This window comes from Fusicatenibacter saccharivorans, assembly GCF_015557635.1.
GTDB lineage: Bacteria > Bacillota > Clostridia > Lachnospirales > Lachnospiraceae > Fusicatenibacter > Fusicatenibacter saccharivorans.
On sequence record NZ_JADNOP010000014.1, the window covers coordinates 57,672 to 105,797 of the forward strand.

Consider the following 48,126-nt stretch of genomic DNA (forward strand, 5'->3'; position numbering starts at 1 on the left):
TCCCTGGATCTTGCAGAAGACTGGTCTGCTCATGAGGTGATTCAGACAGGTGCAATTGGGGAATTCATGAGTCTGGATGGAATTGAATGGAGAAGCTCAGCTGAAAGTGCATCAGGGGATATCGCGTTTGATGATGCATTATGGAAACGTATTTTTTCAGAAACCAATACATTTTTAAAGGACTCACATTTTACAAGTGATGATATCAGCGTCGATGTTAATACTGCAACGCAGATGTTCCTTGAGGGAAAAGCAGCAATGTTTCATGGTTATCCGGCACTTATGCAGGAATTTCAGGAACAGATGGATGCAGAATTAACTCGTATACCGTTTTTTTCACAGATTTCGGATGAAGCTTTTATAAATATGACCCCTTCTCTGAATATTGCATTTAACAAAGAACTGGAAAAAGATCAGGAAAAACTGGACCTGGCATTCGATGTCCTGGAGTGTATGATTTCAAAAGAAGGACAAACATTGATCGCAGATGGAAAGGGTGTAATTTCATTAAATGTAGATGTTCCAAACATGATGGAAGATGTACTTGGACTGGAAGATGAAATTAATAATAATTCTGTTTATATCCGATATTCTGCTCAAAAATCATTTGATGCCAGTCTTGAGGCTGTTCACGGATTATTGTCAGGGGAAATGGATGAAACACAGGCTTATGATGCTTTTCGCAGCACAATGAACAGTAAGGATTCAAAAGAAGAAACCACAGTTAATTTTGAAAATGAATATTCCATTTCGCTAAATGATAAAAACGGTCGTGATGCGGCATCTTCTATTTTAACTACGATTAGAGAAGAAAATGATGCTCAGCTGGCTTTGGCACCATATTATTATTTTACTTCCTCCATTTACAAAGGGGAGTGTACCTGCAGCCGGGTTGGTCTGATGACAGCAAAGAGTTTAGATACACCATTATACCTGGCAAAAATCAATGGCAAAGAGATTTATGAACTTGCGGAGAAATATCTTGCTGATTCTGATGAGAAATTCCATATAACCAATAAATATGAATTACCAATTGCATCCGGTATGAAATTAATCGTCAGGCAGGAGGAAAACGGATTCTCATTAAAGGACATAGAAGTAAATAAGAAAGAAATCGACAAAGAAAAGGAGTACTCTATTCTTCTTACAGACACCACAATGTCTGTTTTGAAAAAAATAAATCCGGGATGTGAGATCGAGCAGATTAAGGACACAACATTATCAAGTGCATGGACTGCAGCAATAGAAAACGGACAGCAGCCGTCAGCACCGGAAGATTATATAGAGGTTGAAAAATAAAAGTGGGAACAGAACAGGCGAAAACAAAAAGAAAAAAGATGATAGTACCATTGTTCTTTTTAATTCTTATCTTTTTAAACTTAATTTTTGTAAAGTTCCTTTTGAACAGGATGAACAGCTATATCGCAGAAAACGGGAAAAGCAGTATGGGAGCAGTTGTTGAACAGATACAGCAGACCTATGATCTGCAGGTGAATGGATACTACAGTCGGCTGCATATGCTTGAGGATTTTCTTACTCAAGAGGGAGTGAGATCTATTGAACTGGATAGAAACAAGAAGTTCTTTGAGGCATGGCAGAAAGAATCTGAAAGTACACTTATATTTCTCCAGGAAAATGGAAAGGCAATAACCACTGATGGAACAAAACTTCGGGTTGACATGCCAAGTAAACTTTTGTTGGATTTGAGGAACGGATATAATATTGGAAAATTGGTTTCTCTTGATTACAACCAGAAGAAAAAAGATGGTTATCTGGTTGCAATTCCATGTCAGGAATATACGATTAATGGGGAAACTTATACGGCAATTGGAACCTTGTATGATCATTCAAAATTAGATTCCATGTTAAGTGTGAAAAGCTATAACGGGAATGCGTATCTGTTTATGCTGGATAACGACGGAAATATTACTTATACAAATCAGAAAGAAGATAAATTTTTCAGGAACTATTTCTTGTTAAAGCATTTAAAAGGAGATCAGGCTATCACTGAGGAAGAGGCTGATTCTCTTCAAAAAAAGCTGGATGGCAGAGAACAGGGGGTAGAACTTCTGGGAAGTGACAAACCTTACTATCTGGGATACTGTCCGATAGAAAATAATAACACCATGCTGATCTGTATTGTAGAAAAGAGTGTTGTAGATAATGTACTGAGAGATTATCAGAAAACAATAGTGTTTGAAACAATACTCATGGCAGGTTTTATACTTTTGCTTTTTGCCGGATTATTCTACAGTATTTCCAGACGCAGTCTTGCTGAGCAAAAAGCTGAATACGAAAAAAGAAATAATGAGATTCAGACGCTGGCAATGAAGGAAATGGAGGAGTCCAATAAAAAACTGAAAAAAGCAAAGGACATTACAACGGAAGCCTTGCAGACCGCTGAAAATGCAAATAAGGCGAAAACAGATTTCCTGTCCAATATGTCACATGATATTCGTACACCAATGAATGCAATTATCGGCATGACATCATTGATCAGACATGATGCCGGTAATAAAGCGAAAGTAATAGAGTATGCAGATAAAATAGACATTTCATCACAGCATCTGTTAGGAATCATTAATGATGTTCTGGATATGAGCAAAATTGAGGCAGGAAAAACAGTTTTTAAGTATACCGATTTTTCCATCTTGGATTTTATTACAGAACTCAATACCATATTCCATTCACAGATAGACGAAAAAAATCAGACTCTTACAATCATAAAAGAAAACATCCGGCACGAGTGGGTGAACGGAGACCAGGTTCATCTGATGCAGATTTTCAGCAACTTGGTTTCTAATGCAGTGAAGTACACGCAGGAAGGTGGAAAAATTCAGTTTCTGGTAGAAGAATGTGAGACAAAGTCATCTGTCTACGCAAAGTACCGTTTCTTAGTCAGCGATAATGGCATGGGAATGTCGGCAGATTTCAAAGATACAATTTTTGATGCTTTTACTCGTGCTGAAAGTTCTATGACGAATAAGATACAGGGAACTGGTCTTGGAATGGCTATTACCAAAAATCTGGTTGAAGCAATGGGAGGCACCATTGATGTGGAGAGTGAACTGGGCCAGGGAAGCTGTTTTGAGGTTCTTATAGATCTGAGAATAGCAGAAGATAGATTTGTTTCTTCAGCAGAACAGGCAGAAAAGGATGAACCGGCTGGCAATGTCCTGAAAGGAATGAGGTTTCTGTGTGCAGAGGACAATGAGCTGAATGCAGAAATCCTGATGGAATTGTTAAAGATTGAGGGTGCAGAGTGTACAATCTGTGAAAATGGTAAAAGGGTCTTAGAGGCATTTGAGCAGTCTGCTCCGGGGGATTATGACATGATCCTGATGGATGTGCAGATGCCGGTTATGAATGGTTATGAGGCAACAAAAGCAATCCGAAGAAGCTCCCATGAACTGGCAAAGACAATTCCAATCATTGCTATGACCGCCAATGCGTTTTCTGAGGATATTCAGCATTCTCTGGCAGCCGGTATGAATGCCCATGTTTCAAAACCGATTGAGATGAAGGTACTGGAAAAGACGATCAGAAGCATAAAATCCGGCGGGGGGCACCGAAATGCAACTCATTGAAAGTGACAAATGGATATGGAAAAGAGCTGATGAAAGAATCTGGCATTGCCAGAACTTTCAATCAGCTCTTTTTTATCATCAGTTCCCTCTTGACATTTTTTCATTTCCTGCTATACTTATCAAAGATAATTACTAAAGATAACTAAATTTCAAGAAGAAAGGACCATTTTCCATGACACAGGAAAAATTAAAGCAGTTCCTGGATGCGTGTTTTGATGCAAAGCGTCTGATCGAGAAGCTCCCGGACCTGCCGGACGGTATGAAGCCGCGGCAGGTGCATGTGCTGGATGCGGTGAATGAGATTCAGAAAAAGCAGGGCTTCTGCCGCGTCAGCGACATCAGCAGCTATATGAACACAACGCTGCCGAGCATCACCAAGCTGGTGCAGGAACTGGAGGAGAGAAATCTTCTCGTGAAACAGGCGGATGAAAAAGATAAGCGCGTGATCAACCTGACACTGACCGAAGAGGGAAAAGAGTTTGTGGAACTCCGCGTGACGCACTTTCACGGGGAATGGGCATCCCGCCTGCCAGATCTGGACGACGCGGTGGTGGACGAATTTGTGCATGCAATCACACGGATGCAGGAAACGATGCCGGGAATAAAAGGAGTGAAAAACAATGGCAAAAGAAAATAAGAAAGAAGTATCGTTTGTAGAGGGACCGATTTTCCAGTCCCTGATCCGTTTTGCGCTGCCGGTGCTCGGCGCGCTGATTCTGCAGGCGGCTTACGGTGCGGTCGACCTTCTCGTGGTCGGCTGGTTCGGCGATGCGTCGAGTATTTCCGCTGTCGGAACCGGAAGCAACTTCATGCAGATGGTAACACTTATCATCACCAGCCTTGCGATGGGTTCGACCGTTATGATCGGCCAGCACATCGGCGAGGGCAAGCCGGATAAGGCCGGCAAAACCGTGGGAACCTCGATTGTTCTGTTCGCCATCATCGGTGTCGTCATGACGGTGATTCTGGAGCTGTTCGCAGGCCCGATCGCCAATATTTTACAGGTCCCGGCGGAGTCTTTTGACAAAACCGTCCTCTACCTGCGGATCTGTTCCGGCGGTATTCTGATCATCATCGCGTACAACGTCATCAGCAGCGTGCTTCGCGGAATCGGTAATGCAAATCTGCCGCTTTTATTCGTCGGCATCGCCTGCGCAGCCAATATTGCCGGAGATCTGTTCTTCGTCGGTGTGCTGAAACTGGACGTTGCGGGAGCAGCGCTTGCGACGGTTCTGGCGCAGCTGATTTCTGTCATCGCCTCCATGGGTGTGTTGAAAAAAGGCAATCTGCCGATTGAATTCAAAAAAGAAGACTGCCGCATCGACCATGACGAGCTGAAGAAAGTCCTGAACGTCGGTGTGCCGATCGCGCTGCAGGAGACGACCGTACAGATTTCCTTCCTTGTGATCAACTCGATCATCAACGGCATGGGCCTTATGCCGTCCGCCGGATACGGTGTGGCGCAGAAGCTGACCTCATTCATCATGCTGATCCCGTCCTCTGTGATGCAGTCTGTGTCAGCATTCGTGGCACAGAACACCGGAGCCGGAAAGAAAGACCGCGCGTGGAAGGGCTTCCTCACCGCAATCGCAACGGGCTGCTCTCTTGGAGTTGTGATTTTCTGCATCGGTTTCTTCGGTGGAAGTGTCATCTCCAGAATCTTCACGAGCGATCCGGCCGTTATCGAGCAGAGCGCCGCTTACCTGCGCGGTTTCGCACCGGAATGTATTCTGACCTGTGTGCTGTTCAGCAGCATCGGATACTTCAACGGCCGCGGCATCAGCATCCCGGTTATGATCCAGGGAATCACCTCCGCCTGCCTGATCCGTATTCCGCTGGCGCTGTTCTTCTCACACCTGCCGAATACGAACCTGACCTTCGTCGGCATGTCCACCCCGATCACAACCGTATACGGCATCTGCTTTTTCATGATCTGCTTTGCACGGTTAAAGAAAAAAGGGCAGATGTAATTGAATCAAACATAACAGAACTGCCTGGGAAACGGCACGGAGCGATCCGCCGTTTCCCAGGCAGTTTTTGGTATTGTTTGTCCGGAACTTTTTTGATACAATACAGACAGAAAGAGCGGAACCCTGTTCAGAAGGGACAGAACAGACGGAAAGGGGAAGAGGAGTGGATAACAGAGAAATCATCAATGAGACACTGGTCCATCTGTTTCACGAGATACAAAAACTGGAAGAAGAGGCGATCATTACCGAGGATTTCAAGGATCTGACGAACAACGATATGCACATCATAGAAGCCGTCGGCCTGGAGGGCGGCAATATGTCATCGATCGCGGCAAAGCTCGACATCACGGTCGGATCGCTGACAACGTCGATGAACAGTCTGGTGAAAAAAGGCTACACCGAGCGGGAGCGCAGCGAGAAGGACCGCCGGATCGTCTACATCCACCTGACCGGAAAGGGACGGCAGGCATTCCATCATCACGCAAAATTCCACGAGCAGATGACGGATGCCGTGATGGCGGAACTCGGAGAAGAGGAAGTGCAGGTGCTCGGGAAAACGCTGAAAGCGCTGACGGACTTCTTTCGGTCATATAAAAAATAGAAACAAAAAGGCTTTTGCAGCCGGGACAGAATCAGAAAAATCTGTCCGGTATGCAAAAGCCTTTTTCGCATGGAAACGCATAGAAAAATGCTATTTTTCTACGCCGTTCTTCTCACAGATATCCGCGAGCACACACCGTTCACAGTGCGGTGTCGTCCTCGCAGTACAGACCTCGCGTCCGTGCTCCACAAACCGGTGGCAGAGCGAGCTTCCTTCTTCCGGCGGCACAATTTTCCAGAGTGCCATCTCCACCTTCTTCGGATCCTTGCAGTCATGCACGAGCCCGATGCGGTTGCACAGCCGGATGCAGTGCGTATCCGTCACAATCGCAGGCTTTTTGAATACATCGCCCATAATCAGGTTCGCACTTTTCCGTCCCACGCCCGGGAGCTTCAAAAGTGCGTTAAAGTCATCCGGCACCTGGCTGTGGTACTCGTCGCGCAGCATGCGCATGCAGGCGTTGATGTCGCGTGCCTTGCTCTTTCCAAGACCGCACGGCCGCACAATTTCCTCGATTTCCTCCGGTGTCGCGTTTGCCAGCGCATCGATATCAGGATACTTTGCGTAGAGATCCTCCACCACAACATTGACCCGCGCATCGGTGCACTGTGCGGCCAGGCGGACACTGACGAGCAGCTTCCACGCCTGGTCATAGTCAAGCGTACAGTCGGCGTCAGGATATTCTTGTTTCAAACGTTCAATGACGGCAAGCGCCAGTTCTTCTTTTGTCATCGTGTTAAACTCCCATTCTCAAAGATATAAAAACAGCGAAAGCTATCAGGATCCTTTCTCGCGTGCTGCCTTCCGAAGCTGCAGCGGCGTCGTGTGAAACCGCTCGCGGAAGAGGCGGTGAAACAGCTTATCGTTTGTAAAGCCATGCTTTTCCGCGAGCGTGCCGACCGGCAGATCCGTGGCGATCAGGTCGCGGTAGATGCGGGAAAGACGGTAGGAATTCAAGTATTCCAGATACGTCGTTTCCATGTTCTGGCGGAAGAAGCGGCAGAAATATTCCGGCTGCAGCGAGACAACATCGGCAGCCTCCTTCAGCGTAATCGGCCGCTGGTAATTTTCCTGCGTGTACGTCAGAATCGTATCGAGCCGTGTCTGCGTCCGGGAGCTCATCGGGTGGTGCGCAAGCGGGCTCTTCTCAGAAAATTTCGTGTAGAGCAGATCGAGAAACGTAAAAAGCTCCCGCTGGAATGTCAGCAGATAGCCGTCGGGCATTTCCTCATGAAGCTGCATCATCGAAAGCAGAAGACGCCGGAACTGGCTGATATTTTTCTGCACTTCCGGATTCGTACTGTCGTAGTCAATCGAGAACCAGAGCTGTGACGGATCAGGCAGATAGTTCGCAAGGAACGCATCCGGAATCTGCATCAGAATCGAGCGGTTTCCCGTGGACGGACAGCGCGCCGTGTGGATACGCCCGGAATTGATCAGCAGAAATTGCCCCGGAAGGACGGTCTTTGTGCGGTCCGAGAGCGTGACAATGGAGGAACCCTCCAGAATATAAATGATTTCCAGCGCGTCGTGCCAGTGCGGCGGCGAAAAACTGCCGAAATCGTCGGTTACACGAAATTCGATGCTGCGGTTCGGCTGCAGCGTGATGTGTTCCTGGCGTGTCTGGCGCGGCAGATGATCTTTGCGTGGCATAAAAAACTCCTTTTTTGTTCAACTTAGTGTATCACTATCTTATCACGAAACCCCCGAATTGGGTATAGCAATTTTTGTATGAAGTTGTTATAATAAATGAACACAAAGCCACGTCACATACGGCTTCGTGCAAACTCAATCTAAAGAAAAGTGAAGGAAGAAAACGTATGTATCAAGTATGGAGTAATTTTTTAAATCCCGGCCAGATCGCCATGCTGGGAATCGTGGTCACCTTTCTGCTGACCTTTCTGGCGTTAAAGCATCCATTTTCCTTTCTGCCGAGCGATCACGGCAGAGAATTTGCCGTAAACGGCGGCCTCTCCCGCGGAAAACTGCGCGGCGTCGGCCTCGTGATCGTCATCTGTTTCCTGATCGGAAGCGTATTGTTCCTGCCTCTTGGCGCCGAGTATGTGATCTACGCGATCCTGCTCGTCTGCATCATGCTGAGCGGCTACCTCGATGATGCATCCGAAACCCCGTGGAGCGATTACAAAAAAGGCGCGATTGACCTCGTCATCTCCATTGTGACCGTCATCACCTTTGTGAATTACAATTCCACCACGATCTGCTTCGGAAGCATGTCCCTTACCATTCCGAAAGTGGTCTACATAATCCTCGGCATCATCCTGATCTGGATTTCGATCAACGTTACAAACTGTTCCGACGGTGTCGACGGACTCTGCGCGAGCCTTTCCTGCGTGGTTATCTTCGCGTTCAGTATGATTTTCCACGATGTCCTTGGAAGCTTCACCGTAGCCAATTACCTGTTCGTGGCAGCGCTTCTCGCGTACCTGTATTTCAATACCTCGCCGAGCAGCATGCTGATGGGCGACGCCGGTTCGAGAGCACTTGGCTTCTACATCGCCATCCTTGCCATGCAGTCCCGCCATCCGTTCTTATATCTGCTGATGGCAGGCGTGATGATCGTCGACGGAGGAATCGGCCTTGTCAAAGTATTTTTACTCCGTTTCCTGAAAATCGCGATCCTCAAAAATACAAGAACACCGCTGCATGACCATGTCCGCCTGAAATACAAATGGTCCGACAGTCAGGTTGTGATCCGCTTTGTGATCCTGCAGATCCTGCTGGCTGTCATTGCGTATCTGATTGTAGCATAAGAAAAAACACAAGAGAAACGGGAGTGTGTCTTTTGCAGACGTCTGCGGGGCACACTCCCGTTTTGCATCTCAGCCTCCGAATACACCAAAAAGATAGAAAAAGATAATATCGCCGTATTTTTTCACAGAATCCGCCCTGTTTTCGAAAGCAAGAGTGTGGTAGTATAAAATTACCAAAAAATGTCAGCCTGAAACAATAATTCTGTAAAGATTGATGAAAAGAAAGTGCTTTCAGCTATCTGTTTCAGGTTCATCCAATCAGGAGGTAATGAAAAGATGAAATTCACAGAAGGTTACTGGCTTCCGAGTGAAAAAGCAAATGCATCCCATGCAATGCAGGCTTATGAAGTAGAGCAGATCCCAGGCGGTATGCGTATCCTGGCTACCACCCGCCCGATCGAGCACAGAGGTATGACCCTGAACCTGCCGACCATCACCGTTGAGTTCGTGGCACACACACCGGATACCATCTCCATGGAAGCATGGCACTATGAAGCATACGACAACAAAGTTCCGTCCTTCGACAAAACAGAGAGCGTATACGAGGACGTAACCGTTACCATCAACGACGATGAGGCAGTTCTCGACACCGGAAGCGTACTGGTACGCGTACAGAGAAAAGGAATCTTCGCTTACACCTTTGAGGCAGACGGAAAAGTCCTGACCGGAAGCGGATTCCGCAACCTTTCCTATATCAGATGGGATCGCAAGCAGAGCACCATGCTGCCGGCACCGAACTACATGACCGAAAAATATCAGCCATACATGGTAAGTGAGCTGTCCCTTGGCGTAGGTGAGTGCGTATACGGCCTTGGCGAGAGATTCACCCCATTCGTGAAAAACGGACAGGTTGTCGATACCTGGAATGAAGACGGCGGTACTGCATCCGAGATCGGATACAAATGCGTGCCATTCTATATGACAAACAACGGCTACGGTATTCTCGTTGACAGCACCGACAACGTTTCCTTCGAAGTAGCAAGTGAAAAAGTTGAGTATGTCGGCTTCTCCGTACCGGGCGAGAGAATCAAATATTATCTGTTCCACGGCCCGTCACCGAAGAAGATCATGAACGAGTACACCGCACTGACCGGACGTCCGGCACTTCCTCCGGCATGGTCCTTTGGTCTGTGGCTGTCCACATCCTTCACCACCAACTACGACGAAGAGACCACCACATCCTTTATCGAGGGAATGGAGAAGAGAAATATTCCGCTGAGCGTATTCCATTTCGACTGCTTCTGGATGCATGAATTCCACTGGTGCGATTTCGAGTGGGATAAGAAATGCTTCCCGGACATCCGTGCAACCTTAAAGAAATATCATGACAAAGGCCTGCACATCTGCGCATGGATCAACCCGTACATCGCACAGGGAACCGCGTTCTTCAAAGAGGGTGCAGCAAACGGCTATCTCCTTCAGAGAGCAGACGGCAAGGGCGTATGGCAGACCGATAACTGGCAGGCTGGTATGGGTCTGGTAGACTTCACCAACCCGGATGCCGTAAAATGGTACACCGATAAACTGAAAACCGTTCTGGACTGCGGCGTAGACTGCTTCAAGACCGACTTCGGCGAGAGAATCCCGGTTGACGTTGTTTACCACGACGGAAGCGATCCGCAGGCAATGCACAACTACTATACATACCTGTACAACCAGGCAGTATTCAACCTGTTAAAAGAAGTAAAAGGCGAGAACGAGGCAGTTCTGTTTGCAAGAAGTGCAACAGCAGGAAGCCAGAAGTTCCCGGTACACTGGGGCGGCGACTGCTCCGCAAACTATCCGTCTATGGCAGAAACCCTGCGCGGCGGCCTTTCCTTCGCTATGAGCGGATTCTCCTTCTGGAGCCATGATATCTCCGGCTTCGAGAGCACCGCAACACCGGATCTGTACAAGAGATGGTGCGCATTCGGCCTCATGTCCACCCACAGCCGTCTGCACGGATCAGGAAGCTACCGTGTGCCGTGGCTGTTCGATGACGAAGCATGCGACGTTGTAAAATTCTTCACCAACCTGAAATGCTCTCTGATGCCGTACATCTTCCAGAAATCTGTAGAGGCACACGAGGAAGGAACCCCGGTAATGCGCCCAATGGTATTCGAGTTCATGAACGATCCGGCCGTTCCGTATCTGGATCAGCAGTACATGCTGGGTGATGCCCTTCTGGTTGCACCGGTATTCCGCGAGGATAAAGTTGCACAGTACTACCTGCCGGAAGGCACCTGGACCGAGCTTCTGACCGGCGAGACAAAAGAGGGCGGCAGATGGTATCAGGGAACCTACGACTACTTCTCCATGCCGCTGTATGTAAGAGAGAACAGCATCGTAGTAAGAGGAAACTGCGACACCAAACCGGATTACGACTACGCTGACCACGCAACTGTTTGCGTATATCAGTTAAAAGACGCAGCCGAGACAAAAGTTCCGGATATCCACGGAAACAATGTATTCACCGTAAAAGCAGTCAAAGACGGCGACACAGTGAAAGTATCCGTAGAAGGCGCACATACCGAACTGAAAGTAGAAGTCTTCGTCGGAAATGAGAAGAAAGAAGCTGTTCTGGCAGCAGATGCAAGCGAAGTTGTTGTTGCATAAGCATCGGAATGTAAGAATATAGGGAGGGAGAGGCACGGAAAAGCAAATTTTTCTGTGACCTCTCTTTTCAAAAAAGGAGAATAAAACAATGCGTTTTCAGACAAAAAATGGTGTATTAATTGCACAGGCAAACGGAGAAACACTGCGGATTGAGCCGTGGGGAAAAGATTCCTTACGTGTCCGCGCAACCATGCTTCCGGAATTTTCCGGAAAAGACTGGGCGCTGACCGAAGTGCCGGAAAAAACAGAGGCAAAAGCAGAGCAGTTTGAGGTCGATCATCTGGAAATCGACGGATCGATGGGAAAAAGAACCAGCGCATCGATCACCAATGGAAAAATCCGTGCTGTGGTCAACTTTGCAGGAGTTATCACCTTCTACAAAGAAGAACAGGAAATTTTAAGAGAATATCACCGTTGCTACGACGGAACGATCAGCAAAGAGAGCCGCTGCTTAAAAACGGTCAACCGTGAGTGGAAAGGTGTGATCGGCGGAAGCGAATACAGCCTGAACCTGAAATTTGAGAGCAACGACGAAGAGAAGATTTTCGGAATGGGCCAGTATCAGCAGAAATACATGGATCTGAAGGGATGCACCCTGGAGCTGGCGCAACGGAACTCCCAGATCAGCGTACCATTCGCCGTATCCAGCTTAGGATATGGTATGCTGTGGAACAATCCGGCTGTCGGACAGGTAACCTTCGGAAAGAACTACACCGAATGGACTGCACGCTCGACCAAAGATATGGACTACTGGCTGACCGCAGCCGATACACCGAAAGAGATCCTGGAAAATTACACCGCAGTGACCGGCCGCGCGCCGAAATTCCCGGAGGACCGTATGGGCCTGTGGCAGTGCAAGCTGCGCTACCGTACGCAGGAGGAAGTGCTTGAAGTGGCACGCCGCTACCAGAAGGAAGGCATCAAAATCGATCAGATTGTCATCGATTTCTTCCACTGGACCGTACAGGGCGACTGGAAATTCGATGAAAAATACTGGCCGGATCCAAAAGCCATGGTGGACGAACTGCATTCCATGGGAATCAAAGTTATCGTTTCCGTATGGCCAAGCGTAGACCGGAAGAGCGAGAATTTCTGGCCGATGCTGGACCGCGGCCTGCTGATTAAAACAGAGCGCGGCGCCCTGCAGACGTATGATTTCCAGGGGGACTGCGTGGAAATCGATGTGTTCAACCCGGAAACCAGAAAATACGTCTGGGAAGTCTGCAAGAAAAACTATTATGATTTTGGAATCGATGCCTTCTGGCTGGACAACTCAGAACCGGATTTCGGCGTTTACGATTTCGATCATTACCGCTATATCGACGGACCTGCTCTTTCCTGCAGCAATATCTATCCGCAGCTGTACAGCCGTGTCTTCTATGACGGCATGAAAGCAGAAGGAGAAGAAAATATTGTAAACCTGCTTCGCTGCGCCTGGGCCGGAAGCCAGAAATACGGAAATGTTGTATGGTCCGGCGATGTGCCGAGTACCTTTGAAGCCTTCTATGATCAGCTCCAGGCCGGCCTTAATATGGGTCTTGCCGGCATTCCGTGGTGGACAACCGATATCGGCGGCTTTATGACAGATGATGTCAACGACCCGGATTTCCAGCAGCTTCTGATCCGCTGGTATGAGTTTGCCGTTTACTCTGCTGTTTTCCGTATGCACGGCGACCGCGGACCGCACAACATTCCACCGCTCGATGACCGTGATTTTGGCGGCGGCTACCTGTATACCGGCCAGTCCAATGAACTGTGGAGCTATGGAGAAGAAAATTACCGGATCATGAAAAAATATTACGACATCCGCATCAGCATGCACGATTACATCAAACAGCTGTATGACGAAGCATCCGAAAACGGTTCTCCGCTGATCCGTACCATGTTCTACGAGTTCCCGGATGACAAAAAATGCTGGGAGCTGCAGGATCAGTATATGTTCGGAAGCGAATACCTGGTAGCGCCGATTTTCCATCTGAACGAGTTCGAGCGTGAAGTATATCTTCCGGCAGGACGCTGGGAAGACACCAGAGACGGAAAAGTGTACGAAGGCGGACAGACTATCCGTGCCGCTGCACCGATCGATTCGATTCCGGTATTTAAGAAAATGGCATAAGATCGTGTAAAAAGGTCAAAAAAGAAAACAGTACAGAAGACACACACAGCGTGGGGACTTTTCTGTACTGTTTTCTTTTCGACTCTAACTGCGCATCAGATATCCATATTTGCGCATCTGTCGGCGTATGATCTGCTCAACACGCTGGCGGATTTCCAGAGGATAGTAATCGGCCAGAGAATCCAGTTCCGTGCAGACATCTTTTGCAGTAAAGGAAAAGTGAAGCTGGATACCGTATAATTCCTCCGCAGCATCCAGCTGTGTATCAAAATCAGAGCTGAAAGGTTTGGCTTCGATGCGTTCTATACAGACATCCATCGGCAGATCCAGAGGATAGTCATTGCTAATGTCTGCAAACAGGCATAAACCCTGATCGAACAGAGGACTTGGAGAATATTGCTCTGTTTCTGTATCATATAGAACAGCGATGTTGTTGGTGTGCCGGTCTTCGTTTAGAAAGAAGGCATCAATTTCCAGCATAGCGGTCAGATATGCACCGAAATTCTGAATTCCCGTCATGTGTTCCATCTGATCTGCCAGAAAACGAATGCGTTCCGCCGGTTCTGAAAAAGCAGCAAGCGTGATTGCCAGACTGTCTCCGGTATTCTGGCGGTACAGTTTTTCCAATGGGATCAGCATCTGATTTGCTTTTAGAAAATCAGGACTGGAACAGCCACTGCGGAGAGTGCCGCGGTATGCAATCCGAACAGGCTGATACAGGACAAACGGGTGGGAAAGAGTGCTTTTTTGCAGTAAATGAGACACCAGTGTCTCCGAGAGTCCCTCATATCCCATATAGTCGGATTTGTACCAGATATTACCGATTTTCCACTTGAGCTGGTCCCCTTTTGAGGTGTGATCTGTTTTTTTGACAGGCAGCTGATGATCAAGACGGATCTGTTCCATGGCGTGCCTCCTTATTCTTCAGAATCAGGATCCATTGCTCGTCACCGGCCATTCGCCCATCTGTTTTTTCAATGATAAGCAGCGGATCATAAAAGGGAAGTCCCATTTCTTTTAAAATATCTTTGGCATGATCGCGTGTTTTGGGAAAACAGCGGCTTTCCAGAAACCAGGTAAAATCATCCCAGGTCGGATGCTCCACAACGCCAAAGGCACGAAGCGGAATTTTTTTTGTGTAATTCTGGATTGCAATTTTCTCATGACGGAAGTCGATATCAATCGTTGTGCAAAGCTGATCGCGGTAAAGAAAACACATCCGCGTTTTGACATCGGGATCCGTGCTGAAACAGTGAGCACGGGCAATTTGATTGTATACCGTCTGCCTGCTGACCTGAAAGGTGCGCGCGATCTCGGCAATACTTTTTCCCTGCTGCTGCATGGCAGCCATCTGAATGATTTGTGGCAGCGAAAAAGCAGGTTTTCTTCCAGCCGCATGGCGCAGTGCTTCTTTTTTCGCTAACTGCTGGTATTGTTTCGCGTCTTTGGAAAGCTTGCGCAGCTCCTTTGGGTCCGTTGTTCCAAAGATCTCGTAAATCTGTTGCTCAAATGTGTTTTTCATGCAATCACCTCGTTTCTGCCATTACTGTATCACAGAGATCTGAAAGCGTCAAGAAATCATTTATTGACAAAAAACGAACTGATTGAGAAAAGTTACGGCTCGCAGATGTCTGAGAACAGCAATCATGGCGATGAAAGAACTTCCCTGCAGTGCAGGCAAAAGCTTGACAGAAAAAAGAAAAATAGCGTAAAATAAAGAAGCAGTACAGAGAGGCACGCAAACCGTGGGATTTCTGTGCTGTTTTTTTAGCAAAAAGGGAGGTTTTCAAAATGAATGAACTGGTTGAACTGTTAGACGAACTGCAGAAAAAAGCAAAGGCAGACCCCATTCTGCGTGAAAAACTGCTTCAGACAAGGGAAAATCCGAATCCAATCCACGCATTCTGCGAAATCTGCCATGCCTATGGCGTTTCCATCTATGAAATGGATCTTGCCATGGCAGGTGAAGAATTTTACGCAGAAATCAAACGCAGCACCAATGGCGGCGGAGAAAATTCCCCGGCGCTTGAAGGGGAAGATGACTTCTATGAGCTGTTTCTGGCAGCGTTAGAAAATATATGATTTTTTGCGAAGAATGTAAGTATTGATGAGTGTGGAAAGCTGCATGGACAGTGCCTGATGAACCTGCGAAGGGCTTGCCATGTCGTAGACGACACCGTCAAAAACTTCGAAGCGTTTCTCTTCTGGAAGCATTTCATACTGTTCCAGCGTGACTTTTTCGAGCTGTGGTTGAAGAACTGGCGTCATAAAATACACATCTTTTCCCAAAAATGAAATGAAATCGCTTAAAATTCTTTCTTTAAATGTTCTGCGAGAATCGTATCGTAATCGCCTTCGATTTCCTCATCGCGCCCTGCATACCGCAGATTGGTCTCCACGCCGACCGGCTCCACATCGTCTGCAAATTCCCAGATATGATACCGCAGACCGCGGTGCTCAAAGTCGATGCTTCCGCAGTTGTCCTCTTCGACATAAGAAAAAGAGATGTTCTTCTCGTTTAAAACAGATTGAATTTCTGGCATATGCATAAAACTATAATCCTCCTAATCGTTGTTGATATATCTGTTATTAGTATAGGGCAATGGCGGAAAAAATTCAATCTACAAGCTTTTCGATAACAGTATACGTGTCTGAGAGGTTATAAATTAGTGGCGAAAACCCATAGGTTTGCCTGTGGGATGAAAGCCACATATTTTTTACTTGGTTTTTACATAGAATAGATATATAATATATGCATAGATAAAAAGGAGGTTAAGTGCATGGGAAGACCGAAATCAAACAATGTACAAATTAACATTTCAATTCCTATGGAGTGGAAAAAAGAACTGGAAAATATTGCTCGTATCTATTCTGTTGAGGAAGGGAAAACAATTACATTCCTTGATTTAATGCGTCGAGGAATTCAGGAAAAGTATCAGTTAGGAGAACAGAATGATGAGCAGGAAACCCTATCATAGTGCTTCGCATTGCAAGTATCTGATACAATATCATATTATCTGGTGTCCAAAATTTAGATTTTCTGTATTACATGGGAAAGCAGATATGACTCTCAAACAGATACTACAAAAAATATGCGAGGATTACGGATATAGAATTAAAGCACTTGAAGTAATGCCGGACCATATCCATATTTTTGTAGATGTGCCACAAACAGTCGCTCCCTGCGATGTGGTTAGAACACTCAAAAGTAAAAGTGCGATTGAATTATTTAAGGCATATCCAACACTGAAACGGTTTTATGCAAGATGTGGTGTTTTATGGTCGAGGGGATATTTTATATCTACAGTGGGACAGATAAGTGAAGCAACAGTAATGCAGTATATAGAGGAACAGAAAAGTCATGAATGAGAAGGAATATAAGAAAAGCCTAAGACAATTTCATAAACATTCTGACAGACATATCCTGGTCGTAGAAACCGATATGTCTTTTTCTGATATACAAAAGGTGGTAGCTCTTTCTGATAAGATTCGAAAAGCAGGAAATGAACTGGTTGGTCTTATGAGAAAGAATTACGACCAGCTTATCCGTACGAAAAGGTATCGGAAAGTACGGAAACTTTATGGTGCTACAGAAGAGAAAAAGAAACGAAAAGTACTTGCCCGTCAGCTGAATGAAATGCAAAAGCAATATCATGTTACATGGGATGATTGTAGAACATCTATGATACCAATCGGTAAAAAATATGGGATTGATGCTATATTTGCACTTACAAAAGCCGAAGATGTTTGGAGAGGGATAGAAAAATGCTTATATGCAAATGGTAAGACACTCCACTTTTCTAAATATGGAGTGTTGCCCTGTATTCGAGCCAAACAAAGGAATCGTGGGATTCCAATTTCTGTGAAAGAGAATCAATTGCAATTTAAATTTGGTAAATCTACGTTTGGAATACAACTGAAAGATAGATTTCAATCGGATGAAATTCACGCTGTTTTGGATTACCTTGCTGAACCTGAAATAATAGATAAGAAAGCAATCCAGATATTTGCAGAGAAAGCGTATTGTATCAATACTTACAGACCCTGCTATGCTACGCTTGTACCAAAGTTGATTCGTGGGAAATACAGAGTGTATTTGCACTTAACGATTGAGGGGAAAGCAAAACCGAAATATGACAGATTTGGGAATCCAAGGCATAAATTTGGAAAAGGTATCATTGGTGCGGATATTGGAACGCAGACCGTTGCTTATACATCGGATACGGAGGTTGGTCTTAAAAACTTATCCGAAAGAGGGAACAGTATTCAAAAATCCGAGCGATTAGAAAGAATTTATTATTGTGCAATGGATAGAAGCAGACGAGCGACCAATCCACAGAATTATAATAAGGATGGTACGATTAAAAAAGGTCGAAAGATTTGGAAATACTCGAATCATTATAAAAGACTGAAAGCGAAACACGCAGAATTATGCCGTATTAATGAAAGAAACAGACAGCTTGCGATAAATGAAGATGCCAACTATCTAAGAAGCCTTGGAGATGTGTTGATTACAGAGCCTAAAAATGCCAGTAAACTTATGAAACGAGCGAAAGAGACTACGAAAAACAATAAAGGTAAGTTTAACAAGAAAAAGCGTTTCGGTAAATCAATAAAGAATCGATGCCCTGGTGGATTTCAAACGACAATAGAAAAGAAATTTGAAGTGTCTGGTGGCAGATATATAGAAGTGGCGAGCAATTATAGAGCAAGTCAATATGACCATACCGCAGATGCTTATGTCAAAAAGAAGTTGTCGGATAGAATGTATCATTTAGTGGATGGAACATTGGTACAGCGAGACTGGTATTCCTCATTTTTACTATACTGTTACGATGATAAAATAGAAGAGATAAATAAAACAAAATGTAGAACAGAATTTGAAAAACATTACAAGAGGGAAAAAGCCTTAATTGAATGGATTCAGGCGAATCAGATTAAAATTTTAAATAGTGGAATAAAAACAGCATAAATGAAATACGTTAGGGAGATTGACGATACTTCCTTATCAAAAGATAGAAATTTGCCGTCAATGTGGTCGTAGGACTGCCCGGCAATAAAAGTCCTTACTCAAATAGACTTACACTTGTATTCCAAAGTCTGAGAATGATGTACGATTACAAGCTAAACTTGGTAGTAAGAACCCCACGGGCTTGCCCGTGGGAGTCGTCAGCCGTTCGGATATGGAATGTCCTATACGACCTTTGACGTAGCAACAGAAAATGCAGCGTGGAAGCCGGATGCAGAGCCAAAAACAATCACAGTAACCGTAAAAGTAACAAACACCGGCTCCTGTGCCGGAAAAGAAGTTGTACAGATTTACGCTGCCTGCCCGTTTGGAAAACTGAAAAAAGAGAGAAAACGTCTGGTCGCTTTTGGAAAAACAGCACTGCTGCAGCCGGGAGAATCCGAGACACTGCACCTTAAGGTACCAACTGTCCTGCTGGAATCCTACCGGACAGGCAAAGCCGTATACTGTATGGAGGCCGGAGACTATGATTTTCTGGTCGGAACCTCAAGCCGGGATGTAACCCTGGCTGCGAGACTGACACTTGATAAAACCGTGGAAACCGAGCATCTGACCAACATCTGCCCGCTGCTCGACGCATTAAAGGAAATTCAGCCGGAAGAGGAACAAGAGGAGCGCTGGAGAGCAGAACGGGAGCAGATGTGGGAAGAAAAGAAAGCAGAAATCCCGCTGCTGTTCCTGGACGAAAAAGGTCTGATCCACGATGGAAAGAGTGCCGAAGAAATGTATAAAATTCTGAAATTCGGAAAAACAAATGCAGCAGAAGCAAAGGAATGCGATGCCAACGGCTGTGAATTTGAAGCAGAAACAACAGAAGCGAAAGAGGACGCCGGAAACTGCAGATGTGGAGCAGAACAGCCGAAATGGGAAGAAAGACGGCGCCTGGCAATGGAAAAAGCCGCCGAACTCGTTCAAAAGCTGACCCCGGAAGAAAAAACGGCGCTTGTCTGCGGCCGCCGCAGCAGCGGAAGCAAAGAAATTATTGGAGCCGCTGCCGTTACCGTACCGGGTGCGGCCGGGGAGACAACCGCCTCTTTGCTGGAAAAATACGGTGTTGCCAATGTCATTCTGGCTGACGGGCCGGCAGGCATCCGCATCACCTCCCATTATCAGAAAAATCCGTCGGACGGCAGTGTTTACAAAATGAACATGTATCAGCGTCTCGAGAACCGTATTTTCGGAACCGAATTCCTCCACACCGACGGAGAAGATTATTATCAGTACTGCAGTGCGATCCCGGTCGGAACGCTTCTGGCGCAGACATTCGACACAGAGCTTCTCGAGGAAGTAGGCCGCATGATCGGCGCAGAGCTGGAGGAGTTCGGCGTGACCCTCTGGCTTGCACCGGGCATGAACATCCACCGCAATCCGCTCTGCGGACGCAACTTCGAATACTATTCTGAGGATCCGCTTGTCAGCGGAAAAATGGCGGCAGCCCTCACAAGAGGCGTCCAGAGCCGGTACGGGGTCGGAACGACCATCAAACATTACGCCTGCAACAATCAGGAAGAAAACCGCCGCGGCGTATCGAGCATCGTCTCCGAGCGCGCTCTGCGTGAGATCTATCTGAAGGGCTTCGAAATTGCAATCAAAGAATCCCAGCCAAAAGCGATCATGACCTCCTACAACAAGGTAAACGGTGTCCACACCGCCAACAGCTACGATCTGTGCACAACCGCTGCAAGAAAGGAATGGGGCTTTGCCGGCATCATCATGACAGACTGGACCACAACAAACGCCGACGGAGGCTCCTCTGCCGCAAAATGCATCGCTGCCGGAAACGATCTTGTGATGCCGGGAACCGACACCGACCGCCGCGAAATCCTGGATGCGCTGAGTGCCGAAAATGACCAGTATCTCGAGGAAAAAGACCTGACCGCCTGTGCCCAGAGAATTCTGGAAATGATTTTTACTTCCAATTCATATGAATAATGCGGCGTTTTCAGGGATAAAATAACATCAGAAATAGCTGCCGCCACTTCGCAAAGCAAAATTTTCCATGCGGGCTTTGAATATTACAGTTCGCTGAGATGCAGTGAACTGTAACATTCAAATAGTTGGGCAATTTCACGATTGAAATTTCCCATAACATGTATTAGAATATAAATGATATCAATAAATACGAGGACGTGAAAAGAATGTCAGGATTAAGTAACACACAATATTTTAAAGTAAAAACAGAGCCGGAGATTCAGGTAAAAGAGGTACTCGAAACCGTTTACAACGCCATGGTAGAAAAAGGGTATAATCCAGTCAACCAGATCGTAGGCTATATCATGTCAGGCGACCCGACGTACATCACAAGCTTTAAGGGAGCCAGAAGCCTGATCATGAAAGTAGAGCGTGACGAGCTGGTAGAGGAACTGTTAAAAGAGTACATCAAAAATGAATCCTGGAAGTGAGCGTAATTACTATGAGAATAATGGGATTAGATTACGGCTCAAAAACAGTAGGGGTGGCAGTCAGCGACGCCCTGGGTCTTACTGCGCAGGGAATCGAAATTGTCCGCAGAAAATCGGAGAATAAGCTGCGTCAGACGCTGGCCCGGATTGAAGAGATAGCAAAAGAGTACGGCGTGGAAAAAATCGTACTCGGCTTCCCGAAACATATGAACAACGACATCGGAGAGCGGGCCGAAAAATCTCTCGAGTTCAAAGAAATGCTGGAGAGACGGACAGGCCTGCCCGTTGTTATGTGGGACGAGCGGCTGACAACGGTCGAAGCAGACCGCACCATGATGGAAACCGGAATCCGCAGGGAAAACCGCAAGGAGTACGTAGATATGATTGCAGCTGTTTTTATCCTGCAGGGATATCTGGACTATCTTTTCCATCAGAAGGAATCACAGGAAAACTGAACAAAGGAATATTGTATGGAAAAAATAACATTTGTAACAGATGATGGCGGCAAAGAAGAATTTTACGTGGAGGAGCAGACCAGAATCAACGGAGTCAACTATATTCTGGTATCCGATTCAAAGGACGACGAGGCAAATGCCTATATTCTGAAGGATATCTCCACCGACACCGACGCAGAGGCAGAGTATGTTGTGGTAGAAGACGACACCGAATTCGATGCCGTTTCCGGCGTATTTGCTTCCATGTTGGATGACGAGGCAGACATCACCTATTGAACCAGCCGTTTTGAAGCCATACCGGGACGCAGACGAAGCGGGACCGGGACAGCGCTTTAAAGGGCAAATCCTGCAGGTGCGGGACATGCTCCATCAGCCTGAAGTGACGCTCAGGGGATGCGTGCGTGAAGCCGTACCGGTAACGGAATCGTTTGGAAAACATGCGCGGAGGTGCTATTTGAAAAAGAATAATGGAAGTAAATTAAAAATTATACCGCTTGGCGGTCTGGAACAGATCGGTATGAACATCACCGTTTTCGAGTATGAGGACAGTATCATCGTCGTAGACTGCGGACTTGCATTCCCGGAAGACGACATGCTCGGTATCGACCTGGTCATCCCGGATGTAACATATCTGAAAGAAAACATCGACAAAGTCAAAGGCTTCGTCATCACCCACGGCCACGAGGACCATATCGGAGCCCTGCCTTACATCTTAAAAGAAGTGAATGTACCGGTCTACGCCACCAAACTGACGATTGGCCTGATCGAAAACAAATTAAAGGAGCACAACCTGCTCCGTACCACAAAACGGAAAATCATCAAACACGGACAGTCCATCAACCTGGGCGCATTCCGCATTGAGTTTATCAAAACAAACCACAGTATTGCAGATGCAGCAGCACTGGCAATCTACTCCCCGGCTGGCATCATCGTCCACACCGGAGACTTCAAAGTCGATTACACACCAGTCTTTGGTGATGTCATCGACCTGCAGAGATTCGCAGAGATCGGAAAGAAAGGCGTTCTGGCACTGATGTGCGACAGTACCAATGCAGAGCGGCCTGGCTTTACCATGTCCGAGCGGACCGTAGGAAAGACGATCGACGGCCTGTTTGCCGAGCATCAGAATTCCCGAATCATCATCGCAACCTTCGCATCGAACGTCGACCGTGTGCAGCAGATCATCAACTCTGCTTATAAATATGGCCGTAAAGTTGTCATCGAAGGCCGCAGTATGGTCAACATCATCTCCATCGCGCAGGAGCTGGGCTACATCAATATCCCGGAAAATACCCTGATCGATGTGGAACAGATGAAAAACTACACCGGCGAGCAGCTTGTCCTGATCACCACCGGAAGCCAGGGCGAGTCCATGGCAGCACTGTCCCGTATGGCGGCACATCTGCACAAAAAGATCTCGATCCTGCCGGGCGACACCGTGATCTTCAGTTCCCACCCGATCCCGGGAAATGAAAAAGCCGTTTCGAACGTCATCAACGAACTGTCTGCACAGGGTGCCAACGTCGTATTCCAGGACGTTCACGTATCCGGACATGCCTGCCAGGAGGAAATCAAGCTGATCTACTCCCTGGTAAAACCGAAATACGCGATCCCGGTACACGGCGAATACCGTCACTTAAAAGCACACGCAGAAGTAGCACAGAGCCTCGGCATCCCGAAAGAGAACATCTTCCTCATGTATTCCGGTGATGTCATGGAACTCGATGAGGACGGCGCAGCAGTAACTGGCAAAGTCCACACCGGAGCCATCATGGTCGACGGACTCGGCGTTGGTGATGTAGGAAATATCGTCCTGCGTGACCGCCAGCATCTGTCCGAGGACGGAATCATGGTCGTTGTACTGACTCTCGAAAAGAGAACGAACCAGCTTCTGGCCGGCCCGGACATCGTATCCCGCGGTTTCGTCTATGTACGCGAATCCGAGGATTTGATGGGCGAGGCAAGAGAAGTTGTAGAAGAGGCGCTGGATGGCTGCCTTTCCAAAAATATCTCCGACTGGGGCAAGATCAAATCCACGATCAAAGATGCCCTCGGCGATTATGTATGGAAGAAAACAAAGAGAAGACCGATGATCCTTCCGATCATCATGGAGGCATAAATACCATGTACAAAGTAACAGAATGTCTGGATGCGCTCATCGAAGAAATGAGGGAGAGCAGGGCATATCAGAATTACTTGTGGATGGAAGAGGAACTTGAAAAAGACCCGGACTTAAAAAGCCGGGTCGACGACTATCGAATCCGCAACTACCGACTGCAGCAGTCCGAAAACGTAGACCTTTACGATGCGGTAGATTCCCTGGAGCGGGATTCCTACGCACTCCGCAAAAGCGAGAAGGCAAACGCTTATCTTGAGGCGGAGCTTGAGGTCTGTAAGATGGTACAGAAGGTGCAGGACCGTATTTCAGAAGAAATCCGCATCGGCGTACCGGAAATCTAAAACCGAAAATCAAAAGGAGAGCGCCCATGTCCGAAAAGAAAAGGGATGCCGGATACCACGCAGCGCTGACAGGTGCGAAAGGAACCGTGCGCCTGCTCATTTACGTCTGCGTAATTCTTGTGATCATTCTAGCAGCGAAAACTTCATATCAGTTTGGACATGACGTGTTTGCTGAGGAGCCAGTCGCATCCAGAGGAAAAGGAAAGGAAGTCACCGTACAGGTGCGTTCCGGCATGGAGGCGAAAGAACTTGGCGAACTCCTGAAAGACAACGGACTGATCGACGAAAGCCTTCTGGTTTTCGAAGTCCAGTACCGCCTGTCCGGCTACTACGGCGGCATCAAGGACGGTTCCTACGTGCTGAACACCGCACAGACCGTCGATGAAATGCTGGAAATTCTGGCGGGCGTCAACACCGAAGGACAGCCGTCCGCGGAATAACGCACGTTTGCAAAACAAGAGGAATCTTACATGATAATAGACGAACGAATGGTAACCTACATCAATTCCCTGGACACCGGCCACACCCCGTTTCTGGAAAATCTGGAGCGGACGGCCAAACAGGACCGGGTGCCGATCATTCGCCGTGAAATGCAGAGCTTTTTAAAAGTATTCTTAAAGATGAAACAGCCAAAGAGAATCCTGGAGGTAGGAACTGCCGTAGGATTCTCTGCTGTTTTCATGGCACAGTACGGCGAACCGGACGCAGAGATTACCACAATAGAAAATTACGAAAAACGCATCCCGATCGCACGGGAGAACTTCGAAAAATCCGGCTTTGCCGACCACATTACCCTGATTCCGGGAGACGCTGCAGAAGTCTTAAAAACCCTGGACGGCCCGTACGATTTTATCTTTATGGATGCCGCAAAGGGACAGTACATCCATTTCCTGCCGGAGGTCTTACGCCTTCTCGACGAAAAAGGCGTGCTGATTACTGACAATGTGCTGCAGGATGGCGACGTCATCGAATCCCGCTTCGCCGTGGAACGCCGGAACCGCACGATCCACAAACGGATGCGGGAATACTTATTTGAACTGACACACAATGAAGGGCTGCTGACATCGGTCGTGCCGCTGGGAGATGGAATCGCGATTACGATGAAAAGCCATGAGAAGAGAGAGGAAACAACATGAGAAAACCGGAATTACTGGTTCCAGCCAGCAGTCTGGAAGTATTAAAAGTAGCAGTGATCTTCGGCGCAGATGCCGTATATATCGGCGGAGAAGTCTTCGGACTCCGCGCGAAGGCGAAGAACTTTTCGATGGAAGATATGAAAGAAGGCGTGGAGTTTGCGCATGAGCATGGCGTAAAGGTCTATGTCACCGCGAATATTCTGGCACATAACCAGGATCTTGAGGGCGTGTGCGCTTACTTTGCCGAATTAAAAGAGATCGGGCCGGATGCACTCATTATTTCGGATCCGGGAGTGTATCGGATTGCGATGGAAGTGTGCCCGGAGATTGAGCGGCATATCAGTACACAGGCGAATAATACGAACTATGGGACGTATCAGTTCTGGTATGAGCAGGGAGCGAAACGTGTCGTGACGGCAAGAGAACTGTCTCTGGCGGAGATCAAAGAGATTCGGGAGCATATTCCGGAGGAGATGGAGATCGAGACGTTTATTCATGGGGCGATGTGTATTTCGTACTCGGGTAGATGTCTGCTGTCCAATTATTTCACGGGAAGAGATGCGAACCAGGGGGCTTGTACACATCCGTGCCGGTGGAAGTATGCGGTCGTGGAAGAGTCCAGACCGGGGGAGTATCTGCCGGTGTATGAGAATGAGAGAGGGACGTATATCTTTAACTCGAAAGACCTTTGTATGATTGAGCATATCCCGGATTTGTTGGATGCGGGGATTGACAGTTATAAGATTGAAGGAAGAATGAAGACGGCGCTGTATGTGGCGACGGTGGCAAGGACGTATCGGAAGGCGATTGATGATTATCTGGAGAGCCCTAAGAAGTATGAGGAGAATATGGAATGGTATCGGGATCAGATCTCGAACTGTACGTACAGGCAGTTTACGACGGGATTTTTCTATGGGAAGCCGGATCATGAGAGCCAGATTTATGATAGTAATACGTATGTGAAGGAGTATACGTATCTGGGGATTGTTGGGGAGAAGAATGAAAAAAGCAGATATGCGATTGAGCAGAGGAATAAGTTTTCGGTTGGGGAAGAGATTGAAGTGATGAAACCGGATGGGGAGAATGTCTGCGTTACGGTGAAGGGGATCTGGGATGATGAAGGGAACCAGATGGAGAGTGCGCCGCATCCGAAGCAGAAATTGTGGATTGATCTTGGCGTGGAATTGGATAGGTTTGATATTTTGAGAAGGAAAGAAATGGAATAGGATAGGAAAATAAAAGGGGATTAGGAACGTGTCATTTTCGAAAGGCTGCTAATCCTTTTTTTGTGCGAATAGAGATTATGTAAAATAATGGTAATGATAAAAGAAACAAATAGGAAAAAGTTCGACATTCTGTGAAAAAAGTTGCTTCATAATGTTTACAAACTGGAGCAAATAAGCTAGAATGTACATGATATTATTGGACTAAGGCTAAATGCTGTTTTAATAGGCCATAAGTCACAAAAATATGTTAAGTATCATTACAAACGGAATGTATATAACTGGCAATGTCTACTCAACAAAATCAGTTGAGGTCTGATGGTCAATGGTGGAGTTGAATATACATACAAATATACGCTTTTTTGCATAAATATTTGCCGCATTTTACTGTGAAAATCATGCTTTGTGTAGTAGGGCGTTGATACTGATAACTGCATTTATCTGCGTGTCGTTGAGTAACGGTCGAAAACTACTAATATTCCGTTGTGTAGACATCATAAAAGATGACTAAATCATTGTACAGGTTGCGATAAGAATGATTGGGCTGTTTGTATGATTATTACAAAAATAATGGAATGGGAGAAACTGGCAAAACATGTGAAGAAAAGCGAGTTTACTCTACAGATCAACACTTTGATGTAGAGGGTGGAGAATGCGGCGAATAAATATGCGCCGGTGAAAAGCAGGGAAAAATGCAACTGATTTTATTGAGTAAACCTGTCTGGATGAAGATATGTAGAGAAAAAGTGGAGAAAAAAGCCGTGTGATGAACACACGGGAGAATGAGAGAGAAATACCATCCGATAAGGGTGTGTAGATAGATATAAAAAGGAGCAGAGGGGACAATATTGGTTGGAGAACATTATGAAAGATAAATTTGCGGTGTCCATGTTCGGACAAAAACGACTGTCCCGTGAGGGTGGGATAGAGATAGTTGTAAAGGAACTATGTACCAGAATGGCACGAGATGGATGTCAGGTTACCTGTTACAACAGGTCTGGCCACCATGTGAGCGGTGCAGAGTATGACAATAAAATTGAATACGATGGAATCCGACAGAAGTTTGTTCCGACCATTGAGAGAAAAGGCCTTGCAGCCGTGAGTTCCTCTTTCTTCGCAGCTTTGTATAGTGCTTTTGGAAAGTATGATGTGGTTCATATCCATGCAGAAGGTCCGGCTTTTTTCTCATGGCTGCCAAAGATGCTTGGAAAGAGAATCATAGTTACAATTCATGGTATAGACTGGCAACGCGAAAAATGGAAATCCGGCTTTGGTTCCAAGTTTATCCGACAGGGCGAAAAAAATGCTGTAAAGTATGCGGATGAAATCATTGTCCTGAGTAAAGGTGTTCAGGATTACTTCAAGGACACCTATGGCAGAGAGACACATTTCATTCCGAATGGTGTGAACAGACCAGAAATTCGAGAAGCTGGTTTAATAATAGAAAAATTTGGACTTATGAAAGATTCCTACATATTGTTCCTTGGCAGATTGGTGCCAGAAAAGGGTATTCGGTATCTGGTTGAGGCATTTAAGAACGTCAAAACAGATAAGAAATTGGTCATTGCTGGTGGATCTAGCGATACGGATTCCTTTATGAAAGAACTGAAAGAGCTGGCAAAAGGTGATGAGAGAATCATCTTTACTGGATTTGTGCAGGGACAGATGTTGGATGAGCTGTACAGTAACGCGTATATTTACACATTGCCTTCTGATTTGGAAGGAATGCCTTTGAGTCTGTTGGAAGCTATGAGTTATGGTAATTGCTGTCTGGTTTCTGATATTCCAGAGTGTGCCGAAGTCGTAGAAGATAAGGCGCTAATCTTCAAAAAATCGGATGTCGGTGATCTTAGAGATAAGCTGCAAGATGCTTGCAATCATCCTGAAAAAGTTATGGAGATAAAAAAACAGGCAGCTGATTTTATCTGTGAGAAATACAACTGGGATGCTGTTGTAGATGAAACGATGAAATTATATAGATAATGCTAAAAACTAAAATAGATTTGTTGGGTGGAAAAAATGAAGAACAATATTAATGGCCATAAAATAATAGTAGTTGGTGAAGAACATTATACTCCATTAGGTGTTATTCGGAGTTTAGGAGAAGAGGGAATTGCTCCAATTGCGTATATTAAGAAGAATAGTAGAACTAAAATTGCATCATGTAGTAGGTATATTTCTGAACTTCACATGGTTGATGATTATAATATTGCGGTTGATGAAATCGTAAATAAGTATGGAGACGAAAGCTTGAAACCAGTAATAATAGCTTGCGATGACATTGTGGTTAGGAGCTTTGATAAATTATATGACAGTATTAAGAGCAAATTCTATGTGAATAATGCAGGTGCATCTGGAAGAATTGCACATTATCAGGATAAAAATGTGTTATATGAACTAGCTCGGAAATGTGGACTTAATGTTGCTAAGTCATGGAAAGTTAATTGTGGAGAAATTCCTGTCGATATAACATATCCAGTTATCACGAAACCAATTGAGTCTTATGAAGGCTGGAAGCAAGATTATTATATTTGCTCAAATAAGGAAGAACTAAAAAAAGCATACAAAAAAATTAAAGGAAATACATTACTCCTTCAATCATATATAAAAAAGAAAACAGAGATGACATTGGAAGGCTTTTCGGCAGAGCAGGGAAAGAAGACACTTTTCGCAATAAAAGCTCGATATACCTATATACTTCCTGATTATTATAGCATGGCAATGGTGGTGAGTAATGCGACGGACGATAAACTCAAAAATACTCTTGAAAAGATGATTTCGGAAATAGGATATGAGGGAATTTTTGAGGTTGAATTTATGATTGACCAAAATGAAGAACTCTGGTTTTTGGAAATTAACTTTAGAAATTCGACTTGGAGTTATGCTTCTACGAAAGTAGGAATGAACTTGCCATATTTATGGTCGAAAGCAATGATTGGTGAGTTGGAATGGAAGAATATTGAAAAAAAAGTGCCGGATAATTATAAGGCTATAGCAGAAGTCCCTGATTTTGAGCAACGAGTACGTAGGTTTAAAATGATTGGTATTGGGAAGTGGATTAGAGAGATAAAGGCAGCAGATTGTTTATATTTCTATAATAAGGACGATATGAAGCCTTTTATATCAGTTTGGCTTTATAAAGGAAAAAGTATTTTTAGAAAAACAGTAAATAAAATCATTAGAAGGTAAAAAGAGTATATGAATAAAAAATGTTTAGCTATATGTGGTGCATGCATATCTTTTTATATAGGTGCAGGATTTGCAACAATGCAAGAAGTTGTACAGTATGAAGCGTCATATGGATCATTGTTTCCAATTGCGATAATATCAGCAGCACTTATATATATATATACAAATGTGTCTTTTGCTTCAAATGGAAGTCACCTTAAGTTAAAGCGAGGCGGAGACATATATGGTGTTTATTGTGGCGTGTTCGGAAAGAAAATTGGACAAGCAGCTTCTGTCTTTTTTGATTATTTTGCAGCACTGTTTTGCTATATGAGTTATGTAGTGATGTGTGGTGGAGCAAATTCGACGGCATCGCAACAATGGGGCCTACCAAATGGTGTGGGTGCTATTTTTTTAACGATATGTGTTATTCTTACCGTACTTTTAGGACTTGATGGTATTGTTAACGCATTAAGTAAGATGGGAATAGTTATAATAGTGATGATTCTTATTGTTTCTGTTGTGACGGCAATTACGGGAATCCCGGATGTTCAAATGAACATGGAAGCATTAGATAAGGGAATGTTTTTGGATAGCATTAAACAAGTGGGTAATGGAAATCCTCTATTGGCGGGAGCGTCGTATGGGGGATTTGTGATTCTATGGTTTGCAAGTTTTCTAACGGAAATTGGAGCGAAAAATGAAATAAAGCAGGTTAATGTAGGAGTGATTTTATCTAGTATATTTATATTTGTAACATCGGCAATATGTTGTTTGGCATTGATAGGACATATTGGGATGATAGCAGGAATGGATATTCCGGCATTGGTTTTAGCAACTCAGATTTCACCATGGTTTGCGCAGATTTTTGCTATTGTAATTTGTATAGGGATTTATACCTCAGCAGTTCCGCTTTTGTGGACAGGAGTTAGGAAAGTAGCCACTGAAAAAACTAAAAAGTATACGTTAATTACAATTTTTAGTGGAGTTGTCGGATGTGCAATTGCTTGTTTCGTTCCTTATCAAGGATTGATTAATATCCTGTATGGTATTAATGGCTATCTTGGATTTATCCTTATGATTTTCATGATTATATACGATCTTAAAACAAAAATAATACGAAGAGGCTATAGTGCATAATGAACGTCATAATAATTAATAAATTTTTACACCCAAATGGTGGATCAGAAACGTACATATTCAAGCTGGGAGAGGCATTGGGGCAGCATGGACACGAGGTTCAATACTTCGGTATGGATCATAAAGGTCGTTGCGTTGGCAACCGGGTTAATGCTTACACGAGTGACATGGACTTCCACGGTGGAAGCAAACTGAGTAAGCTGACCTATCCGATCAAGACGATTTACAGTAAGGAAGCACGGGTACAGCTGAGAAAAGTTCTGGATGACTTCCAGCCGGATGTCTGTCACCTGAACAACTTCAACTACCAGTTGACGCCTTCTATGATTCTGGAAATCGTGAAGTGGCGTAAGGAGACGGGGCATAAGTGTAAGATTGTCTTCACAGCGCACGATTACCAGCTGGTCTGTCCGAACCACATGCTGAACAATCCGAACACTCACCAGAACTGTGAGAAGTGCCTCGGCGGCCACTTTATGAACTGCATGAAAGGCAAGTGCATCCACGGTTCCACGGCTAAGTCTGCCATCGGCATGATGGAAGCAGAGTTCTGGAAGTGGAAGGGTACCTACAAGTACATTGACACAATGATCTGCTGCTCTGAGTTCATGAAGAGCAAGATGGACAGCAATCCGCTGTTTGCAAAGAAAACGGTGGCAATGCACAACTTCATCGACAAGGTGGAGTGGAAAGAAACACCGAAGAAGGATTACGTCCTCTACTTTGGTCGCTTCTCCGAGGAGAAGGGCATCGGCACACTCATCAAGGTCTGCAAGGAACTGCCGGATGTGCAGTTCATCTTCGCCGGCACTGGGCCACTGGAAGAAACGGTAAATGGTGTGAAGAACATCAAGAACGTGGGTTTCCAGAAGGGTGAGGAACTGGAGAAACTTATCCGTGAAGCACGGTTCTCCATCTACCCGTCTGAGTGGTACGAGAACTGTCCGTTCTCCGTGATGGAATCTCAGATGTACGGCACACCGGTGCTGGGAGCAGACATCGGTGGTATCCCGGAACTGATTCAGGTTGGTAAGACCGGTGAACTGTTTAAGAGCGGTAACGCCGAAGACCTGAAGAAGAAGGTTGAGAAACTCTGGGGTGATAAGAAGCTGTGCGAAGAATATAGCAAGAACTGCAAGGACATCAGCTTCGATACCATCGATGAGTATTACGAGAAAATTATGAAGGTGTATCAGTAAGACTGATATGTGAGGAGAAGACTTGTGGCTACAAAAGCGGATCGATACGAGGGAATAGACGGCTTGAAGGCGTATGCCATCATTGGCATTGCGTTGATGCACATCCTCGCAAACGGAGAATATGGGATAGGGGGATTTGTGTTTGAGCGGTTAATACCATCTTTCACAAACCTCGTTTTCCTTTTTATATGGTCAGTGGCTTTGGGATGTGCTGCGGCTATTACCAGAAAATTATTGACCAGAAGATCAGCGTGGAGGATTTCTACAAGAAGCGATACATTAAAATCTGGCCGTATTTTGTACTGCTCTGTGCGGTAGACTTTGTGATTTCGCCGAGTAAGGAATCTTTGTTTGAAGTTTTCGCAAACTACACCTTGTTCATCTATTTGGAAACGGTCTGCTGGCATATATCTTCACAGCGGTTGCAGTCATCTGCAGTTCAGTTGTGTTCTCGGTATGTGCCAAGTGGTTCTTAAATAAAACCCAAACATTCTTAAAAGAAAGAGTAAACAATAGGAGAGTTAATCATGTCTGAAGAAAAGAAGTTAAATGGTACGGTCATCGTCACTTATCGCTGCAACGCTCGTTGCTCCATGTGTAACCGTTATAAAGCACCTTCCAAGCCGGAGGAGGAAATCAGCATCGAAACCATCAAGAAGCTGCCGAAGATGTACTTCACCAACATCACTGGCGGTGAACCGTTCATCCGTACTGACCTGAAGGATATTGTGCGCGAACTGTACAAGAAGTCTGACCGTATCGTCATTTCCACGAACGGTTTCTTCACAGATCGTATCGTTGATCTGTGCAAAGAGTTTCCGCAGATTGGTATCCGTATTTCTATCGAAGGTCTGGAGCAGACCAACAACGAAATCCGTGGCCTACAGAACGGATACCAGCGCGGTTATGGCACGCTGAAGAAACTGCGTGAGATGGGTATGAAGGATGTTGGCTTTGGTATGACCGTTCAGGACAAGAATGCTCCTGATCTGGTCCCTCTGTACAAAATCTCTAACGAGATGGGTATGGAGTTTGCAACGGCTTCCCTGCACAACAGTTTCTACTTCGTTGAGGCAAAGAACATCATTCACGACCGTCCGATGGTTGCAAAGAACTTTGAGAATCTGGTCAATGAACTGCTCCGTAGCAACAGCCCGAAGAAATGGTTCCGTGCCTACTTCAACCATGGTCTGATTAACTACATCTATGGTCAGAAGCGTCTGTTGCCTTGCGACATGAGTTTTGATACCTTTTTCATCGACCCATATGGTGATGTTATGCCATGCAATGGTACCAAGGATAAGGAGGTCATGGGCAACCTGAATAATCAGACTTGGGATGAGCTGTGGAATAGCCCGGAAGCAGAAAAAGTTCGTGCAAAGGTTCGTTGCTGCGATCGTGATTGCTGGATGATCGGCTCTGTTAGCCCTGCTATGCATAAGTATATCTGGAAGCCTGCTACTTGGGTTTTGGTTCACAAGTTTAAGACCTTTTTCACCAAGCATCCATATAGCATGTATGAACTGAAAATTTGTCGTGACTATCGCGACGGTAAAGTTACCAAAGAGGAACTGGATAAGTGCAGCACCTGTGATATGAATTGCGTGATCAACAACGGTCTGAGTGAAGCATCCAAAGAGCAGCTGAAGCATAAGACCGGCGAGGAAATCGTGGATGCCGATATCGCACAGCAGATGGAGACGAAGTGATGAATTATCAAATAAGCGTTATTGTTCCTCTATATAATATTAAATGGAATTTATTTAAGTTTTGCTTGGACTCAATTCTTTCACAGTTAAATAATAATATTGAACTTTTAATAATAAATGATGGTTCAAAAGAAAGAGAATCGGTTGATTGCTGTAAAAAATATATTAAAAAATATGAAAATGTAAGACTAATTGATAGATTAGAAAATAGAGGCGTGAGTGAAACACGGAATGAAGGAATAGAGTATAGCTGTGGCAGATTTTTAATGTTTGTTGATGCAGATGATGTACTAGAATCAGGTGCAATACAGAAAATAGAAACTTTAATAAGGGCAGATGCAAGTATCGATACAGTATTCTTTGAATACAGTGTCTTAAAAGATGGAATAAAGCGTCACTGTTTTCGCCAAATAGAGGCAAAAGATTGCAGAAAATTCAATAAGAAAATGGCTGAGAGAATGGTGCTTGGGATTGACTTTAATAGCCCGTGTACGATTGTATATAGTAAGAGAATTATTGATGAAAATAATATACGATTTGATTCACAACTTGCACTAGGGGAAGATTTCAAATTTAATACTCAGTATTTGCATGAATTCTCAAATGGAGCTTATATAAAGGAAAGCCTTTATATTTATAGAATGCGTGAGGGAAGTGCTACAAATTCATTTTCCATAAAAAAAGTAAAGGATACTGGAACCAGTTATTTTATCGGAAAAGAATTAATACAGAAATTCTTTGAAGATGGTGATTCAAAAAAAATAAAAGAATCTTTTTATAATCTCTATTATAAGAGTTTGCTGTCTCACATTTTAAATGGAATTTTGAGTGGTGCAAGCAAAAAACAAATAGAGCAATGCTATTTATTCGATTGGGTCATAGATATGACAAGAACAAACGGTGTTAATGTTAAGCAACCATTGAAATTTATAATAAATAGAAGAAGTTACATGATATTTTGGACATTAAGCCAGATTAAATTGGCGAAACAAGTGGGTAAAAAAGTTAAGAAGGTAAACACAAATGAGTAAGCAAATATCTTCAGTTGAGTTAAAAAAACTTGAATTAGAGATTGCAAAAGAGGTTAAAAAAATATGTGATGAAAATAATATTGATTATTTCATTATTGGGGGAACTCTATTAGGTGCAGTGAGGCATAAAGGATTTATTCCATGGGATGATGATATGGACATTGGAATGACTTGGAACAATTATCAACGGTTTTTAAAATTGGCACCAGAAAAAATGGATGATCGCTTTTTTATCCAGACCTGTCAGACTGATTTAAATTATCATAACATTTTTGCAAAAGTTCGATTGCGAAATACCCACATGATTGAAAAAGTCACAGAGAACATTGAAATATGTGATGGAATTTTTGTGGATATTTTTCCGTATATTTCCATAAAGGAATCTTTATTGAAATCAAAGTGCTATATGTTCAGACTTCGGATTTTAGGCAAAATGTCATTATTAAAACATAACTATGATTTAAATGGAATTACGGAAAGCAGTCTGAGTCGTTTTTTAAATGATATAATGAAAATTTTACCATTTTCTTCAAAGACTGTGGACAAAAAATTATATAGTTTGTTGTCACAAGCTGATCAAGGGAAAGGAGAAGCTTATTATATAGAGTGTGATGGTATGTTTAGAGGTGATTTTGCTTTCTTAAAAACCTTTTTTGACAATCTGATTGAATTGCCTTTTGAAGATACTTCATTTAAAGCACCATTTAAATACGATGATTATCTAACGAAAGCGTATGGTAATTATATGGAATACCCTCCACAGAAAGAACGAGAAAAGGGACATTCCTTATCCGGAGTGATTATCGATAACGAACTACAGTCTTATTTTAAGGAGTGATAAATATGTTAAATTTTACAGTGGGTCCAGTAATGTCATCGGATGCTGTTCGCGCGATTGGAGCAGATCAGGTTCCATATTTTAGAACGGCTGAATTTTCTGATGTAATGCTAGAAAATGAAAAATTGATACGCAAGTTTGCTAAAGCAAGTGATGATTCAAGAGTTGTTTTCCTTACAGGATCTGGTACGGCTGCAATGGAAGCAGGTGTGATGAATTGTCTGAATAAAGAAGATAAAGCACTTGTAGTAAATGGCGGTAGCTTTGGTCATAGATTTGTTCAGCTTCTTGAGTTGCACGATGTTCCACATACTGAAATTGTCTTGGGGCATGGAAAAGCATTGAAAAAAGAAATGCTGGATCAGTATGAGGGAAAGGGATATACCGCATTTGTGGTAAATCTACATGAGACATCTACTGGTGTTCATTATGATATTGATATGATTAGCGATTTCTGCAAGAGAAATGGAATGTTTTTACTAGTAGATTCTATCAGTTCTTTTTTGGCAGATGAATTTAATATGGAAAAATTAGGTGTTGATGTGATGCTGACTGGTTCTCAAAAAGCATTAGCGTGTCCTCCGGGAGTGTCTGTCATTGTATTATCACCTAAGGCAATAGCTAGAATCGAAAATAACAATCCAAAATGCATGTACTTTGACCTTAAAGATGCGTTGAAAAATGGTGAGCGAGGACAAACACCGTTTACACCGGCAGTTGGAATTTTGCGTCAGATTAATGCTCGCTTAAAAGAAATTGATGCTGAAGGCGGAGTATCAGAAGAAAATAAAAAAATTGCAGAGCTTGCAGCAGATTTTAGAGAAAAAATTAAAGGTCTGCCGTTTGAAATTGTATCAGAAGCAATGTCAAATGCTGTAACCCCACTCCACCCAACCACGGCAAATGCATATGATATATTCTTAACATTGAAAGATGAATATGGAATCTGGGTGTGTCCTAATGGTGGAGATATGAAAGATACAATTTTCCGCGTTGGTCATATTGGTGCATTGACTAAGGAAGATAATACTACACTTGTGAATGCTTTCCGTGACTTGCAGAAAAGAAAAATAATATGATTAAACTGGATAATGAAAACAAATGAATGATTCGTTATTCTGCTCTTTATTATTAGAATGTCAGGTAAAAGATACTTAGAATTTAGTTTGCAAAAGTAATATTGGTAAATTAGTTAGGAGAAAATGATATGACCAAAGTCATAACATACGGAACATATGACCTATTACATTATGGTCATATCAGGTTGTTGGAAAGAGCAAAAGCTTTAGGAGATTACCTTATTGTCGGAGTGACAGCAGATGATTTTGATAAAACAAGAGGAAAAATAAATGTCCAACAATCCTTAATGGAAAGAATCGAGGCTGTTAGGGCAACTGGGTTAGCCGATAAAATTATTGTCGAGGAATACGAGGGACAAAAGATAGATGATATTCGAAGGTATGATGTGGATATTTTTACAGTGGGTTCTGATTGGGTAGGTAAATTTGACTATTTAAATGAATTTTGTAAAGTTGTATACCTAGATAGAACCGAAGGTGTTTCTAGCTCTGAAATACGAGAAAAAAAGCAACAAATAAAACTAGGATTAGTTGGAAATTCTTATTTTCTAAATAAAATTTATACAGAGGCTAGCTATGTCAACGGTATTTGTGTCAATGCAATATATACAGAGAATCTGGCGGTAATGGATGATGGATTAAAGAAATTAAATGTTAAATCTTATGAAGAAATATTAAGTAAATGTGATGCAGTCTATATTCGTTCTAAACCAGAGCTACACTATGAGCAAATTTTGCAGGCATTAAATTACAATAAACATGTTTTATGTGAAGCGCCAATCACACTAAGTAGAAAACAGACAGAAGAATTACTAGATATTGCTTTAAAGAAGAATGTAATTTTAATGACTGGAATTAAGACAGCATATGCGACAGCTTTTTCACGGTTATTATTGCTTATAAAAAGTGGTAAAATTGGTGATGTTGTATCGATTGACGCAGTATGCACAAGTCTTAATGAAAAAACAATTGAATGGTCCTGCTTTTGTGAGTGGGGACCTACAGCACTTTTGCCAATTTTTGAAATTTTGGGAACAAATACCAAAGATTATTGGTTTACTGCTAGAAAAAAATTAAATAAATATGATTTTATTAAAATGGATTTTCTTTTTAATGATGCTGTGTCATCTATAAGAATAGGAGATGGCGTAAAGTCGGAAGGAAGTCTAGTTGTAGCAGGCACTAAAGGATATGTGTATGTTCCAGCACCTTGGTGGAAAACAGATTATTATGAAGTCCGTTATGAGGATCAGTCGTTGAATAAACGTTATTTCTATGAGCTTGATGGAGAGGGAATAAGATATGAACTCGTTTCATTCGTCAAAGCGGTTGCGAATAAAAAAGCAGTAGAAATAATAAGTAAAGATATAACAATTAAAATATCGGAGATTATGGAAAAATTTGAAAATGAAAGCAACACTTCGATAATATGACATGAGGGGGTAGAAGAAAAACTATGATATATATTATAACTTTTATTTCTTCATGTGTTTTTTTGGGTTTATCTGAAAAAAGTCGGAGTCGATACATTAAAAAACTTCTAGTGTTCATTGCAATTTTATTGCCGTGTATATTAGCAGGTATGCGGGCTGATACAATTGGGACAGATGTTAAGGTCTATGTGGAGCCACTGTATAATGCTGCAAAACAATCGACCAGTTTTTCATCTTATATGAATCAGAGATGGTATGTAATATGGAGATATATGTATGTTAGTAAATTTGAAATAGGATTTACTACTTTGGTATATTTAATAGTAAAATTTGGTGGATCGCTAGGAACTGTTTTGTTTTTTATTCACGCTTTGATTGTAGCCCCCATATATTTTGGATTGAAAAGAATGGATAAGAAATATCCTATCTGGTTAGGTATGCTCGTTTTTTATTTGATGTTTTATAATACATCATTAAATATGATGAGACAATGGATAGCAATGGCTATTCTTTTTTGGGGATTATCTTATTTGCTTACCAATAAAAAGAAAAAGTACTTTATAGTGGTAATTGTGGCATGCCTGTTCCATACAAGTGCATTAATGGGATTTGCGATTTATTTCTTGTATGTGTATTCTCAAAGAAAAAGAGAATATGTAAAAATTGCTAATTTTAGATTAGATGGATCACTTGCTCCAGTCAAAGTCTTTATATATGGTGCTATTGTTCTGCTTTCACTAAATGTAATAGCTGTATTGTTGAGAACATTTGGATTAGCAAAATATGCTGGCTATATACAAGGAAATGGATCGATTTATCTTATGCCAAGCCAAATTATACTTCGTTTGCCCATAATTATTTTGCTAATAATCAGGTGGAAAAGAATGATGGCAGAGGATGAACTTACTCCATTTTATGGATCAATGCTTGTGTTAGATTTGTTGGCTTCACAATTGATTAGTATTAACGTGTATGCATTTAGAATTGCATCCTTTTTTTCTGAATACAATATGCTCTCATATTCGGCATTGGTTTATGCGGGAAATAGAAGATATCGAACAAATCGATATGTGACATTATTTTATGTGCTAGCATATATGGCTTATTATTGGGTATATTATTATGCTATAACTGGAACTCATGCAACTTTCCCATATTTGTTTGCCTAAAAGTGATGTGGAAAGGAAGTAATATATGGTTGGATTATTAACATTAGATTCGAGAATATATAATTATGGCGGATTTTTGCAGGAAATGGCATTGCAGGATGCTATTAAGGGTCTTGGTTATGAATGTGAGATTATTGATTATGAAGTTAGTCAAGAGTTTAATACATTCAGCTTGAAAAGAGGAATCAAGAATTTTTCTTTTGATAAGATAAAGAAAAAACTGACGAAAGAAAAAACGACTCCGCTGTCCAGTTCAGTTTCTGATTCGATTACAAAACGTAAAAGAGCGTTTGATAAATATAGAGCACATAATCTTGTGTTGTCAAAAAAACTGAGTTATAGCGATTTACATAGTGTTGATCTGCCCTATGAACAACTTGTTTGTGGAAGTGATCAAATTTGGAATCCAGATTATAATATTCCAGCTTTCTTTTTGAATTTTGGAAGAAAAGATTGCAGAAAAATTATCTATGCAGCAAGTATTGGAAAAGGTCAACTTTCTGGCCTTGAAAGGAAAACATATTCGAAACTATTAGAGTTTCCAGATTATATTTCGGTAAGAGAAGATTCAGCTCAGAAGCTTATTTCAAGCATAACAGAGAAAAATGTGGAATTGGTTTTGGATCCAACATTGCTACATCAACAAGAATATTGGATGAAAAAGGCTGATGATTCATCTTTGAATCATAGAAACTACATTTTTTGCTATTTTTTAAATCTGACTGACGAAAAAGTGAAATCCGCTAATGACTTTGCAAGAAAAAATAACTGTGAAATTATAGCAATACCTTATCTTCATAATGAGGTGGAAGAGTATACAGAAAAATTGGAGGGAAAAATTCTTTCAGAAGTGAATCCTGCTGACTTTCTTAATTTGATTCGCAATGCGGAAGCTATTATAACAGACTCTTTTCATGCAACAGTCTTTTCGATTATTTTCAAAAAAAATTTTTGGTGTTTTGGGCGTAATGTGGGAACTTATAACATGAATACACGCCTTCATACTTTGCTTGGCTATGTTGAAATGCAGGATAGGTTGATTGAGCCAAATGATTTGAAAAATAAAATGCATTGTACGCATGTGGATATTGATTTGCATAATTTAAAAATGAAACAGAATGAATCTATTGCATTTTTGAGTAATGCTCTTGAAATCTCATAAGTGTATATATGCTGGAGGTGGTAAAAAAAGTGTATATAAATCAAAGAAAAGCAGGGGTTATTCTTTCCTATGCAGGACAGTTGGCAAAAATCCTTATCAGCATAATCTACACTCCAATTATGCTTCGACTCCTGGGGCAGAGCGAATATGGACTTTATCAGTTGGTCTATTCTGTCGTTTCCTATTTAAGCTTATTGAGTTTGGGCTTTAGTAGCTCCTACATGAGATTCTATTCTCGCTATAAAGCACAGAAAGATGAAAATGGCGTGGCACGGTTAAATGGAATGTTTCTATTGATATTTGCGTCGCTTTCGGTTGTATGTATTTTATGTGGCTGTGTGATGTTGGGGAATATCAGGGCAATTTTTGGTAGCGGTTTGACAGATTCTGAATATGCTACTGCGAAAGTTTTAATGGCTCTGCTTGTTGTTAATCTTGCATTGACATTTCCTAATAGCGTATTTACATGTGCAATTACAGCACATGAGAGATTCTTATTTCAGAAATTTCTGATTTTGCTTCAGAATATATGTAATCCATTACTGGCATTACCACTACTTATTATGGGATACGGATCCATAGGAATGGTTTCGGTAACAACATTTTTGACACTGTTCGTATTGGTTATGAACATATACTATTCTTTCCATAATCTTCATATTAGATTCTGCTTTAGAGAATTTCAAGTTAGTTTACTCAAAGAAATGTGGGTGTTCACATTTTTTATCTTTATAAATCAAATTATTGATCAGATAAATTGGAGTGTAGATAAATTCCTATTAGGTAGATTCGCTGGTACAACAGCAGTAGCAGTTTACGGAGTCGGTGGACAGATTAATTCCATGTACATTGAGTTCTCATCATCTGTTTCAAATGTTTTTGTCCCAAAGGTAAATCGTATTGTTGCAGAATCTGGGGATGATAGAGAACTGACAAAACTCTTTACAAAGGTTGGACGTATTCAATTCATAATACTTGGTCTGATATTGTCGGGTTTTACCTTCTTTGGTATTCCTTTTGTGAAAATCTGGGCCGGGTCAGAATATAGTGCTTCATATGCAGTGGCTTTGTTGCTTATTATTCCAGTTACAGTTCCTTTAATACAGAATCTTGGAATTGAAATCCAGCGTGCTAAGAATATGCATAAAGCAAGAGCAGTTGTCTATTTGGCAATTGCAATTGCCAATGTATTTGTTAGTATTCCGCTGATAAAACTTATGGGCCCAGCAGGTGCCGCACTTGGTACGGCAATTTCCCTTATAGCTGGTAATATCATATTTATGAACTGGTATTACCACGCTCGTATTGGAATGAATATGTTTTATTTCTGGAAAGAGATTGCAAAGTTCATCCCGGCATTGATTGCACCTTGTGCGGTCGGATTTGTCATTATGAAATTTGCCACTATTACGGGACTCGTTAAATTGGGAGTATTTGCAATTATCTATACAGCTGTATATGCTTTCTCGATGTTCTTCTTAGGAATGAATGCGGAAGAAAAACAGCTGGTTATTGGACCAATTAGAAAAATCTTAAGGAAATAATGAGATGAATGAAAAGAGAGAATATTGGCAAAGCATCCGGGGAATCTGTATATTGGCGGTTATATTGATTCATTCCTTAGGTGGATTTAATTATTCTACTGGATATGGTACAGAGTTCGTTGTTCTTCGCCAGATCATCAATTTTGCAGTTGCTACATTTGTTTTTATGGCCGGTTATTTTGTGAATGTCGATGCCTTGTCTGATAAAGAATTCAGTTATAAACACTGGATAATTTATCGGGGGGGGGGGCGACTGTGTATCCCATTTATGATTTGGTCGCTACTGTATAGTGGACTTGAGCTACTAAAAATCGTACACAGTGGCAATGAGATTCATTGGTTTGGATTTGTTTACCGATTTATTGTTGGAAAGTCAGCAACTCCATTTTACTATATTGTTGTTTTGGTGCAACTTACGGTGATTACACCTTGGCTAGTCAAAACTGTAAAACAAAATGGAGTTATCAGTAGAATTCTATGGTTAGTAACGCCGCTTTACTTAATGTATTTGTACGCTTGGAATTATATAGTTGGTATCTCACCGCGTCTATATGAAACATTATTCCCAGCATGGTTTGGCTTTTATTATTTAGGAATTCATGTGCGCTGTGGATGGAAATTGAAATGCAATGGATATGCGGCTGCAGGTGCGCTCGCATTAAGTTGCGTTGAAGCGGTTGGATTGAGAGCAGTAGGATTTGATATTGGATTCTATACGAGTCAGATAACAGTTGGTTCATTTCTTTATGCTGTTACCATAATTGGCTGGCTTCTAAAGAAAAATGAAAATAATCGTAGTGGCTGTCGCTTGCTATCAAAGATAGGAGATTGCTCATATGGAATTTTCTATATTCACATGGCAGTGCTGATGATTGTTGGTAGAATTATGTAATGTGAAAACTGGTATGCTTATTGGGCATTGCGATTTGTACTGACATCATTCATTAGTTACATCGTAGTTCATCTTGCTCAGATGACATTGAAGAACCATAAAAAATTGTTGCGGTATATTGGATTTGTATAAAAGGTACTGGAAGAGGAGGATATACTAGTGAAGCTAGAAAAAGTATATGCTTGTTATAGTAAAGATAAAGATGTGAGATTGAGCAGTTCTTCTGGAGCGGTATTTTCTTCTCTGGCAGAGTATGTGCTTAATAAGAATGGTATTATTTATGGTGTCGCGATGTCTGAAGACTGCTATTCGGCAGAATTTATTGCAGTTACGGATCGAAGTGAACTAATAAAACTCCGTGGATCAAAATACCTGCAAGCAAAAGTTGGGGATACATTTAAGAAAGTTAAGGTAGAATTGCAAGCAGGAAAACTTGTGTTATTTACAGGAACAGGTTGCCAAGTAAACGGGTTAAAGAAGTTTTTGGGAAAAGATTATGAAAACTTAATCTGCATGGATGTGATTTGTCACGGAGCACCATCACCTGCATTGTGGAGAGAATACGCACAATATCAAGAAAAAAAGTCTGGTGGAAAGCTGAAAGGAATTAACTTTCGCTGCAAGGATGAAAGTTGGACTGATTTTGGCATGAAGGAAGTTTTGGAAAATATTCCAGAAGATTCCGTAAAAAAGTTTTATATATCTAAAGATAAAGACCCATATATGCAAATGTTTCTGAGAGATTACTGCCTACGTCCTTCTTGCTATGAGTGTGTGGCTAAAAAAGAGAAAATGTCTGATTTAACAGTTGCGGACTTCTGGGGAATTAAAGAAGCTGCCCCGGAAATGAATGATGGGTTAGGAACTTCTCTCGTATTGATTCGAACCCAAAAAGGAAAAGAAATATTTAACTACATCAGTTGCAAAATGAAATTAAAAGAGGTGACATATGAAGCTGGTGTAAAAGGAAATCCTGCTGAATACAAGTCATGTGCAAGGCCGTCACAAAGAGATACTTTTTTTGATGATATGCACACAATGAGTTTCGAAGAGCTGGAAGGAAAGTATGCTGCTCCGATAAAATATTCCTTGAAAACAAGAGTAAAAAGGAAAGTAAAGAAAATAATTAAAAATATGCTTCAAGTAATCGGGGGGGGGAAGAGCAGAGAGTAATATAGAATATGGATTACTCTTTGTACTTCGTGTTTGATTGTAAGGAGAATAAAAAATGTCTAAATACTTTGGAACAGACGGCTTCCGTGGAGAAGCCGGAATTACATTAACAGCGGATCACGCCTATAAGGTTGGTCGCTTCTTAGGATGGTATTATAATGCTCTCCGTGAGCGCAACGGTGATACCGACTCTGCTCGTATTGTTATTGGTAAGGATACCCGCCGTAGCTCGTACATGTTCGAGTACAGCCTTGTGGCTGGTCTGACCGCTTCTGGAGCAGATGCCTATTTGCTCCATGTTACCACTACTCCATCTGTGGCATACATCGCTCGCGTGGATGACTTTGATTGCGGCATTATGATCTCCGCCAGTCACAATCCATACTACGACAATGGCATCAAGCTAATCGACTGCTACGGCGAGAAAATGCCTGAGGAAACTCTGCTGCTGGTGGAGGACTATATTGACGGCAAACTCCATGTCTTTGATAAGGACTGGCCAGAGCTGCCCTTTGCTCATCGTGAGCACATCGGCTGCACTGTGGACTATGTGGCAGGTCGCAACCGCTACATGGGCTACCTGATCTCGCTAGGCATCTACTCCTTTAAGGGTGTCAAGGTCGGTTTGGATTGCGCCAATGGTAGCTCCTGGAATATCGCAAAGTCCGTGTTCGATGCGCTTGGCGCAGATACCTATGTCATCAATAATAATCCGAATGGTCTGAACATCAATAACAATGCAGGTTCAACCCATATCGAGGGCCTTCAGAAGTTTGTTGTGGAGAAGGGCTTGGATGTTGGTTTTGCTTACGATGGTGATGCCGACCGTTGCCTGTGCGTGGACGAAAAGGGCAATGTTATCACTGGCGACCATATCCTTTACATTTACGGTTGCTACATGAAGGAACGTGGTAAGCTGTTAAATAATACTGTTGTCACCACAGTTATGTCCAACTTTGGTCTCTACAAGGCTTTCGATGAGCAAGGTATCGGTTACGCTAAGACCGCTGTCGGCGATAAGTATGTTTATGAGTATATGGCCAAGAATGGCTGCCGTATCGGCGGTGAGCAAAGCGGCCATATCATCTTCTCCAAGTATGCGAGCACTGGTGATGGTATTCTGACCAGCCTGAAAATGATGGAAGTCATGCTGGCTAAGAAGAAGCTGATGAGTGAGCTGGCAGCACCGCTGAAGATTTATCCGCAGGTGTTGGAAAATGTCCGTGTGACCGATAAGAAGGCTGCACAGAATGATCCTGTTGTTCAGGAAGCTGTGTCTAAGGTTGCTGAAGCACTGGGCGATACTGGTCGTATTCTGGTGCGTGAGTCTGGCACTGAGCCTGTGGTGCGTGTCATGGTGGAAGCACCAGATCATGATACTTGCCAGAAGTATGTTGACGAAGTGGTTAATGTGATCTGCGAAAAGGGATATAAGGCGTAAAGTCAATGACGACTCTGGCAATTACCCGGAGTCGTTTGGCATAAGAGGGAAAGTATAATAGACGAGAGAAGTAAATATCGGGAGGGATAAACCTATGTGTGGAATCGTTGGTTTTACAGGAAACCGACAGGCAGCACCGATCCTGCTGGATGGTCTGTCGAAACTGGAATATAGAGGATATGATTCGGCCGGATTGGCTGTCCGTGATGGAGAGAATCTGGCACAAGTCGTGAAAGCAAAGGGTCGTCTGTCCAATTTGATCGAAAAGACAGATGGCGGTAAGGCATTGAAAGGAACCTGTGGTATCGGACATACCCGCTGGGCTACCCACGGTGAGCCGAGCCAGACAAATGCACATCCGCATGTATCTGGTAATTGCACCAGATCTGGTTCCGGCCCGGTCGAATCCGAGGTCGTTGGTGTACATAACGGTATTATTGAGAACTATACCGAACTGAAGGAAAAGCTGCTGAAGCACGGTTACACTTTCTACAGCCAGACCGATACGGAAGTAGTTGTTAAACTGGTTGATTACTATTATAAGAAGTATAACCTTGGCCCCATCGATGCTATTGCGAAGACAATGGTTCGTGTCCGTGGTTCCTATGCTTTGGAGCTGATGTTCCGTGACTATCCGGGCGAGATCTGGGTAGCGCGTAAGGACAGCCCGATGATCATCGGTATTGCGGCTGGTGAAACTTATGTGGCTTCGGATGTTCCGGCAATCCTGAAATACACTCGCAATGTGTATTATATTGGAAACCTTGAGTTTGCAAAACTTGTTCCGGGTGAGGCTCATTTCTATGACCTAAATGGTGATGAAATCGAAAAGCAGACCACCGAGATCAAGTGGGATGCAGAAGCGGCTGAAAAGGGCGGCTTTGAACATTTCATGATGAAAGAGATCCATGAGCAGCCGAAAGCTGTCCAGGATACTCTTAATTCCGTAATCAAGAACGGAGTTATCGATCTGTCCAGCGTGGAGATTACCGAAGATGAGATTAAGAATTTCGAGCAGATTTATATTGTTGCTTGTGGTTCTGCATGGCATGTGGGCATGGCTGTTCAGTATGTGCTGGAAGATATGGCAGACATCCCGGTGCGTGTGGAACTTGCATCTGAGTTCCGCTACCGTAAGATGCCGCTCAATCAGAAAGCACTGGTGATCGTTGTTAGCCAGTCTGGTGAGACAGCGGATACACTGGCAGCATTGCGTCTTGCAAAAGAAAAGGGCATCACCACAATGGCAATCGTTAATGTGGTGGGCAGCAGCATCGCGCGTGAAGCTGATAAAGTGTTCTACACACTTGCTGGACCGGAAATCTCTGTTGCTACGACAAAGGCATACAGTGCACAGCTTGCCGCTATGTACTGCCTGGCAGTGCAGTTTGCGAAGGTCAGAGGCAAAATCACGGATGAGCAGTACAGCTATTATATTTCTGAACTGCAGACTATTCCGGAGAAGATACAGAAGATTCTGGAAGACAAAGAGCGTATCCAGTGGTTTGCGGCAAAGTACGCCAACGCTCATGATGTGTTCTTTGTTGGTCGTGGTATCGACTATGCAGTCAGCCTGGAAGGCAGCTTGAAGCTGAAAGAAATCAGCTATATCCACTCCGAGGCATACGCAGCAGGTGAGCTGAAGCACGGCACTATCAGCCTGATTGAGCAGGGAACACTGGTCATCGGTGTGCTAACTCAGAGTGAACTGTATGAGAAGACTGTAAGCAATATGCTGGAGTGCAAGAGCCGTGGGGCTTATCTGATGGGACTGACTACTTATGGCAAGTACGAGATTGAAGATCAAGTGAACTTCACAGTCTATGTCCCGAAGGTAGACGAGCATTTCATTGGCAGTCTGGCCGTGATTCCGCTGCAGTTGCTGGGATACTATGTATCTGTGGCAAAGGGCCTCGATGTGGATAAGCCGAGAAACCTTGCAAAGAGTGTGACGGTGGAGTGATTGGATATGGAAAGAGAAATACCAGTACTATATAAAAGAAAAGAAGATTGTTGCGGATGCACAGCCTGTTATGCTATCTGTCCGAAAGAAGCTATATCTATGGTGGAAGACGAAGAAGGCTTTGAATATCCACAGATAGATGAAAGTAAATGTGTTCGTTGCTATCAGTGCATTAAGGTATGCCCAATTAAAGCAGCACGAGCACAGTAAGGAGAGATTATGAACACAACATTACTTATCATGGCGGCCGGAATCGGCAGCCGATTTGGAACAGGAATAAAATAGTTGAAGCCGGTCGATGATGCTAACCATATCATCATGGACTACTCAATTCACGATGCGATTGAGGCTGGTTTCAAGCATGTGGTATTTATTATCCGTAAGGATATCGGGAAGGAGTTCAAAGAGGCCATCGGTGATCGTATTGCCGCTATTTGCTCTTCTCATAATGTAACTGTTGACTATGCTTTCCAAGATATTAACGATATTCCAGGAGAACTTCCGGCAGGCCGGACAAAGCCGTGGGGAACCGGTCAGGCTGTGCTTGCTGCGAAAAATGTGATTGAGACTCCGTTCATTGTGATCAATGCAGATGATTACTATGGCAAGGAAGGTTTCAAGGTAAGCGCCAAATAATAATGCGGTTAGATACAAGATTACTCCAGCCCTTTACGAGTTGGAGTAATTCACTATAATTCACATGCGATTTTTGCTAGATTGGAGTTTTTCACTCCAAGGTGCCAGTTCCGCCAGCTGTTCATCGGTCATATTTTTACTCGGTCGGTTCTCCAGCAGAAATTTAAGATATCCGTAGATGTTCAGCCCATGTGCTTTGGCCAT

General features: G+C 43.3%; 45 protein-coding genes and 1 pseudogene (1 of these 46 cut by a window edge). 39 read left to right on the forward strand and 7 right to left on the reverse strand.

The window, feature by feature from the left end; all coding sequences use genetic code 11:
* From I2G42_RS12290 to I2G42_RS12310, 5 genes are all read left to right on the forward strand, one after another.
* Positions 1–1,299 carry the 3' portion of an ABC transporter substrate-binding protein gene (locus I2G42_RS12290; protein WP_195531105.1) on the forward strand. It extends 546 nt beyond the left edge of the window, so 1,299 of the gene's 1,845 nt are visible here — the last part of the coding sequence; the start codon falls outside the window, past its left edge; it ends in the stop codon at positions 1,297–1,299.
* Positions 1,300–1,445: 146 nt separating this feature from the next.
* The gene (locus tag I2G42_RS12295) at positions 1,446–3,587 is read left to right on the forward strand and encodes an ATP-binding protein (RefSeq protein WP_195531116.1); all 2,142 of its coding nucleotides are present in this window, start codon (positions 1,446–1,448) and stop codon (positions 3,585–3,587) included.
* Positions 3,588–3,759: 172 nt separating this feature from the next.
* Positions 3,760–4,224 carry a MarR family winged helix-turn-helix transcriptional regulator gene (locus I2G42_RS12300; RefSeq protein WP_022463031.1) on the forward strand — a complete coding sequence of 155 codons (465 nt, stop codon included), beginning with the start codon at positions 3,760–3,762 and terminating at the stop codon, positions 4,222–4,224.
* Complete coding sequence (locus I2G42_RS12305) at positions 4,208–5,557, forward strand: MATE family efflux transporter (RefSeq protein WP_055228315.1); 1,350 nt, start codon at positions 4,208–4,210, stop codon at positions 5,555–5,557. Before I2G42_RS12300 ends, I2G42_RS12305 begins: the two co-directional genes overlap by 17 nt.
* A 163-nt stretch (positions 5,558–5,720) precedes the next feature.
* Positions 5,721–6,158: a MarR family winged helix-turn-helix transcriptional regulator gene (locus I2G42_RS12310; protein WP_022463033.1), complete on the forward strand. Its 438-nt coding sequence runs from the start codon at positions 5,721–5,723 to the stop codon at positions 6,156–6,158.
* A 90-nt stretch (positions 6,159–6,248) separates the two neighbouring features.
* Here the strand turns inward: I2G42_RS12310 and I2G42_RS12315 are convergent, their stop codons facing one another.
* On the reverse strand, positions 6,249–6,890 hold the full coding sequence (locus tag I2G42_RS12315; protein WP_022463034.1) for an endonuclease III domain-containing protein: 642 nt from the start codon (positions 6,888–6,890) through the stop codon (positions 6,249–6,251).
* A 45-nt stretch (positions 6,891–6,935) separates the two neighbouring features.
* Complete coding sequence (locus tag I2G42_RS12320; RefSeq protein ID WP_022463035.1) at positions 6,936–7,811, reverse strand: AraC family transcriptional regulator; 876 nt, start codon at positions 7,809–7,811, stop codon at positions 6,936–6,938.
* A gap of 167 nt (positions 7,812–7,978) precedes the next feature.
* Between I2G42_RS12320 and I2G42_RS12325 the strand changes: the two genes are divergently transcribed.
* The 3 genes from I2G42_RS12325 (at position 7,979) to I2G42_RS12335 (ending at position 13,640) form a co-directional block, all read left to right on the forward strand.
* Positions 7,979–8,929, forward strand: a complete 951-nt coding sequence (locus I2G42_RS12325; RefSeq protein WP_055228316.1) for an MraY family glycosyltransferase — start codon at positions 7,979–7,981, stop codon at positions 8,927–8,929.
* 276 nt (positions 8,930–9,205) lie between these two features.
* Entirely contained in the window at positions 9,206–11,524 is a 2,319-nt protein-coding gene (gene yicI, locus I2G42_RS12330; RefSeq protein WP_119208705.1) for an alpha-xylosidase, read from the forward strand.
* An 88-nt stretch (positions 11,525–11,612) separates the two neighbouring features.
* Positions 11,613–13,640 (forward strand): glycoside hydrolase family 31 protein, encoded by a 2,028-nt coding sequence (locus I2G42_RS12335; RefSeq protein ID WP_195531106.1) that lies wholly within the window; start codon positions 11,613–11,615, stop codon positions 13,638–13,640.
* A gap of 84 nt (positions 13,641–13,724) precedes the next feature.
* Here the strand turns inward: I2G42_RS12335 and I2G42_RS12340 are convergent, their stop codons facing one another.
* Positions 13,725–14,546: a HipA domain-containing protein gene (locus I2G42_RS12340; protein WP_119221703.1), complete on the reverse strand. Its 822-nt coding sequence runs from the start codon at positions 14,544–14,546 to the stop codon at positions 13,725–13,727.
* On the reverse strand, positions 14,527–15,162 hold the full coding sequence (locus tag I2G42_RS12345) for a helix-turn-helix domain-containing protein (protein ID WP_055265066.1): 636 nt from the start codon (positions 15,160–15,162) through the stop codon (positions 14,527–14,529). The genes I2G42_RS12340 and I2G42_RS12345 overlap by 20 nt, the downstream gene beginning before the upstream one ends.
* A 269-nt stretch (positions 15,163–15,431) precedes the next feature.
* Here I2G42_RS12345 and I2G42_RS12350 point away from each other — a divergent pair, with 269 nt between their 5' ends.
* On the forward strand, positions 15,432–15,722 hold the full coding sequence (locus I2G42_RS12350) for a hypothetical protein (RefSeq protein WP_055228321.1): 291 nt from the start codon (positions 15,432–15,434) through the stop codon (positions 15,720–15,722).
* On the opposite strand, the gene I2G42_RS12355 is transcribed toward I2G42_RS12350, so the two are convergent.
* Together I2G42_RS12355 and I2G42_RS12360 are read right to left on the reverse strand one after the other, a co-directional pair.
* On the reverse strand, positions 15,708–15,908 hold the full coding sequence (locus tag I2G42_RS12355) for a PDDEXK family nuclease (RefSeq protein ID WP_117804669.1): 201 nt from the start codon (positions 15,906–15,908) through the stop codon (positions 15,708–15,710). The two genes, I2G42_RS12350 and I2G42_RS12355, sit on opposite strands and share 15 nt — an antisense overlap.
* A 38-nt stretch (positions 15,909–15,946) precedes the next feature.
* Positions 15,947–16,189, reverse strand: coding sequence for a hypothetical protein (locus tag I2G42_RS12360; protein ID WP_022463041.1), 243 nt, complete (start codon positions 16,187–16,189; stop codon positions 15,947–15,949).
* A 231-nt stretch (positions 16,190–16,420) separates the two neighbouring features.
* Between I2G42_RS12360 and I2G42_RS12365 the strand changes: the two genes are divergently transcribed.
* The 30 genes and pseudogenes from I2G42_RS12365 to I2G42_RS12510 form a co-directional block, all read left to right on the forward strand.
* Positions 16,421–16,618, forward strand: a complete 198-nt coding sequence (locus I2G42_RS12365) for a hypothetical protein (RefSeq protein ID WP_055228323.1) — start codon at positions 16,421–16,423, stop codon at positions 16,616–16,618.
* Positions 16,596–17,009 carry an IS200/IS605 family transposase gene (gene tnpA, locus I2G42_RS12370; RefSeq protein ID WP_055228324.1) on the forward strand — a complete coding sequence of 138 codons (414 nt, stop codon included), beginning with the start codon at positions 16,596–16,598 and terminating at the stop codon, positions 17,007–17,009. The genes I2G42_RS12365 and tnpA overlap by 23 nt, the downstream gene beginning before the upstream one ends.
* Positions 17,002–18,612, forward strand: coding sequence for a hypothetical protein (locus I2G42_RS12375; RefSeq protein ID WP_055228325.1), 1,611 nt, complete (start codon positions 17,002–17,004; stop codon positions 18,610–18,612). Before tnpA ends, I2G42_RS12375 begins: the two co-directional genes overlap by 8 nt.
* A gap of 216 nt (positions 18,613–18,828) precedes the next feature.
* Complete coding sequence (locus I2G42_RS12380; RefSeq protein WP_243277181.1) at positions 18,829–20,601, forward strand: glycoside hydrolase family 3 N-terminal domain-containing protein; 1,773 nt, start codon at positions 18,829–18,831, stop codon at positions 20,599–20,601.
* Positions 20,602–20,807: 206 nt separating this feature from the next.
* Positions 20,808–21,071: an IreB family regulatory phosphoprotein gene (locus I2G42_RS12385; RefSeq protein WP_022461716.1), complete on the forward strand. Its 264-nt coding sequence runs from the start codon at positions 20,808–20,810 to the stop codon at positions 21,069–21,071.
* Between the two features lie 11 nt (positions 21,072–21,082).
* Positions 21,083–21,526, forward strand: coding sequence for a Holliday junction resolvase RuvX (gene ruvX, locus I2G42_RS12390; RefSeq protein WP_119208697.1), 444 nt, complete (start codon positions 21,083–21,085; stop codon positions 21,524–21,526).
* 15 nt (positions 21,527–21,541) lie between these two features.
* Positions 21,542–21,802 (forward strand): DUF1292 domain-containing protein, encoded by a 261-nt coding sequence (locus tag I2G42_RS12395; RefSeq protein WP_055265056.1) that lies wholly within the window; start codon positions 21,542–21,544, stop codon positions 21,800–21,802.
* 178 nt (positions 21,803–21,980) lie between these two features.
* Entirely contained in the window at positions 21,981–23,645 is a 1,665-nt protein-coding gene (locus I2G42_RS12400; protein WP_055218756.1) for a ribonuclease J, read from the forward strand.
* Positions 23,646–23,650: 5 nt separating this feature from the next.
* Positions 23,651–23,986, forward strand: coding sequence for a YlbF/YmcA family competence regulator (locus I2G42_RS12405; RefSeq protein ID WP_195531107.1), 336 nt, complete (start codon positions 23,651–23,653; stop codon positions 23,984–23,986).
* A gap of 26 nt (positions 23,987–24,012) precedes the next feature.
* Entirely contained in the window at positions 24,013–24,426 is a 414-nt protein-coding gene (locus tag I2G42_RS12410; protein ID WP_055228329.1) for a hypothetical protein, read from the forward strand.
* A gap of 30 nt (positions 24,427–24,456) precedes the next feature.
* Positions 24,457–25,122, forward strand: coding sequence for an O-methyltransferase (locus tag I2G42_RS12415; RefSeq protein ID WP_195531108.1), 666 nt, complete (start codon positions 24,457–24,459; stop codon positions 25,120–25,122).
* Positions 25,119–26,348, forward strand: coding sequence for a peptidase U32 family protein (locus tag I2G42_RS12420; RefSeq protein WP_195531109.1), 1,230 nt, complete (start codon positions 25,119–25,121; stop codon positions 26,346–26,348). Before I2G42_RS12415 ends, I2G42_RS12420 begins: the two co-directional genes overlap by 4 nt.
* A gap of 861 nt (positions 26,349–27,209) precedes the next feature.
* Positions 27,210–28,328, forward strand: coding sequence for a glycosyltransferase family 4 protein (locus tag I2G42_RS12425; protein ID WP_055265046.1), 1,119 nt, complete (start codon positions 27,210–27,212; stop codon positions 28,326–28,328).
* Positions 28,329–28,364: 36 nt separating this feature from the next.
* On the forward strand, positions 28,365–29,534 hold the full coding sequence (locus tag I2G42_RS12430; protein WP_055265044.1) for an ATP-grasp domain-containing protein: 1,170 nt from the start codon (positions 28,365–28,367) through the stop codon (positions 29,532–29,534).
* 9 nt (positions 29,535–29,543) lie between these two features.
* Positions 29,544–30,653, forward strand: coding sequence for a YkvI family membrane protein (locus tag I2G42_RS12435; RefSeq protein WP_055265042.1), 1,110 nt, complete (start codon positions 29,544–29,546; stop codon positions 30,651–30,653).
* Positions 30,653–31,852 (forward strand): glycosyltransferase, encoded by a 1,200-nt coding sequence (locus I2G42_RS12440; RefSeq protein WP_055265040.1) that lies wholly within the window; start codon positions 30,653–30,655, stop codon positions 31,850–31,852. Before I2G42_RS12435 ends, I2G42_RS12440 begins: the two co-directional genes overlap by 1 nt.
* Before the next feature lie 527 nt (positions 31,853–32,379).
* Positions 32,380–33,561, forward strand: coding sequence for a radical SAM protein (locus I2G42_RS12445; protein WP_195531110.1), 1,182 nt, complete (start codon positions 32,380–32,382; stop codon positions 33,559–33,561).
* Complete coding sequence (locus I2G42_RS12450) at positions 33,561–34,592, forward strand: glycosyltransferase family 2 protein (RefSeq protein ID WP_055265034.1); 1,032 nt, start codon at positions 33,561–33,563, stop codon at positions 34,590–34,592. The genes I2G42_RS12445 and I2G42_RS12450 overlap by 1 nt, the downstream gene beginning before the upstream one ends.
* The gene (locus tag I2G42_RS12455; protein WP_055265032.1) at positions 34,585–35,430 is read left to right on the forward strand and encodes a LicD family protein; all 846 of its coding nucleotides are present in this window, start codon (positions 34,585–34,587) and stop codon (positions 35,428–35,430) included. The genes I2G42_RS12450 and I2G42_RS12455 overlap by 8 nt, the downstream gene beginning before the upstream one ends.
* Before the next feature lie 5 nt (positions 35,431–35,435).
* Positions 35,436–36,509, forward strand: a complete 1,074-nt coding sequence (locus tag I2G42_RS12460; protein ID WP_055265030.1) for a pyridoxal-phosphate-dependent aminotransferase family protein — start codon at positions 35,436–35,438, stop codon at positions 36,507–36,509.
* 128 nt (positions 36,510–36,637) lie between these two features.
* Positions 36,638–37,942 carry an adenylyltransferase/cytidyltransferase family protein gene (locus tag I2G42_RS12465; protein ID WP_055265028.1) on the forward strand — a complete coding sequence of 435 codons (1,305 nt, stop codon included), beginning with the start codon at positions 36,638–36,640 and terminating at the stop codon, positions 37,940–37,942.
* 23 nt (positions 37,943–37,965) lie between these two features.
* On the forward strand, positions 37,966–39,111 hold the full coding sequence (locus I2G42_RS12470; protein WP_055265026.1) for an EpsG family protein: 1,146 nt from the start codon (positions 37,966–37,968) through the stop codon (positions 39,109–39,111).
* A gap of 25 nt (positions 39,112–39,136) precedes the next feature.
* On the forward strand, positions 39,137–40,273 hold the full coding sequence (locus tag I2G42_RS12475) for a polysaccharide pyruvyl transferase family protein (protein ID WP_055265024.1): 1,137 nt from the start codon (positions 39,137–39,139) through the stop codon (positions 40,271–40,273).
* Positions 40,274–40,302: 29 nt separating this feature from the next.
* The gene (locus I2G42_RS12480) at positions 40,303–41,817 is read left to right on the forward strand and encodes a lipopolysaccharide biosynthesis protein (RefSeq protein WP_070103668.1); all 1,515 of its coding nucleotides are present in this window, start codon (positions 40,303–40,305) and stop codon (positions 41,815–41,817) included.
* Positions 41,818–41,821: 4 nt separating this feature from the next.
* Positions 41,822–42,709: an acyltransferase gene (locus tag I2G42_RS12485; protein ID WP_195531111.1), complete on the forward strand. Its 888-nt coding sequence runs from the start codon at positions 41,822–41,824 to the stop codon at positions 42,707–42,709.
* A gap of 159 nt (positions 42,710–42,868) precedes the next feature.
* Entirely contained in the window at positions 42,869–43,882 is a 1,014-nt protein-coding gene (locus I2G42_RS12490; RefSeq protein WP_330611339.1) for a Coenzyme F420 hydrogenase/dehydrogenase, beta subunit C-terminal domain, read from the forward strand.
* A 55-nt stretch (positions 43,883–43,937) separates the two neighbouring features.
* On the forward strand, positions 43,938–45,323 hold the full coding sequence (gene glmM / locus I2G42_RS12495) for a phosphoglucosamine mutase (protein WP_195531112.1): 1,386 nt from the start codon (positions 43,938–43,940) through the stop codon (positions 45,321–45,323).
* A 94-nt stretch (positions 45,324–45,417) separates the two neighbouring features.
* Positions 45,418–47,286: a glutamine--fructose-6-phosphate transaminase (isomerizing) gene (glmS, locus tag I2G42_RS12500; RefSeq protein WP_195531113.1), complete on the forward strand. Its 1,869-nt coding sequence runs from the start codon at positions 45,418–45,420 to the stop codon at positions 47,284–47,286.
* A 6-nt stretch (positions 47,287–47,292) separates the two neighbouring features.
* Entirely contained in the window at positions 47,293–47,496 is a 204-nt protein-coding gene (locus tag I2G42_RS12505) for a 4Fe-4S binding protein (protein WP_082426130.1), read from the forward strand.
* Positions 47,497–47,505: 9 nt separating this feature from the next.
* Positions 47,506–47,907, forward strand: a pseudogene (locus I2G42_RS12510) (sugar phosphate nucleotidyltransferase); the annotation flags it as partial.
* 75 nt (positions 47,908–47,982) lie between these two features.
* Here the strand turns inward: I2G42_RS12510 and I2G42_RS17035 are convergent.
* A complete protein-coding gene (locus tag I2G42_RS17035) occupies positions 47,983–48,126 on the reverse strand; it encodes a transposase domain-containing protein (RefSeq protein ID WP_195531114.1) in 144 nt (47 codons plus the stop codon).

Bases quoted from the DNA above. Each gene is read 5' to 3' on its own strand.
- I2G42_RS12325 (WP_055228316.1), top strand. From the start codon at position 7,979: ATGTATCAAGTATGGAGTAATTTTTTAAATCCCGGCCAGATCGCCATG.
- I2G42_RS12345 (WP_055265066.1), bottom strand. From the start codon at position 15,162: ATGAAAAACACATTTGAGCAACAGATTTACGAGATCTTTGGAACAACG.
- I2G42_RS12425 (WP_055265046.1), top strand. From the start codon at position 27,210: ATGAAAGATAAATTTGCGGTGTCCATGTTCGGACAAAAACGACTGTCC.
- I2G42_RS12340 (WP_119221703.1), bottom strand. From the start codon at position 14,546: ATGGAACAGATCCGTCTTGATCATCAGCTGCCTGTCAAAAAAACAGAT.
- I2G42_RS12450 (WP_055265034.1), top strand. From the start codon at position 33,561: ATGAATTATCAAATAAGCGTTATTGTTCCTCTATATAATATTAAATGG.
- I2G42_RS12445 (WP_195531110.1), top strand. From the start codon at position 32,380: ATGTCTGAAGAAAAGAAGTTAAATGGTACGGTCATCGTCACTTATCGC.
- I2G42_RS12300 (WP_022463031.1), top strand. From the start codon at position 3,760: ATGACACAGGAAAAATTAAAGCAGTTCCTGGATGCGTGTTTTGATGCA.
- I2G42_RS12405 (WP_195531107.1), top strand. From the start codon at position 23,651: ATGTACAAAGTAACAGAATGTCTGGATGCGCTCATCGAAGAAATGAGG.
- I2G42_RS12365 (WP_055228323.1), top strand. From the start codon at position 16,421: ATGGGAAGACCGAAATCAAACAATGTACAAATTAACATTTCAATTCCT.
- I2G42_RS12320 (WP_022463035.1), bottom strand. From the start codon at position 7,811: ATGCCACGCAAAGATCATCTGCCGCGCCAGACACGCCAGGAACACATC.
- I2G42_RS12435 (WP_055265042.1), top strand. From the start codon at position 29,544: ATGAATAAAAAATGTTTAGCTATATGTGGTGCATGCATATCTTTTTAT.
- I2G42_RS12505 (WP_082426130.1), top strand. From the start codon at position 47,293: ATGGAAAGAGAAATACCAGTACTATATAAAAGAAAAGAAGATTGTTGC.
- I2G42_RS12410 (WP_055228329.1), top strand. From the start codon at position 24,013: ATGTCCGAAAAGAAAAGGGATGCCGGATACCACGCAGCGCTGACAGGT.
- I2G42_RS12470 (WP_055265026.1), top strand. From the start codon at position 37,966: ATGATATATATTATAACTTTTATTTCTTCATGTGTTTTTTTGGGTTTA.
- I2G42_RS12355 (WP_117804669.1), bottom strand. From the start codon at position 15,908: ATGACGCCAGTTCTTCAACCACAGCTCGAAAAAGTCACGCTGGAACAG.
- I2G42_RS17035 (WP_195531114.1), bottom strand. From the start codon at position 48,126: ATGGCCAAAGCACATGGGCTGAACATCTACGGATATCTTAAATTTCTG.
- I2G42_RS12455 (WP_055265032.1), top strand. From the start codon at position 34,585: ATGAGTAAGCAAATATCTTCAGTTGAGTTAAAAAAACTTGAATTAGAG.
- I2G42_RS12475 (WP_055265024.1), top strand. From the start codon at position 39,137: ATGGTTGGATTATTAACATTAGATTCGAGAATATATAATTATGGCGGA.
- I2G42_RS12440 (WP_055265040.1), top strand. From the start codon at position 30,653: ATGAACGTCATAATAATTAATAAATTTTTACACCCAAATGGTGGATCA.
- ruvX (WP_119208697.1), top strand. From the start codon at position 21,083: ATGAGAATAATGGGATTAGATTACGGCTCAAAAACAGTAGGGGTGGCA.
- I2G42_RS12375 (WP_055228325.1), top strand. From the start codon at position 17,002: ATGAATGAGAAGGAATATAAGAAAAGCCTAAGACAATTTCATAAACAT.
- I2G42_RS12430 (WP_055265044.1), top strand. From the start codon at position 28,365: ATGAAGAACAATATTAATGGCCATAAAATAATAGTAGTTGGTGAAGAA.
- I2G42_RS12350 (WP_055228321.1), top strand. From the start codon at position 15,432: ATGAATGAACTGGTTGAACTGTTAGACGAACTGCAGAAAAAAGCAAAG.
- I2G42_RS12315 (WP_022463034.1), bottom strand. From the start codon at position 6,890: ATGACAAAAGAAGAACTGGCGCTTGCCGTCATTGAACGTTTGAAACAA.
- I2G42_RS12485 (WP_195531111.1), top strand. From the start codon at position 41,822: ATGAATGAAAAGAGAGAATATTGGCAAAGCATCCGGGGAATCTGTATA.
- I2G42_RS12460 (WP_055265030.1), top strand. From the start codon at position 35,436: ATGTTAAATTTTACAGTGGGTCCAGTAATGTCATCGGATGCTGTTCGC.
- I2G42_RS12420 (WP_195531109.1), top strand. From the start codon at position 25,119: ATGAGAAAACCGGAATTACTGGTTCCAGCCAGCAGTCTGGAAGTATTA.
- tnpA (WP_055228324.1), top strand. From the start codon at position 16,596: ATGAGCAGGAAACCCTATCATAGTGCTTCGCATTGCAAGTATCTGATA.
- I2G42_RS12380 (WP_243277181.1), top strand. From the start codon at position 18,829: ATGTCCTATACGACCTTTGACGTAGCAACAGAAAATGCAGCGTGGAAG.
- I2G42_RS12335 (WP_195531106.1), top strand. From the start codon at position 11,613: ATGCGTTTTCAGACAAAAAATGGTGTATTAATTGCACAGGCAAACGGA.
- I2G42_RS12360 (WP_022463041.1), bottom strand. From the start codon at position 16,189: ATGCATATGCCAGAAATTCAATCTGTTTTAAACGAGAAGAACATCTCT.
- I2G42_RS12395 (WP_055265056.1), top strand. From the start codon at position 21,542: ATGGAAAAAATAACATTTGTAACAGATGATGGCGGCAAAGAAGAATTT.
- I2G42_RS12415 (WP_195531108.1), top strand. From the start codon at position 24,457: ATGATAATAGACGAACGAATGGTAACCTACATCAATTCCCTGGACACC.
- glmS (WP_195531113.1), top strand. From the start codon at position 45,418: ATGTGTGGAATCGTTGGTTTTACAGGAAACCGACAGGCAGCACCGATC.
- I2G42_RS12465 (WP_055265028.1), top strand. From the start codon at position 36,638: ATGACCAAAGTCATAACATACGGAACATATGACCTATTACATTATGGT.
- I2G42_RS12305 (WP_055228315.1), top strand. From the start codon at position 4,208: ATGGCAAAAGAAAATAAGAAAGAAGTATCGTTTGTAGAGGGACCGATT.
- I2G42_RS12295 (WP_195531116.1), top strand. From the start codon at position 1,446: ATGGGAGCAGTTGTTGAACAGATACAGCAGACCTATGATCTGCAGGTG.
- glmM (WP_195531112.1), top strand. From the start codon at position 43,938: ATGTCTAAATACTTTGGAACAGACGGCTTCCGTGGAGAAGCCGGAATT.
- I2G42_RS12385 (WP_022461716.1), top strand. From the start codon at position 20,808: ATGTCAGGATTAAGTAACACACAATATTTTAAAGTAAAAACAGAGCCG.
- yicI (WP_119208705.1), top strand. From the start codon at position 9,206: ATGAAATTCACAGAAGGTTACTGGCTTCCGAGTGAAAAAGCAAATGCA.